We start from the raw sequence: 57,034 nt of genomic DNA, 5'->3' as shown, positions 1-57,034 counted from the left end.
CGGGCTCGTGATGGGCGTCGCATTCTTGCTGGTCATATCGCTGGTCCTGGATACTGCCGTGCAGGCAGCGGGAAAGTGGGCGTTTGGCGCATCACCCCTCGTCATTCTCGCGGACGTCGCGCAGTTTGTGATCGCGCTACTGATCCTCTCATGCGCTTTCGCTGCGCTATTGAAGTACCTGCCCGACGGTCACGTGCCGTGGCGCGACGCCTTGGTAGGCGGCAGCATCGCTGCGGTTCTCTTCTCGGCCGGTAAGAAGCTTTTCGCGCTTTATCTCACGCACGCCGGGACCGCAAGCGCGTTCGGCGCAGCCGGATCATTGGCTGTTTTACTCATGTGGCTGTATTTTGCTGCCGCGGTACTCTTGCTCGGAGCAGAGGCGGCTGCATCACGGGTCGAACAACGTGGCGAAGAACACGAAGGGGGTAGGGCAAAGAAATCGGGGGAGACCCGCGGTGCTACTGCACATGCCGTTCCCCAGACTTTGACTTCCGGCCGGGCGGGGGTGTCGCCTGTTTCTGCGCCGTCGAATCCGCAGCCCTGCGCAAGCGCGAAACGTTTGAACACGGTTGGACGCACGTCCGACACCCTGCGCTCGCCTGCTGCTTCACACTTTCTGCAGTTGCTGAGAGCGAACCCTGTACGCTTGACAGCGGCGGTAGTGGGAGCGGGGCTGTTCCTATTCGCCCGTAGCCCGAGCGGGTCGAGCCGGAAGTGACACGGCGTCTCGCTCGGACGACTGGGCGATCTGCGCATTTATGGGGCGAGAAAGAGACGATGGGCGGATGTGGCGACGAAAGACTGCCAAGCCGCCAATTCTCGGAGCCCTTTTTCCGTCTCATGTGCGACCCTATTTACGGCAGGCCGCGCGGCCAATTCTTGATGGTGTCAAAGTGATCGTGATGACGGTGATTCTGCTGCTCCTCGGCGGAGCGCTCGTCGTTTATTTGAACCGCCTGAGCCGCGACCATTCGCGGACTGCAGAAGAAACGAACGTGCGAGTTCCAAGTGACCTGCGAACGCACGGGCTCGGGATGCTTCGGTCACGCCGCAAGGCTTCGAAGAAGGCGTCCGCGCCATAAAAAACGACCTGTGGCACGGGGACGTGGCGTGCGGTGGGTTACACCATTACACTGTCGCATGGCGATTGGGCGATTTTTATACGGCGAAATTAGGCATTGGCGCCATGCGACTCTCGCAGCATGGGCCCACCACAGCAGCTTTGCGATACGCCAACGGATGCTAGCCACTGACAAAGGAACCACCGCACTTTTCGTGTTCCGTTGACCGCTATTTGAATGTGCTCCGGCCGAACTGACATGAAGAGTTGGAGAGGAATCTCACGACGCGTTCCGGTCGACTGCACAAGCACCGGCTGCAGTGGAAGTCATCCGAGGAGACGACACGATGTCGTCTAACTAATGAGCGGTCGTGCCGAAGGACCAGCAACCTGAGCAGGCCGAAAAATGAAGCCGGTCGGGGGCTTCCGATGAAAGGGGCCGTGACCCGGGTTATTTTCTGCCAGCACGCTGCGGCATCAAGACGAGTTCCGATGTCGTGTCGAGTGAATCCTTTGTCGTCCTCGCGCAAGGACGACACTCGCTCGGCTCTTCAAACCGGTGTCGCTGCAACGCGAGTTCTTCTGCGAGCGGGTGGAAGATAGGTCGGCTCGGTTCAGGCGGTACGACGCCCGACCGGACTTCCGTAGGATAACCCAGCAGTCCCGTCTCGCAATGCCGGTCGTTACTCCAGCCGGGATAGTCGACGATTGGATACAGGCACAGTCCCTCGACCGGTACGCCAGCCGCTCGTGCTCGATACGCCTGGTCAGCCACGAACGACAACCATGGCCGCCGCATATCACCTTCGGCACCGGTTTCGGCAATCACTAGCGGGCGATTGTACCGACGGTACACTTCTTCAAACATATCCGACAATGATCGATACGCTGGGTCGCCTGGACCGAGCTCGCCGCCTTCAATAAGCCACTGGTTGAAGCTGTAATAGTTCAAACCGACGATGTCTAGGTAGGCCTGCCCGCCTCCGAGTCCAGGCCAGAGCTCGCCCGTCAGCATGTCAAACGCTTGATACTGGCTCAAGCGATGACGCTCGGCGTCATCCTTGCGTTCTGGCAGGCGTGAGACGACGTTGATCAACGGGTCGGTTGTGATGAAGCGCGCGCCTGGAATTACCGCCCGGACCGCGTCAGTTGCAGCGATGGTCGCTCGAATGAGTTGATGTTTCAGTTCGAGCCCGCGGCCGAATGTCGATGGGCGAATGTCGCCGACCTCGCCGCCGAACCATGACCAAAATGAAATTTCATTGATCAAGGTGAAGACCGGCGTTTCGTCGGTTTCCGATGCGACGAGTTCAGCGGTGGCTGCGGCAAACCGCGCAAATGCTTCGACGAACTGAGGCCGCCAGATGTCGATATGATCCGGCCACCCATAATGGCAGAGGTCCCAGACGACCTGCACGCCGCAGGCGTTAGCCGCACGCAGCATCGGGAGCACGCTGGTCCAATCGTATCGACCGGGTCGCGACTCAACCAGGTGCCAGCGCACGCCGTCCCTCACGGTAACTATGCCGTGTTCCGCCAGGCTGACATAGTCTGCGAGCGCGTGTACATCGTGCGCAGTGGAACGGAGCAGGTCGAGCCGCACGCCGTCATTCCTTCGATGACTTGCGCATTCAAACCCGCCCCAGAAAAAGGACTTGAACTCAGGCGCAGGTCTCATCGTGATGGGATGTCCGTCGCGGTTTGAAGTGGGCTGTCAGTCATGGCTTCCCTGTGACTTGCGCTCTGTGGCGGGGCCCGTTCGCCCGAGCGCGATTCGGCCTCAATCCGCGCATAAACGGCGAGCGCCTGTCCAACAACCTGGTCCATGTTGTAATAGCGGTAAGTGCCCAGGCGTCCCACGAACGTGATACCAGGCGTCTGGCCCGCCAAGGCCTCGTAGCGCTTGTAAAGCGCCTGGTTGTCTGAGCACGGGATCGGGTAAAACGGATCGCCGGTGGCGCTCGGATATTCAAAGGAGATACTGGTTCTCGGATGACGCTGGCCCGTCAGGTGCTTATATTCGGTAATGCGCGTGTATTTGACGTTTTCGTCCGGATAGTTCACCACGGCCACCGGTTGAAGCTGCGGTAGGTCAAGGGTCTCGTGTACGAAGCTGAGCGAGCGATACGGCAACTTGCCAAAGCAGAAGTCGAAGTATTCGTCGATCGGGCCGGAATAGATAATGTGCCTGAAGAGGAAGGCGTTGCGCGCTTCGCGGAAATCAGTGTTGAGCCTGACTGTGATCGCAGGATGCGATAGCATGGCCCTGAACATCGACGCATAACCCTCAGCGGGCATGCATTGAAACGTATCGGCAAAATAGCGATCATCCGTGTCGGTACGCGTCGGCACACGAGAAGTGACCGACTTGTCTAACTGCGACGGGTCCATGCCCCACTGCTTGCGGGTGTATCCCTGGAAGAACTTTTCGTATAGCTCGCGGCCCACCGCGCTGACGACGACGTCTTCCGAGGTGAGCACGTCATGTATCGCCTCCGCTCGTTCGGCAAGGAAGGCGCGCGCCTCCACCGACGTCAGGCGGAGCCCATACAAGACATTCAGAGTCGTCAGATTGATCGGAATCGGCACCAGCCTGCCGTCGACATGCGCCTTCACACGATGTTCGTACGGACGCCATTCGGTAAATTTCGACAGGTAGTCAACAATCCGCTGTGCGTTCGTGTGAAAGATATGCGGCCCATAACGATGTATTCGGATTCCTGCTGCATCAAGTTCGTCATAAGCGTTCCCGCCGATGTGGTCGCGGCGGTCAATGATCAACACCGTTTTGCCCAGGCCGGCGGCGAGGCGTTCAGCAAGAACAGCACCCGCAAATCCGGCTCCGACCACCAGGTAGTCAAACGGCTGGCGACGTTCGCATCGCGGGCCGACTGTGCCATGTGCCCAGGCGACGTTGCCGTCAGTGCTGCCGGGGCCGCGGTTATCCCCGATTGCTGGTTCGCGCCCGCTCTGGTCATTGCGCATTGTTCACCTCGTGCCCTTGCTCCAACACTTGCAACACGACGTCGTGCATTCGCGCGAAGGTGTCATCCCAGCTCATCCCCATGAGAGCCGCGTCTGCCGCTTGCTCGACAAAGTGCCGGTCGGCGGACTGTTCAAGGGCTTCATCGAGCGCCGCTAAAAATGACGAGAGCGAGGTGCCGTCCCCACATGCTCGTGCGATGGAGACGGCAGGGCTGCTGCCGTACCTGTCCACGACATCGCGAACCGCGGTCGACACAACGAGACGTCCGCCGGCCAGGTATTCCGGTGTCTTCGTCGGACTGATGAAGCGGGTGGATGCGTTGAGCGCAAACGGCATCATGGTGATGTCCCAATGCGCGAGAAATGCAGGCAGGTCGGCGTACGCTTGCTTGCCAAGGTAATGAATGTTCGGGCATCGCGGCAATTCGCTGCTGTCTATCTTCACGACCGGACCGATCACCACGAAATGGATATCAGGCCGCGCTGCAGCTGCCTCGCGCAACAGAACCGTGTCGAAGCGCTCATCAACCACCCCGAAAAAGCCGACACGTGGACGCGGTATCGCCCGCTGGCTCTGTGGCTCGGGGAGCGCCTTCCGGGCGTGTCTAAAATGCGCCACGTCGACGCTGCTTGGAAATAAGTGAACGGCCCGGTGATGCCGTCGTTTGGCCTGGTACAGACTTCGCCCACCCGCAAAGACCAGGTCGGCTTTCGCAAGCAGGGCGCGCTCGGCAAGTTCGAGCGACGCCGGCGCACCCACGAACGCGCTTAGTTCGTCCATGCAGTCGTAGACGGTCGCGACGGGTGCGAGAGACGGCGCGCACGGCAGTGCCATAGGCGTATAAAACCAGAGCAGATACCGCTTCAAGCCCATCTCTGACACGAGTGCGTCAATAAGGCATTTCTCGATAGCGTCGCGTTCTAATGCGGCGCCTGCCGGCAGACACGGTACGACAACGGTCGGCCCTGTTCGGCCGCGCCTAATTTCGAGGTGAGCCTTTCCTTGGCCAACATCGATTGGCTCTTCGATAAACCACAGCGGATAACGGCTCGCCAGCCTTGACATGAGGTGTTGCGGGCGCTGATACACGAAGTCCCAGCGCAGATGCGAGAAGCAGATCACGCCATCGAACGGATCTTCGAGCGGGTAGGATTCTGCCGCGCCCGTCGTTGGATTCATCTTGTTCGCCAGCGCCGGACGTTGATTTCTGTTCATGACGGCCTCACGGGGTTCGCTATAGCCGACTGTTCCCCAGCGTTGTGACCGAGGAACGACGAGTGATCGGAGAAGGCGCCGAGCAATCCGTACATGGGCTTGGCAGCATTCAGCAAGGACGGTGCCTCAAGCCGTGGAATTGCGGCGTCTCGAGAAGACGCTGATGGCGCGGCTCATGCGGCGCCTATATACGGGTATTTGCGGTCTTAAGCGCACGCTCCTTCATCGAAGGATCCCATCGTCCTTTGTGCTCGCACCGAGTCGCAGCTGGGCGCGGAAGACGCTGGAGTTGCAATAGAGCCATGGAGTGAGTGACCCTCCCTCGCCCCGTGCAATGGAGGTCACAATCGCGAACCCCTGCAGTGCGGCTGCCGACGGCTGCCCTTTCGGGCGGCACGCCGTTTGCGCAATGGTTTGCGCCCCTACTTTCCACTCGATAGGAGAATCGTCATGGCTGTCGCAACTCTCAACGATCTTTTCATTCACGGACTTTCCGATATCTATAGTGCGGAGAAGCAACTGACCAAGGCGTTGCCCAAACTCGCCCGGGCGGCCACTAACTCGGAATTGTCTGCAGCGTTCAAGACCCATTTGGAAGAAACCCAAGGCCAAGTCGAGCGGATCGATCAAGTCGTCGAGACCTCTGGAATCAAGCTGAAGCGCCTGAAGTGCGTCGCCATGGAGGGGCTTGTCGAAGAGGGACAAGAGCAGATTGAAGAAATCGAGAAGGGCCCCATCTTGGATGCGGCGTTAATCGCCGCCGCCCAGAAAGTCGAGCACTATGAGATTGCTGCATACGGGACGCTTGCCACCCTCGCCAAGAAACTGGGCTATACGGAGGGCATGAATCTTTTACTCGAGACCTTGGAAGAGGAAAAGGCAACGGACGAGAAACTGACGATGTTGGCCAAGCAAGAGCTTTCGCAAGAGGAGGTTGGCAAGTAAGCCGGTATCGGTATCGGGCCATTTTCAGTCGCCGAACCGATGTGTACGCCGCGGGGGGCCAACAAAGTTCCATGCGGCGTATCCGTCGTATGAATGGAAACGGTGAGACGATCGGCGTTCGGGAGGAGACGATGGAGCTTCGGCGAGATCGTCACCTTCCGCGAGAGGAAGAAGTTTGAAGACAGCGTAACGAAGTGCGCTGCGGCAGCGCTTTACGCGCTGTAGCGTATGAACGTTACTTCGAGCGCCCACGGTCGCGTGACAAGGGAGGGAAGAGCGATGACTGAAGATCCGGACAACTGGAGAGCCTGGCAAAAGCAGATAATCCGCGAGCTCGGCGTAGCAGAGAATTTCGACGTGGACATTGAACGAGAGCGGCGAATAGGCTTCTTATGCGACTATTTGGTCTCGCAGGGACTTCGGACATTCGTCTTGGGCATCAGCGGAGGCGTCGATTCCTCCGCTTCGGGCCGTCTCGCTCAGCTGAGCGTCGAACGTCTACGAGCTCGCAGATATGAAGCTCATTTTGTCGCGGTGAGGCTGCCATACGGCAAGCAGCGTGACGAGGACGATGCGCGACTCGCGCTCGACTTCGTGCGTCCGGACGAGACTCTCGAGGTAAATGTAAAAGGTAGCGCAGACGAAATGCTTGCGGCCCTTGAAAGCGCCGGCGCGCACTACTCGGATGATTTCCACAGGGACTTCGTGCTAGGCAACATCAAGGCGCGCGAGCGCATGATTGCGCAGTATGCGATCGCAGGGGCGCGCGTGGGGGTGGTGATTGGCACGGACCACGCTGCGGAGTCGCTCATGGGCTTCTTTACGAAGTATGGCGACGGCGGCGCCGACGTACTGCCGCTTTCGGGCCTTACCAAGCGACGCGTGCGGGCGCTGGCGAGCTCGATGGGGGCGGTAGATCGACTCGTTATGAAGGTGCCGACTGCCGATCTAGAGTCGCTCACGCCCCAGCGACCCGATGAAGACAGCTACGGCATTAGTTACGAAAACATCGACGATTTTCTCGAAGGAAAAGAAGTCAGTGAGCAAGTACTAACGACGATACGCCGCTTCCATACGGCAACACGACACAAGCGCTCGCTCCCCGTGGAGGTCCCTCGGAACTGATGGTCGAGTCGCGGTACAGGCAGCTGCGGGCAAACGTTTTTCGTGGGCCGTAACTTGCTCCCCACGTACGATGATTAGGCGGGAGCCTTTTACACGAGTGAATGCCTTTGGTGCACGGCCTTCTAATTTTGTTCTATGGCTCGTTGGGCATGTTGTGGCGAGCGCCGAGACTGATGTCCGCGCACTACATCAAACTGCTTCCCGGTTCATCCTCAGAAACTTACTTGCCTGCGCCACGCCCTCTGCGCCACGCCCGTACGTCCTGAATTTAACTCGGTAGGTCGCACTGAGGCACGCTGGATGCTTGCGCAGACTGCGGAAATGACGCTTACGAGGCAGCCATGAACCGCAACCAAACTTTGATAGGCGTCGTCTGTTTTGCTGCAAGCGCGAGCGCAGTTGCGCAAAACACTTCTAACGCTTCGTCGCCAGCGACTCAACGCGGCACGGCGACGGGCAAGGCAGCTCAGGCTGCCTCAACCGGGGCAAGCGGCGCAGGCGCTCCAACCCTGATGCAGTAACGCGAGAAAGGCATGTCGCCGGGTGGCGCGTCGGGGCAGGACGCAAACCCGAAGGCGACAGGCAAGATAGAGCAATAAACCGGTCCAGGGCGCCGGCTAGCATGAACTGCTCGCAGACAGGGCTGCGTCGAGGCGGTGTCCAAGACTCGCGCATCGCAACCGGCGCTCAGCAACGGGGAGTAATGGATGGCTTCCGTGCTACTTGTCGACGACGATATGGGATGGCTGGGCTCGCTCGGCGTTGCGATTGCGGCAGAAGGCTATATCGTCCGAACGGCGACTGACGGCGAGCACGCTCTATCGCTTGCGAAAGCCGCACCGCCGGACGTTGTCGTGACAGACTGTGCGATGCCCGGCCTCAACGGCGTAGGGTTAATCCGTGTGATGCTCTCTGAGCCGAAACTCGCCCACATCCCGGTAATTCTCATCTCCGATTCTCGACGACGCCCGAGCGTACCGTGTGCCTGCTTCATGAGCAAGCCGTTTCCAGTACTCGCGCTGCTCCGTCAATTGAAGGTTGTCCAACGACGACGCCGTGCGGGCAAGTATTCAGTGCTGAGGGCTGTTGCCACCCACTTCTTACGTGTTAGATAGGACTGGACACGCCATAGACCCGCAACCGACCATGGCTAGCACTGCCCTTCGATAGGTCGGGATTCGCGTAAGGGAGGCCACTACGGCCAATCGTTGAGCCGAACGCACGACTGCTTAACGAGCTGCGAATCGGGTAGAAGCGTCGTCGCCTGCGAAAGCTCGGGCTTCGGAATTCGGAGTAATTGGGGCGCGACGAATCTATTGCTAATACCGCTTTGGTCGAAACTGTCGTTGCGTTGATGGGCGTTGAGCCAATTCTGACGTTAGTTGGCAGATGTCCGGAAAGGAGGACTCGGCGCCTCGCGTGCTTACATGTTGTCACAGCGGTATGCTCCCTTTTTTACCTTGCGAACTGCATAACGGTGCGGAGAACAGCTTCAATAACGTACCCGTTCGGGTCATGGTTCAGCATCGTCACGGCGATCATTTCGCCAGCTGAGAGTTTTGCTCGAGGGAATGTTCCCTCGAATACAGGCACGCCCAATGCTGTCGTTTTGGCTGAGGCAGCGCTCGAAGTTATTCAGCATTCGCTTGTGCCGCTGAGTATTAGATGATGGGCTTGCCGCCCGTCACCGCGATGGTCGCGCCGGAGGTGTAGCTCGCTTCGTCCGATGCGAGCATCACATACACGGCGGCGAGTTCGGCGGATGGCGACATCCGCGCCTTCACGCGCATAGGCGATCGCCACCGCGCGCCCGATGCCGCTGTCCGCGCCCGTGATGAGCGCGACCTTGCCGTCGAGCCTGTTGCTGCCTTTGTAGCTCGATTCGCCGTGATCGGGCTGCGGGTCCATCGGGGCGGTGAGTCCGGGGCGGTGTCCGGTTGCTGCGACGGCATGGGCGGGCGCGGGTATTGGCTGGTATCGGTCATGATGATGGGCCTCAAAAGACGACCGCTCGCGCGGCCATGCGCCCGATACAGCATTGGGCGTTCCAGCGCCCACACACGTTGGCGAATACTTAGGAACGCAATTAAATGGCCGGCTGCGCGGATGTGCAGCGAGGACGGTTAATCACGCCTCTTCGGCGAGCCATAGTGAAGCTTCGAGAACGTCGCCGCTCTTGTCGATGAAGTCGCGCAACCATTCAGCGATCGCCGCTTCCGCCGCTGCCACCGTCGGCCTGACGATGTGGCTGTGGAACGTCACCTTCGTGACCTCGGCGTGCCGCCTGTAATCAAACCCACTGAATACATGAACGCCTCCGCGGAGCGCATGTACCTTTTGTCGAGCATAGACCGCTCCACGTCGGGCGAATGGATATATCGGCGATCAGCGTCCTGTAATGCGCCGCAAGCCCGCTTCGACCTTCGCAATCGCGAGTTTCGGATCGCCGGCGAGCGCGGTTGTGCGAGCCATCATCAGCGCGTAGCGGTCGGTGGATTGAAGATCGAGCGACAGCGTGATCTGATCGACGAGACTGCTGACTTCGATGATTACCACGTTTTCCAGGCGCGAGCCGCCCGGCGCATTGTGCTCAAGAGCCGCCAGCTTGAAAGGGTAATTCCGTGCTTCCATGACGACTCCGAGTCGCGACCGGCGGCCGGTTGCATCGAGCATCGTTTGTGCCAAGGCTTTGCCCCGCGGGCGGGCGCACGGGTTGCTGTCAAGACACGTCGTCGGCGCGAGGAAAGGTGCAATGAATCGATTCTATCGGTCAGCAATGATGCTTGCGCTCGCGCTTGCGTGCATGTCGGGCGCGGAAAGCGCGGGCGCGCAGCAGAACGGCGCGCCGCCCGGCAACAAGTCGCCGGGAGATGGCGTGCCGGGCAAATCCGCGGGCGTGGCGGGCGGCGCGGGTGCGGCGGGACAATCGGGCACCGATCCCGCGACGCTCAAGCGCGCCGAGGAAGGGCGCGTGGAGCAGAAGCATTCGCAGGGCGCATCGGGTGCGGGCGCGGCGAAGCGCAAGGACTCGAAGGAGTGACGCTTCACGCCGCATCCAATGCATCCAGCGCGTCCGATGCGCAGCGCGCGCGCGTGCGCCGCCGCATCTTCGCGGATCTGTGGCGCGCGGTCTGGGCATGGCGCTATCAGACCGCCGCCGCGATCGCCCTGATGATCGGCGCGCGTCTCGCGGTCGTGTCGGTGCCGCTGCTGTTGAAGCGTGTCATCGACGAGTTCAGCCATCCCGCGACGAGCGTCGTTTTTCCCGTTTTTCTGGTGCTTGCCTACGTGCTGCTGCGCTATCTCGGCGATGTGCTGAACGAGGCGCGCGACATCGTATTCAGTATCGTCACGCAACGCACGGTGGCGTCCTTCACCGAGCGAACGTTCGCGCATCTTCATGCGCTGGGCGCGCGCTTTCACGCGCAGCGCGAGACGGGCGCCGTCGTGCGCGACGTGCAAAAGGGTGCGGACGGCATCGGCTTTTTACTCGGCACGGCGTTCTTTACTGTCGTGCCGGTGATGATCGAAATCGGCACGGTCGTCGCCATCATGGTGAGCAGTTACGCGCTTGAGTTCATGGTCATCATCGCCGTGACTTTCGTGCTCTATTCGGTGTGGACGCTGATCTTCACGCGCTATCGGATGCGCTTCCAGCGCGCGGTCAACAAGCTGGAGGCGCAGTCCGACAGCCGTCTCGTCGACAGCCTGCTCAACTACGAGACCGTGAAGTTCTTCGCAAGCGAACGCATCGAGACGAACCGGCTTTCCAGCGTGCTCGAAGAGTGGGTCCATGCGCGCGTCGCCAATCAGCGCGCGCTCACGCTGCTGCATGTCGGGCAGAGCACGATCATCGCGGTCGGCATTGCGGCGGTGATGCTGCGCGCGGCGCAACATGTCGTCGCGGGCACGATGAGCGTCGGCGATCTCGTGCTCGTCAACGCGTATATCGTGCAGGTGTGCAATCCGCTCAACACGCTTGGCTTCGTGTTTCGCGAGACCAATGACGCGATCGTGAACGTCGAGCGCATGTTCACGATCCTGCTTTCGCGCGGCCGCGTGCGGGAGGACGTAGACGAGAAAGACGCGCAGCCGCTCGTCGTGACGGCGGGCGAGATCGAGTTCGATCATGTCGAGTTCGGCTACGACCCGGCGCGGCAGATTCTGCGCGATGTCGATTTTCGCGCGCATCCGGGTAAGAAGCTCGCGGTAGTGGGCGGAAGCGGATCGGGTAAATCCACGCTCGTGAAGCTGCTTTTCAGGCTCTATGAGCCGACGGCCGGCGCGATCCGAATCGACGGGCAGGACATTGCGCAGGTCACGCAGGACAGCCTGCGCGCGATGGTCGGCATCGTGCCGCAGGACACGGTGCTGTTCAACGATACGATTGCCTACAACATCGGCTATGGACGTCCCGATGCGACGCGCGCCGATATCGTGCAGGCCGCGCGCGCGGCGCAACTGGACGGCTTTATCGAGCGTCTGCCGGATCATTACGACACGCGCGTCGGCGAGCGCGGCGTGCGGCTTTCGGGCGGCGAGCGGCAGCGCATCGCGATTGCGCGCGCCATTCTGAAGAATCCGCGCATCATCGTGTTCGACGAAGCGACCTCTGCGCTCGATACGCGTTCGGAACGCGCGATCCAGAACGAGCTCGATCGTCTCGCGAAGGGGCGCACGTCGATCGTGATCGCGCATCGGCTGTCCACGGTCGTCGATGCGGACTGGATCCTCGTGATGGAACACGGACGTATCGTCGAGCAGGGACAGCACGACGAACTGCTCGCGCGCGATGGCGTGTATGCGCGCATGCGGTCGCTGCAATGGCAGCAGGGAGAACTGGAGCACGCGCAGCGCAAAGTGTCGGCGCAGGCGGTCGGACTCGATACGCTCGTGGCCGGCGTCGTCGATGCGCTGCATGAGGAGATCGCGGAGCGCGGCGTGAATCTGTACACGGTCATCAGGGAACCGGGCTTGCGCGTGTCCGGCGATCCGAGCGTGCTGCAGCAGATCGTCGCCGAGTTGTGCCGCGCGCAGATGAGCGCTGCGACGCGCGGCGAGCGCATCGAATTGCGCGTGTTCCGCGAGGAAAATCAGGCGAGTCTCACGGTGATGGGGCAGCGCCCGAATCCCGCGGATCTTACGCCTCAACAAGTGCGGCGCCTCGAAAAGGCCTTGACGGAGACGGGCGGCAGTTTCGCGCCGCGTTATATCGACAAGCATGTCGCCTATGTCGCGACGATGCCTCTACGCCCGGTGCTCGACGATACGAGCGCGCACGCAGCCGCACACAACGACGCGTTGAACGGCATCACCGTGATGGTGCTGGACGATCAGGAAGAAGCGCGCGACGCGCTGGAGGCCGTGCTCGAATCGGTGGGCGCACTTGTGGTGCTGTGTGCGTCGGGCGACGAAGCGATCACGCGATTGCGCGGCTTGCCGACGGCGCAATGGCCGGATGTTTTCCTGTGCGATATTGTGCTCGGCGGCGAGCAGGACGGTTATGAAGTCTTGCGTCTGATACGCGAGGAAGAGGCGAGCCGTGGCGCATCGCTTGCCGAGCGGACGCCCGCGATTGCGTTGACGGGACATACGCAGGCCGATGCGCGCGGGCGCGCGCGGGCGGCGGGGTTTCAGGCACATTTGACGAAGCCTGTGCCCGCGCCGAAGTTGATCGGGACGATTGGAGGGGTGATGGCGAGGACGTCTGCGCAGTAGCAGTCAGGTGCTGCGCGACGCCGCCGGCGTGCCGCTCAACGCCGCGCGCATCCGCGTATCGAATCATGCCTGCGATTCGCCGGGCGCGACGCTTCTCAGCACCGTCGCGATCCGCTGCGGCGACTTGCGCACGTCGCGCAACAGCAGCGCGAGCGCGTCTTCAGCGGTCGTCCCTCACGGACGAGGATCTCGCAAAGCTCCATGCGAAATACGGCATCGACAAGTTCAACCTCAACGATCGCGGGTATATCGCGCCCGTGCATCCGCTCGAATTGTGGACCGTGAACTATCTGCGGGAGCATCAAGCTCGCGTCGCTCGACGACGTGCAGCAAGCGAGCCGCGATGTGCGCGCCACCGCTTATTCGTGGCTCTTCAAGACACGCTATCGCGCGACGCAGGACAGGCGCATCAAGCGCATGGTCGAGTTGCAGGCGTATGCGGAGATCGCGAAGTCATGGCGCGCGCTCGGCTATCCATTCTCGTCGGTCACGCCTTCGTATGCGGCCGCGATCGGGGCATCGGGCGACCGGCCGGAGGCACTAGCGCAACTGGTCGGCATCGTGGAGAACGGCGGCAACGGGCTCGCCACGCAACGCATCTCGACTCTCGAATTTGCGAAAGACACACCGTACGAAACGCGTTTCACGCACGTGAGCGCGCCAGCGAAGCCTTTGCTCGCACCCGAGATCGCGACCGTGGTTCAGCGGCTCCTGCGCGATGTCGTCGCTGGCGGTACCGCGCAGCGGCTCGCCGACGGCATCGGGTTGGGAATCGAGATGTCCTGTCGTGCCCGTTGCGTGTGAACAGTTTCACTCGCTTCTTATCAATGCGAGCTAGCAGTCGGTAACCGTCTAGCTTGGATTCAACTATCCAGTTACCGCGACCCGGCCAAGAAACAAATGGCGGTGCACGTAGCACGGCCCTTTGGGAACAGCCCATGAGAGCAGCACGCCGTCGTGTTCGAGCCGGAAGTCATAGTGGAGGCGACTGGCCCAATGCTTCTGCGCAACAAAGCTGCCCTCAGTCGGCGTTCCGTTTGCCACACTCGCCTTCGAGGCAGACGGCTCGGGCGCGGCGCCAAAGTCCCGATTATCGCGATAACGCTTGAGTGGCGTTGCCGCTGCATTTTTGCGGGACGAAACCATCGCGGTTTCCCTCGGTTCGATGGGCTGGTTTTCTTACAACGACAGTTTCGCCCGGAAAAGTAGCCGACCGTCCACATTGGATGTTCGGGTGAATTGCAGAACTTCTCAAAACTCTTCCATCTGCGGATCGGGGCCGCGTGTCGGGACTGCGGGCGCAGCGAGCTTGACTGCGCGGCCGGTGCGCGCGGATTCGTAGATCGCCTCGATGATGCGCTGATCCTGTAAGCCTTCTTCGCCCGGTGTGTGCGGCACGATTTCATCTTTCACGCACACCGACATGTGATCCATCTCGCGCGCAAACTGGTTTTGCGGATCGATCTGCACTTCGGTGGTCGCGCTCTTGCCGTCCCGCAATGTGCCGTGCCGCATGCGCAATCCGTTGTAGCCGAACGCTGGGTCCATCTCGACCCAGCCCTGCGCGCCTTGCAGCCTGAAGAAACGCGACTCGTGACTCGCATAGCTCGACATGCACGTCGCCGTCAGTGCGCTTGGAAATCGCAGGATGAAGTGCACGGATGCCTCCACTTCGACGAAGCGCGGATCGGATTCCGGCCGATACACCATCGCGATGACTTCCTTCGGCTCCTCTCCGGAAAGAAAGCGCGCCGCATTTAGACAGTAAAGCCCGATATCGGGCAAAGCACCACCGCCCGCCAGCGCTTTGTTCGGTCGCCATTGCGCCGGATCGCCGACGTTCTGTGAATTGCCCGCAATGAACTCGCGCAGCGGCCCGAGTTGCCGGTCCTTCACCATCTTCGCGATCATGCGATCCATCGGCTCGTATTGGCTGCGATATGCGATCATGAGTTTGCGGTTCGCGCGCTTCATCGCGTCGACCATTGCCTGCCAATCGGCGACGCTGTTCGCCATGGGCTTTTCGCAGAGCACGTGCTTGCCGATCTTCGCGGCACGCAACGTGAATTCCTTGTGCATGCCGTTGGGTAAGACGATGTAGACGACCTGCACGCGCGGGTTGTCGGCGAGGCGCTCGAAACTCTGATAGTCGTGGACGTCAACTCCGGCACGCCGTACTGGTGCGCGACGCGCAGCGCCTTCGTGCGATCGCCCGAAACCAGCGCGGAGACCTTCGAGTATTTGCACTGCGCGAGCGCGGGCAGGATCTGATTGAGCGACAGTCGACCGAGTCCGACGATCGCATAACCGATGCGATCGTCGGGCGGCAGGTTGGCGTCCGGCGTCTCTTCCTTCTGCTCGGTGTTCGGATCCTGAATCAGCGGGAGCTTGACTTGATTGGCGTCGGAGCCCGTCGGACCGGCAGCCCACGCGCTGCCGGCCGAAGCGGCGGTGAGCGCGACCGCGATGCCCGCGCTTCCGCGTAACAAGAACGAGCGCCGCCCGGTTTCTGGCGGAGTGGAAGTCGATTCGGAATCAGCAAGCCTAGGGTCGTTGCGGACAGGCATCGAAAGCTCCAGGGATAGGCGTGACGCGGCAGCGCCGTCCGGTGGAAATCGGCCGTCGCGGTGTAGCATTGACTGTGCCGTAGGCTCGTCGACTGCTGGTGAGGCGAGTTAGGACCGAGCGTCGTCGAGGCTCGGCAAGGGTTACTGATTGCTGGGCTCGTCGGGGTCCTCGACGCATTTCCGATGCTGTCCCTCGGATGGACGTAATTCTTGCGATTCACGCCATTCGTGATTTCGACGTCCCGCTTCACCTTGCGGTCTTCGTTTCCGATGACTGTACCGATAGCCGTGCCTGTCCAACCTTTAATCTGTTTCTTGATACCCTCCTTCTGATCGTTGTTCATCTTGCGCTCCGTGACTCGTAAGCGAATCGGCGGTGTTTCCCGCGACGTGCGACGTGCCCGGCGTAAGGCTAAGCTTCGTTGTCGGACTTGCCTGGTCTGCCGCTGCGGCTCGCGGGTTCGAGATCCGGATCGACGCGATTGTGTTCAGGCGCGTCTAGGCCCTCGCCGGGATGTTCCTTGCCCTTCGGCACGAGGCTCGGGTCGATGTTGCCGCGATCACGCTGCACGACGTCGCCGTCGCTCTTCTCTTTTACATCGCCTTCGCCGAGCCTTTTTCGACGTTCGTCCGCGCTCGACGGGATCGGAGGGTTCGTTTTGCATCGTCTGCTCCTTCGCATCGGATGGGGATTGCGTGGTACTTCCTGGCAACGGATATGCCACGTTGCCGGTGGGTTGCGGTGCGAAAGCAACGTTGTCAGGCGCTGGCATTTAGGGGCACAGGGCACGCTGAAACGAGGCATCCTCAACGCAAAGGTGGTATGCCATGCGAATCAAACTGAAACTGCTCGACGAGCAGGTGATCGTCAATGCAGAAGCGACGAGCGGAATAGGGCTCGTCACCGCGCGCCTTGCCGCTGCACGTGGCGCTCGCCTGAGTTCAGGCGTTATTGGCTGGCGCCCGAAGGCGTGTCGCTGGCTGCGGTAGCAGGGAAGCTCGCCGCAGTCGGAACGGATACGCCCGATGCTGGCGCGGCGGCGGCGGTGTCGCTGGCCGCATTTCCCGTGGTAACGGTGGTGCGGTTGCGGTTGCAGCCCGCCATAGAGCAAGTGCACGTCGTCAGTGCGATGATCAGCGAGATCTTGATGCGGTTGGAAGCTTTCACGGTGCGCTCCTGCTCAGATGGCGATGGAACAGCAATGAGCCCATTGGGGCTGGTTTTTTGCCCGTACATTGCGTAGCACGGCGGTAACCCCTCTCTGCAAAGTAAAGCTCTGCCATGCACTCGGTCGACGCCGGAACGCGGAAGCTGGTATTTATGCTCCGCAATATCGCGCTGAATGATCGACGTCGGCGAACACAACACGACTCGTTTGGTCTTTGAGATCAGGGAGCACCGCGCGTACCTGACCTATGAGAAGGCGGACGCGCCGGACGCATGCGGTTGACCGCGCTGGCGGTCGACGACTGTTCGTGGACTGCGTCAGCGAGTCGCTCGCGGCAGTGTCGGACGCTTCGATGTCCTATTGCGCCGCGACCTCCGACGCCCGAAGATGTCGCCGGAAATTCAACAGACACGAGCACGACGGGCGTGCTTGGGTGAAAAGATCCGGCTCGACGGCAGCGACCACGAGGGTACTGGCGAACCGGAGCGACGCGTCGGTCAGCGCTTTATGTGTGAATGGCCGCGCTGCCTGCGTGGACACCGGAAAGCAGCTGGTCGGGATGGTCGGGCTGGAGCGAAATCGCGACATGGTCGAACGGCGAAGTAGCCTCGACCTCGGCGCGAAATCGCCGCCCTCCGTGGCCAGGTCGCGAATGAAAGTAGCATCGTTTGGAAGTCCGTCCCGGAGGTATGGAATTTGCAGAGATTGCTTCGGCATGCGCACCCTTCCAAAAACCACGGGGCTGCCCGCGATGGGCCAGAATCGACAATGCTGTTTCTGTTCGTCGAAGACGATGAAAACGTCGTGGCGGCGTTCGCCGAACTGGCCGCATCGCTCGGTCATCATCCGGACGTTGCGCGTACCGGTGGCGAGGCGCTACGCACGACGGGGCAGACGCGATACGACTCCTTTTTCATGGATATCGGCCTGCTCGAGATCGCGACGGACGGAAGCTTTGCGACTACGTTCGCTGCGCGGGTGCTTCGACCGAAGCGTGTATGGTCGCGGTGACCGGTAAGAGTGGACTCGACATGGAGTCATCGCGTCAAATTCGACGGTTATCGGCGCAAACCGGTACCGCATCGGAAATCGCGGGAATCATCCGCAGCTGTTGAGGCGTCAGGTCGCGCAACATTGCTCGGATCGAGTCAAAGACGTAATCCACATAACATTCACTTAAGGGAAGCCGCGCTACGATCGCGGCACGACAACGCACGCGCGCCTTCATGAACGAATCGGGCGAATCGCTCGATTCACTTGGACCAGTTCATTCGCCTACCAGATTGTCTTCATCAGCTAGCCGACGAAGACGACGACCTTTAAAGTCCCCTGATCGCATAGAGCCGCGTCGGTAACGCGGTGGGGCTTTCGGGTTGAAGCAGCTCCTCTCGGGAATCCGCGAGTCGGTGACGTAGATCGTGCCATCCGCGCCTTCCGAGAACGTCGAGCCAGACGAGGCGCTTATCGCGCAGGAGCGTGGTGAATCGCAAGACAACATTTTCGAACAAGGCTGACGAGATGATCAAGTTTAGCTACAGCGGCATTAGCATCCGGCGCAGGAGCTCAAGCCGACTGCGAAGCGGCCGCCTAATCACGCCGAGGGGGTGCCGACTCGGCTGGAATGCGAGGCATCCGGTGGGAGCCAGAGGTGCGGCGGCGACGAGCGGCAGCGCAGTGAAGACAGGAGAAGCGACGACTTGGCTGCAGCGGCTGACCGACGAGCACAGAAGCGGGGCCTCTAAAAGTTTTACATAAGAAACAGATCATTCTCATCCCGAAGAATATAGCAATAATCGACACCCATTCATTCTTCGAGTCGGCGCGAGCGCCATTGTATTGGGCGTGGCGTTTTCATACCTATTAATCGCCCAGTGATCGACACAAATCGTCAAACTTGAGAATACCAGCGTTTGGATATACAATGGACGAAACGTATATCAAAGGGGTTGATCATGCAGGTCGCAAAATGGGGTAACAGTCTTGCCGTGCGGCTGCCGGCGAGCGTCGTCGACGCCCTCGACTTGAAGGAGGGCGATGATATCGAGATTTACGCCCACAGTTCCGGCGCGTTCTCGGTGACGAGAAAGCCGACCGTCGCAGAACGCATCCAGCGCCTGCGGCATTATCGGGGACGTCTACCTGCGGACTTCAAGTTCGATCGGGAATCGATCAGTGAACGGGATAGCTCTAAATGACAGTCGCGGCACCGAACCGATTTGCCGTCGATAGCAATGTCGTCGTCTATTTGTTTTCCAACGATGCTGCGAAGGCTGACAAGGCTGAGGCGTTGATGGCTTGCGAGAGGTCGAACCCCGTCATCAGCACTCAGGTGATGAATGAGGTCACGCTTGTTGTGAGCCGGAAAATGGGGCTCTCGTGGCCGGAAATAGAAAGCATTCTGGAAGATGTCGAGGTGCTTTGCGAAGTCGTGCCGCTGACTCTCGAGGTTCACAAAGAAGCCCGCCGCGTCGCAGCGCACTATGGATTCAGATTTTATGACTCTTGTATTATCGCGTTCGCGCTGCTCAACGACTGTGATGTTCTCTACAGTGAGGACATGCACCACGGTCAAGTCATTTTCGACCGTTTGACCGTGGTTAACCCGTTTCTTTGAATGCGCCGAAGACGGTTCGATCGTTAGCGAGTTCCTTGCATGTGGACGCCGTGAGGGCCGACACAAGTGTCGTGTGCGGTAACCCATATGCTCGTTACCGACTCACTCGAGGCGCACGACCCTCTCGCGCTTTTTGGCGGATTCAACTGTGACGCGACGATCTTGCCGGTCTGGCCGACCTGGTAATTTTTAGACGAACACTAAAACTTTGCGCAACCTTGTGCTGCCTTCTTCGTAAGAATTTGTGTCGGCGCAGCCAGAGCCGTTCGATTGGCTGATCCCGCTCGATAATCTCGGTCGCGCTGGGCGATCCCCTGCCGATTAAACGGTGATCGGGAGACGGTTTCGGGTCGAACCGCCACCGCTTCCTCTGCGTGCAAATAATCTCCCTTCATCGAAGAGAAGATCGTCATGGAAACGCGATTCTTCCGGCGCACGCCGGGTGCCGTAGAGCACGTGAAAGCTAACTGGTCAGAAGCCGCCGTTGAAGCTCCGTGAGATCTGGGCGATTCGGACGAGACTCCAGGTGTCATCCAACGCTCGTGAGTTGGCGCTGTTTAACTTGGCGATTGACAGCGAGCTTCGAGCGTACGATTTGACGCGACTGCAGGTGCAAGATATCTGCGCGGGGTGGCCACGTGTCTCACGAGCGACATTCAAGCAGCAAAAAACGCAGCGCCCTGCGCAATTCGAGATCACGGAGCAAACGCGGCAGAGTGTGGCAGCGTGGATTTCGATTTGGGGGCAGAAACCTTTTGATTATCCCTGAATTTATTCCGATCGTCAACCTTTGTACCACTGCCCGAACCGTGCGCACCCACATCCACGCGCGTTAGGCGACTTTTCCATGAACAGAGAACCCATTCCATCCGTTCGTGCGTTCGTGCCATTGATCGACCGGTTCTCTGCGGGACCGGATCGTGCGCCATCGCGAGCGAACGGTCGAACGCCCTAACGGCTACTGATCGAGCGGAGCGAACAGACATGAACGACGACGAATTACGCTTGCGGGCCTACTACGTGTGGGAAGCGGCCGGTCGGCCCGATGGCGATCCGGATCGACATTGGGCGCAGGCTCGTCGTGACGCGGGCCTGATCGATGAGGCGTGGCCGACGATCGTTGCCGATCGACTCACCGATGTTCTGTCGCCGGAAAACCGGGTGCTTCTCGAGCAACGGATCCTGCCCGACTATCTCGCGCGACGTCGCTGGTTCGCGGCGAAGAACCGAACAATCCGATCGCTCAAGCTTGTCGAACCGGTCGCCATCGACGAGCTCGGTGTGCTCGCCCAGATCGAAGTCGCGCTCGACGGCAGCCTTGAACGCTACGCCTTGCCGCTGGCGCTTTCATGGGACGGCGACGCATACGCCGAACGCGATCCGACGCGTGACATGGGCATCGTCGCGGTGCTTGGCGACGGGCGCCGCGGCGTTCTGACCGACGCGTTCTTCATGCCCGCGTTCATCCGTTCCCTGCTTGGCCGGACGCAGGACGGAGCGGTGATCGGTTCGGAGGAAAACGGCATGCTCGATTTCAGGCCGGAGCCCGCCGGACGGGATCAGATCGGCGGCGCCCAGGAGATTCGCTGGCTTTCCACCGAGCAGAGCAACACGTCGGTCATCGTGGACGGGCGCATCGTCATGAAGCTGATACGGCGGCTTCAGCCGGGCGTGAATCCGGAAGCCGAAATGTGCCGCTTCCTGACGCGAGCCGGTTATGAAAATGCGAGCCCGTTACTGGCGGAAGTCATACATACGGACCGCGACGGCGAGTCGCGCTCGGTGCTGGTCCTGGAAGGCTTCGTCCCCAACCAGGGCGATGCATGGACTTTCGCGACCGAATGTCTGCGCGGCGCGCTTGCGGCGCAGTCAGAAACAGACGATTCGACCGGCAAACTTCAGGGCATGGTCGAGCTCGTCGGCCGACGTCTGGGTGAGCTGCATGCCGCGCTATCGAAAGCGCATGACGACTCCGCCTTCGACCCGGAAGTCGCGCAACCGGGCGACTTTGACGCATGGCGCGACGCGGCCATCGAACAGTTTGAGCGCGCCGTCGATGTTCTCGCGTCTTGCGACGATCCGCTCGTCTCCCGCATCGTCGATGCGCGGTCGGAAATCGTCGACGCCGTCCGCCGCGCGGAACTCCCTGAATCGGACGCATTGAAAACCCGCATCCACGGCGACTTCCATCTCGGACAGGTTCTGTGGTCGGGCACGGATGCCTGCATCATCGACTTCGAAGGCGAGCCAGCGCGGCCGATCGAATCGCGCCGTGCGAAGTCGAGCGCACTGAAGGACGTCGCCGGCCTGCTTAGGTCGATCGATTACGCAGGGGCATTCGCGGTCAAAGAGGTGAATGGAACTGATGGCGCAGCGATTCTCCATACGTCGATCAGCGCTGCGGGGAAGGGTTTCCTTCGCGCGTATCAGGACTCAAGCGGAACGGAGGTGACCGCTTCCTTGACGGGTGACGAACCCGATCTCCTGAACCTCTTTCTGCTCGAAAAGGCGGCTTACGAGGTCTGCTATGAGGCGGCGAATCGGCCGGACTGGCTCTTGATCCCGGTGCGAGGAATGGCACGCGCGCTCGCCGCCTTTACCGATGCAATCAACCCTCCATGACACGACGCGCACGTACGCACGCGCCCGTTGCGCGGCTCACGCTCGAGCCCTTCGCTGCCGTCCCGACCCTCCGAAACTGAGAGAGCTTTTCAACGACCCCGCGCGGCAGCGGTGAGTATCGTTGCGGTGTTTGTCCGTCCGCGTCAAGGTCGGCGCGGGCGACATTCGAGCGTGAAGAGCGATCCCACCGTGCTTGCTCCGATACGACTGCTGGACACTTGCGGCCCCGACCAGTGACGTTCTAAACGGCCGCCACCACACAAGGACGGAGTGTTCTCGTTACGGACCGCTGTTGGCTGGAACGAAGACTGCTTCGGGCTTGCACGACGCTCTACGGCGAATGTCGGCCGACAGGACGGACCCGTACGGATTGCCTCATGCCGAGATCTGCGCATTTGAGTTTGAATCGCGATGGCACTGCAGCAGTGACGGATCGCTAATATGTCCCAACATCAAATCCATTCTGAGCGACACCCAAGCGCGCATTGTTTTTCCTTCGGCGCGCATCTCACCGGCGCGGGGCAACAGCATCCGCGCACGCGCTTCCGATTCTGGGCGCCGTCGCGCGACCGCGTGCAAGTCGAGGTTCAGGGAGCCGGCAGCACGACGTCCGAGCTCACCGACATGCAGCCCGTCGGGGACGGCTGGTACGAAGCCGAAGCTGACGTCGGGGCGGGGACGCTGTATCGCTATCGTCTCGACGAGGAGCTCGCCGTTCCCGACCCCGCATCTCGCTTTCAGCCACAGGACGTGCATGGGCCGAGCGAAGTCGTCGACCCGCACGCTTATCGCTGGACACACACGGACTGGCATGGCCGGCCGTGGGAAGAGACCGTGCTTTACGAGTTGCACGTCGGCGCGATGGGCGGCTATGCGGGCGTTACCGCGCGTCTGCCGGAACTCGCGCAACTCGGCGTGACGGCCATCGAACTCATGCCGCTCAACGACTTCTCCGGCACGCGCAACTGGGGCTACGACGGCGTGCTGCCCTATGCGCCCGATTCGGCCTATGGCCGCCCGGAAGAACTGAAGCAGCTCATCGACACCGCGCACGGCCTGGGCCTCATGGTGTTTCTCGATGTGGTCTATAACCACTTCGGTCCGGACGGCAACTATCTGCATGCTTACGCCAAGACATTTTTTCGCGAAGGCGTGAACACACCATGGGGTCCCGCGATCGATTTTGAGCGGCCGCAAGTGCGCGACTTCTTTTTCGACAACGCGCTCTATTGGCTCAATGAATATCGGTTCGATGGCCTGCGCCTCGATGCGGTGCACGCGATCAACTACGACGAATGGCTGCGCGAACTGGCCGACCGCGTGAGAAGTTCCGTGGAAGCCGGGCGTCACGTGCATCTCGTGCTGGAGAACGAGCACAACACGGCGAGCCTGCTGGCGGATCACTTCAACGCGCAATGGAGCGACGACGCCCACAACACGCTGCATGCGCTACTGACCGGCGAGAGCGAGAGCTACTACGAGGCGTATTCGGACAGGCCGATTGACAAGCTCGCGCGGGTGTTGTCCGAAGGCTTCGTGTATCAGGGCGATTCGTCACCCCTCCACGATGGCGCGCCGCGTGGCGAGCCGAGCGGACACTTGCCGCCCACCGCCTTCGTCATGTTCTTGCAGAACCACGATCAGGTCGGCAATCGCGCGATGGGTGATCGCCTGCGCGCGCTACGAACGACGATTCGCTCCGTGCGGCTACCGGCCTGCTGCTGATTTCGCCGCAAATCCCGATGCTCTTCATGGAAGAGCAGTATGGCTCGAAACAGCCGTTCCTTTTTTTCACTGACTATCACGACGAACTCGCCGATGCCGTTCGCAACGGCCGCCGCAAGGAATTCTCGAACTTCTCCGCATTCAGCGATGAAAAGCGCCGCGCGCAGATTCCCGATCCGAACGACAAGCTTACATTCGAGTCGTCATCGCCAAACGTGGCGAACAAGGAAGACGAACTCGATCGTCTTGAATGGCGGCACTTTTATCGTTCGGCGCTGACGGTGCGAGCGAAGCTCATCATGCCGCGTCTGAAGGGAGCCAAATCGCTCGGGGCGAACCTGACCGGCGAGAAGGCGCTCGTCGCCCGCTGGAAGCTTGGCGACGGCGAGACGCTCTCGATCGCGCTCAATCTCGCGGATGTACCCGTCACGCTTTCCGACGCGCCGGAGGGAAAGGTCATCTTCGAGACACCGCCGCGCGCGCAGGATCGCGCGTACGAGGGCGAACCGAGCGGCCGCACGTTCGTCGCATGGCTCACGGGCGACGTGAACGAATATGCGAGCGCGCACGACGCGCGCCGACTGCAACCGACCGAAGGGCAACGCAAGTGAGTTGACAATTAGAACTCTTACGAGGAAGAAAACGCGCGACTCGAGGCGCGCGGCATCGACACGAATTTAACAAGGCGACCGGCCGCCTGGACGAGAAACCCCAAAACTCAATTGCGGCGGTGATCCCACCATGGTGTAGTGAACTATCCCGTGCCGGGAGCGCGACTCCAAGTCGAAGGTCGGCTATCGCGACACAGTTGACATGGCAAGCTAACGGCCGCCCGTGGCATGTGGATTGCTGATGAGCGAGTTCAAATAGGAAGGAGACTGGTCATGAGCAGCGATCGCTTGGAAGGACCGGGCAGCACCGATAAGCCGCTCGGCGATGCAGGCAGCGGAGCAAGTGGCGGTGGCTCGCTGGGTAACCAGCCAGGACCGGGCGCCGCCACAGGCGGCGATCCCGTCCAAGGAGTGCGTCAACCAACTTCCGGCGAGGCCGAACAGCCTGCACAAGGCCGACCGGAACAGAAGGCCCACCTTAAGTCGGGCAACAGCACCGAGTCACCCGGCAACGACGACGCGCTCAAAAGAGAGTGACAATTAACGATCGCTTCTCGCATGTCGGCATCGAAGAGGTCCGCGATCGGCTACTTTCTTGTTAGGAGCGATACATCGACATGACGAAGCAAGTAGTGCTGCTCGGATTGTTGCTGGCGAGCGCTTCGTCTGCGACAGTGGGAGTCTTGTATTTCCTTGCGGTCGTATCTCTACTGAGGGAGCGAGCGTTGAGACCTTCGGCCACGCACAGTACTGGCAATTAATGAGACATCCCGCCCTGCCCGATCCGGTATGGACGGCAGCGTCGCTTTGGGGAGACAGCGGGCCATTCTTTGCGGACGCGGGGCTTGTTCGGTAAGGCACAGGTTGCCAGACGTCCACTGATGAAGGACTATGCGCGATCGCGCGCGCGCAGCGGACGTTAGCTTCTCAGCGTAGTGCAACTAATCGTCTTTATTCTCCGACTTTATAAGAAGGCTTCGCCATCAATGCGGAGCCAACAAAAGGGCGTCGAGATTGGCGCGTTCGAAATGGCATTTTTGGCGGGCGAACGCCCAGCGCATCTGCACGCTTTCATCAGATGATTATGATCTCCGTGCAAGGTCTTGTTGCATTGCACAATTTGCTCTTGCTGCGTGGAAATTTGGGAGCAACACATGAACGACGCGGGAGTCGCGGCCACACTACTGAACAGATGGGAACGAAATAATCGGGCGCAGAACGCAGACAGCGCGGTCGGCCTTTTACGCGAGGGCGGTCTCTCGTTCAGCCACTACGTGGGCGTCAGCCACGACACGTCGGCTGAGTTCGTCAACGGAGTGAAGATTGAATGCCTCACGTTCGGCGATGGCTCTCGAGCTCGCCGATTTGGAACCTTCCCGACAATTTTCTTCCGGCGGCTTTTTTAACGGCTTGATCAATTGTCGCTCTCAACAACGTCCGGGGGCAGGACAGTCGAAGCAAGATTTCGCAGATTTCGTCGAAATTCGCGGCTGAGCTCCTGATGGCGCGACTGAACCTACTTACGAGCAGGCGTTGGATTGGCGTGCCTTTCTCGGCGCGTCGCACTTGTGCGCCGACAGCGACCGCCTTTTTGTAGATAACCGCTTCCCTTAGCGTGTCGTCGCGAGCTCGGTTAGCTAAGGCAATCAATGCAGTCGTTTATATTTCGCATCACCAACGAAAATGCGCTTATGTTCACTATGTCAAAATTCGCACTGCGGCTTGGGTCGACTACCAGCAGGAACGGCGCGTAGCGCTGGTAGTCGACACCGAGCGAACGTATTTAGTCCGCCGCGCAAGGCGTATGTCCGAACGAAAGTCGCTTCATGGCACATCGCGTGGCGCAGTCGATCTGGCGAAAGTCGTCCTATGACGCTGACCGGCCAAGAAGCGCCATTCGCACGAGACTTCGTCGAGTCATCCAAGCGTCGGTTTCACCCGGCAATCGGTCATTCAATTCGCAGTGCGAAAGCGCTTACTTGTTGACCACTTGTGATCCAACAGTCCTCACGGTGTCTTGAGCGGCTTCTTGGCCCAACATGGGGGGCGGCATTCGGGCAATGCGTTTTAGGTGCAGCCACTAGTTCGTGCGCAGCAAGGCGTGCCTGCTAGGACACCCACGACCCGAGAATCGCTAGTCACTCCCGCCTTTGGAGGGCAGCGTCACGCGTCCGATGCCTCTGCCTCTGCGCACGCGGCGCTTGACCGCCGAAGAAGTGTTGTCCACTGACAAAGCTCGTGTCCTCGAACCCCGCATCCGCAAAATCGTCTGACATGGGAAGCCGGTCGGCCACGCGCGGTCCACGGTACATACTCTCGGACTTGATGCATGTTCAATGCATGCGCAACGAACGCAATCCGACTCCGCGTCAAGCGGACGGCTCGCGACCATGCGGGAAAGCCGGCGCGTGCGCTTTTCCCGCAGGATTCATGCGCTAATGTCCCTGCTGCCACTGCAAAAGCGGATGCGTCGCGCCAGCGGGCATCGCCCAGACGCCTCCCGCCGGGATGCTCCAGTCGAGGAAGTTCGACGCGTTGCTCATCTGCGTCGTGGTGAGGCCATTGGTGTCGGGCGGCGCAGTACCGTTGCCAATGGTGAAGGCGCTCGTTTGCGTCGTCACCGTCCTGTCCCAGTAGACGTTGTTATGGATCGCGCCGTAGTTATAAAACGCGGTGCCGCCGTGAAATGAGCCTGGCTCGCCGGGGCCTCTGACCAGGTTGGCCGCGAACGACTGGTCGATGATACCGGTCGCCGTGTTGTCGTAGACGAGCCCCGCGTCCTGCGCATAACCTGTCGAATACGACTGCGTGAGCAGTCCCGCATTGATCCCGACGATGCCGCCGGTGCCGCCGTGCGAGCCGCGACCGACCGAACCGGCGACGAACGACTGCGAGTGGTCCAGTAGTTGTCGCCCACGAGGCCGCCCGCATCCCCTTGCGTGCGCACCGCTGCACTGCTGGACGATCGCTCGACGGTGCCGTAGTTGCTGCCGACGAGACCGCCGTCGGGACCACCGCCGTAGATGATGTAGTCGGTGACATTGCCGGAACTGGACGAGTAGGTGACGAGCCCGTAGTTGACGCCCACGAGCAACCCGAACGACCCGACATTCGATCCGACGCCGATGGCTGCGTTGGTGAGGTTCACGTTGCGCACCACGCCATTCTTCCCGACCACCCCAAAGAGACCCAGCGCCGCGGTGGGTCCGCCCCGGCCGATGTTGATCGGTCCGTAGGCCAAGCCGTTTATCCTCAGGTTGTCGATCGTATGGCCCATGCCGTCGAACTGGCCCGTGAACGGCGCGTCGGACAGTGCGGCGATCGGGCCGGGCAGTGACCCGATCGGATTGAAGACCATCGTGCCGCCCGCGTCGATGTCCTTGCCGAGCGCATAGTTCCCCGCGACATCCAGCGCGACGTTCTGCAAGTCGTTGACGTTGTTGACGAGCCTGTACGCGGTAAGCTGCGTGACGAGTCCGCTATACGGCGCCGCGGTCCAGCTAGTGTTGGCGAGCACGGTGCCCGGCGAGTCATTCCCGGTCATATCGTAGAGCGCGCTGACGATGCCGGTGCTCTTCGACCAGTCGATCGTCCCGCCATTCTTGATGCTTCCGCCGTTGTCGACGCCGCCGCTGTCCGCGCGCAGCGTGAGGTTGCCGCTTCCGGCGTTGGCGATCGCCGTGTTCTCAGCGATCGTCACGTTGTGAGCCGCGCCGAGCGTCAGCGCCGCCGCGCCGTTCCATTGCACGTTGCCGTTGACGGCCAGATCGCCCACCGACGCCTCGACATCCACGGACGTGCCAGCATTCAGGCTGCGCGAGACCGCGCCCGCATTGCTTCCGTCAAGGGTGAAGGTGGGCGCGCCGAGTCTCCACGTTCCGGCCAACACCGTCGCGCCGCCGACGTCCAGCGTGGTGCCGCGCGTCTCCACCGTGCCGCCGCTGCCGTTTGCGTTGCTCGCGGACACGTCGCCGTTCGCGTGCACGCCGCCCGAATCCGCGACGAGCCATACGTGACCATCGCGCGTGGCCGTGCCGGTCGCGCGGATCGCGGCGCTGTGACCGGCGAGCGCATAGACGTTGCCATCGGCGGCCTGCAGGTCGATCTGCGCGGCGCGGATCGCGCCCGCGTTCAGCGCCGTGCCGCCGCTCCCCCTCTGCACGAACACCTGTTGACTGCCCGATGCATCCTGCAACAGCACCTGACTGCCCGCCGCGAGTTCGGCCGTGCCCTGCGCGGCATCGATGCTGCCGAGATTCGCCGCCAGCGTGCGCGAGACAAGAAAGACATCGCCGCCACTCGACCCGATGCGGCCCAGATTCACGACGACGCCCTTCCCGCCGCCCGACAGTGTGAGCGCGCCGCCTTGCATCAACGCGTTGTTATCGGCATCGAGCGCAGAGGCGACGAAGCGCCCGCCGGTCGCGATCACGCCGGTCGGTCCGACGAGCACGCCCTGCGGGTTGATGAGATAGACGCTGCCGCTCGCGTTGAGCGAGCCGAGAATCACCGACGGATCGCCGCCCGTGACGCGGTTGAGCGTCGCGCCGCTGCCGTTGTTGAACGTGACGGTGCGGCCATTGCCGATCGAGAAACTGCACCAGTCAATCACGCCGCGCGACGTGGACTGGTTGATCGTCAGCGCCTGTTCGCCGCCGCTGATCGAGCCGCCGCCCGCGATGAACTGTCCGCCTTTCGGCAAGGGTGGAACGGCGTGCGCCTCGATGCTGGATAGCCCCGATGAAGCCGTGGCGAGAAGCAGCGCCATCGTCAGTGGACGAAGCCGCAAATGGCGCGCGCGGAACCTGAGATGATGAGAAAGGCGGGAGTGTCGAGCGGGACGCCCCGACAAAGCAAAACTTGAGTTGAGCTGCATATACCCTCCAGACGGAATCAGGCATGCGATCGTCGTCCGGCCACTGGTGAAGCTCACCGCTGGATTTCAAAGAGCGTGAACATCGACGTGTTAGCGGGCGCAAAGATAGTATCAACCCGGAACCCGGCTAGCGGGGATTTGTACGTTCGTTCAATGCGCAAAGGCAGTGCGCGGCGGTGTACCGCAGGCGTGGTCGCAAGGCGGCTTTCATGAAGTTCAGCATTGTCGGCGACGCTCATGCCGTTAGCCATGTTGAAGAACGGGTTCCCTTCGCGCCAGAGGACCGAGCGCGGCGCTCGAAAGTGCGATCTTCGGCAGTCGGCCACTTTCGGTCATTCGCTCGCCGTCTAGAAAAGCGCCAGCCAAGGTGTTGACGCGCGCAAGCGAATGCGCACCGCAGTCGGACAGCGCGTTTGCTAGCCGCGTAGCGGCGCGGCCCCCGGTTTGGCATCGCGATTCTCATCGCCTCGCCGCTCGTCATCATTACCATCGTGGTTGTCGACGAACGGCGAACCGGTGTCGCTGTCGCCCGCGCGCAGTGCGGTCCGCGCTTCTTCCGCCAATTTTTCATAGTGCTTTCGGAAACGACTCAGATCTTTTTCCTCGAGTTCTTCGAGATCGAGCAGCGCGTTATGTGCACCTTCCATTGCGCGGATCAGCTCGTCGAGCTTGATCTGCATCGCGGCCGTGTCACGGTTCTGCGTGTTCTGGATCAGGAAGACCATCAGGAACGTGACGATCGTGGTCGACGTGTTGATCACGAGTTGCCATGTGTCGCTGTAGTGAAAGAACGGGCCGGTGATCGCCCACACGAGCACAAGGGCAACGGCCATCACAAAGGTGGCGGGCCTACCGGTCATCGTGGAAAGGTAGCTCGCGAATTTCGAAAACCACTTGCTGCTCATCATGATCTCCGATAGTCGGGTCAATGTACCGGATGATGGCATAGACGGTGGGTTCGCTTCTTTCTACTGATGTGACTTGCAGGCACTACATGACCGTTTCAAAGTGGGACGAGCGTCTCTTGTGGGTCGGGTCCGGAAGTTCGTGCCGAGGTCGCCGGCGGTCCGTGCACTCGAATTGCGATCGCATGGCACGCCGCATGCGCGATCATTGCTCACGCGTCGGAGACCGTCATTAGATGCCGACGCAGTACGCTTATGTGCGACGCGCCGCCGCTTCCAGAAAGGCGATCAGCAGCGGATGCGGCGCTCCGTCACGCGACGACAGTTCGGGATGGCCCTGCATTCCCGTAAAAAACGGATGCTTATCGGCCTCGATGGCATCGGCGATTGACCCGCTTTCATCGCGCGCGCTGACGGTCACGCCGAGCGTCGCGAGCGGAGCTTCGAGCGCTGGATTGAGCCTGTAGCGGTGGTTGCAGAGAATGCGCGCCTGCGCGCCGAGCATGCCCCGTATGCGCGATCCCGGCACTAGGCTTATTGGCCGCAAGCCTAAGCGATGCAACAACACGCCATCCTCGCCAACATGAATCGGCTCGAAGCTGGCGACGCGCGCGTCGGGCTGCGCTTCCTTCATGCCGATCTCATCGCTCTGCAACGCGAGCCGCGCGATGGCCGTCGCCATTGACTGCATGCCGAGAGACAAACCCACGACCGGAATCGACGCCAGCCAGCAGAAACGCGCGGCCTCGATCTGTCCCGCCACGCGCGCCATGGCCGCGCCGCCCGGCAAAAGAATGCCGTGTGCATCGGCGAGCAAAGTTTCCGCGTTGTCGCGGTCGATGTCCTGCGCCGCGATGAAGCGCACGTCGAGTTCAAAGCCGAGCGCATCGGCGGCGTCACCGAGGGCGGCGAGCGTCGCGGGATATTGCTGATGTTGGTCGCACTCACGACCTATCAGCGCAATCGTCATGGACGCTCCGCTCGCGCGCGGTGCCGCATCTTGCGTGGATCGCCATCTGCCATAGCGATCCCGATGCGCTTGCAAAACCACGCCCGAACCATCTTCGACGAGTTGTGCGCTATCGGCTTCGTGAACGACGCGCAACATCTCCACATCTTCCGTGCAATGCGTGGGAAACGCTTTGAACGATCGCACGAGAAGCACGATATTTCGCGTGCGCGCCAGCGCAAAAATTTCGTGGCATGGCTCGGCCGTATCAGGCAGGCCCGTGCGCGTGCGCCAAATCAGACCGCTGGCGATTAGGCGTCCATCCGCTGTGACGTGCCGACGCGCATCGGGAAACCGCTGCTCGTCGAAATGCACGCCTGCGCAGCGAAGTTCGGCATTCAAAGTCCGGGCGAACAGCGCGGCCAAGGCGCCGAATTGCGCCGGCTCGGCGGTAGCGTCTTCGATCAGATAGAGCATGGAAGGCCGTCCGATAAAGAGAAAAACCCGCGACCCGGCACGCGCGTCGCGGGCATGACAACTGGTGCCTAGGCGCTCCAGACTGCGGCGACGGCGGGATCAACGCGACACACGCGGTCTCAATGCGCCAGCACGCGCCGCGCAGCGTGAGCATCGGAACAGCATACGCGATCCGCACCCACACATGGTTCTCCACGCCGAACGCGCTACGGTGTATCACGCCGACATGCGCCGCCTTCGGTAGATAGGTGGCGAAGTCCAGATCGGTAGCGATGACATCGCCCGAAGGCGTAGAACACCTATCGGGCCCGAGCAGTATCGGAGGGCGTAGAACGCGCCATCGGGTGCATCGCAACGCAGGCCGGGGCAGCGTGCCACGGTGTCGACTCACAAGGTCGCGGCAGGTGCGCAACTTACCGATCCATTCAAGCATAGCGATGCCCCGGCTCGCCATTGAATACGCCTTCAATACGCCGTTGACCGTCAGCTGCGCTCGTGCACGCGCGAGCATGGGGTCGTCGGTGGACCGGAAGAGCGCCGGGTTCGAGCGATACGCAAGCCTGTCGATGTGCTGCGCCTGGCAAATGGCAACCTGCGAAACAAATGCAACTAATCGTCAGTGACGCAAACCGCATTCGAAGGCTTCGCCATGAAGGCGCCTTCGCTTAGCAACGAGCTCGAAAAGTCCAGAAGGACGTCTCCAAGAAGACAGGCTAGCGGGGCTCAACCACCGGAAAAGTCGGCCTCTGTCAGGGTGACCGAGCGCGCTGGCCGCGCCAGCAGCTTGCGTCGCGCGACCGCTTCGATCCGAGAAAACCCATCCCTGAATACTTTTAGCATTCGCCCATCATCCGCATTCGGCGGCAGCCAGAAATACATTTCGAGGCACTTGCGCGGGACGACGCACGTCACGTTTTGCCCGCGCCAATCGAGGACGAAGTTGAGGGTCTGTTTGTCGGCGGCGATCTGCGGTTCCGGCACGGGCACGTTCATGAGCGGTGTTGCGGTTACGGGAAGAGAGCGGGAGGCGGGCGGTGCGGTGCGTGGTTGGTCCTTGCGTCGCTCAGCGTCACCAGTCTACCCGATGCTTTTCTTCGGTCTCCTGGTGGCGCCGATCGTCATCGACGTGCAAGTAGATGCTGGTCGTGGTCAGCGATGCGTGCCCGAGGTTGTCACGCACCATGCGCAAGTCGACCTGTTGATCGGCCATGTGCGAGCCCGCAGTGTGCCTGAGCCAATGCGCGGAAGCTTTTTCGAGCAGCTCAGCTTGCGCGCTTGCCGTATCGTCGCGCTCGCGTAGGCGCGACGCAGCGCCCGCAAAGACCTCCTTCACGATGGCGTGAAGCGCCGCGCGCGTGAGCGGCGCGCAGGTCTCGATGCGTTCGTTTGACGCCGTCGCGCCCATCGGCAGCACGAGCGGTGTGTTTTCGTTGGGCGACGGCAGAGCGCTCAATCCAAGGTGTTGCCGATAGCGGGACAGTTCCATCATCATCTCGCGCGTGGCCGGCACGAGCCGTTGTTTGTCGCCTTTGCCGTGGATGGTCAGCCACCAGCGCAGTGTGCCGTCCGCATCGCGTCGCACGAAGAACTGGCTCATGGTGTTGGCGCCAACCTCCGCGATGCGCAGCCCGCCGAGATAGAGCAGGGTGAACAGCCATCGCACGCGGTACGCGTGGGCCTTTTCCCGGTCTGTTTCCTTCGGCATCGTGGCGATAAAGTCCTTGACCTCTTGCCAGACGCTCGGCTCCAGATATCGAGTGATGCGCGGCGCGGTGTGGCGGGCGCGCTGGCGGGAGAGCGACAGCGGATTGCCGGCCAGATAGCCGGCTTGCACCAGCCACGAGAACATCACGTTCAAGATGACGGCCGCCTGGCGTTGACTGGACGGCGACAGCGGGCCGTAGAACGGCCGCCAGCGCGCGTCGCTGCGCGGATGCTTGCGGCCGCCTCCGGCTACCCATGTGGAAGCGGGTTGCGGGTTGGCGAGGAATTGCTGATAGCGCAGGCAGTCTTCGTGTGTCAGCGAAGAGAGGGGTTTGCCCATTTCGACCACCGACCACAGCAAGAGCCGCTCGGCCTCCTTGCGGTAGTTCTCGAAGGTGGCTTTTGTCTCGACGAAGCGCGAGAGCCATGCGCGGATCGCGTCGAGATCGTTGTCGGCCGCAATCTGGGCGCGCCCGGTGACTGCGCGATTCAACCCGGCCGAGCCATCCAGACGGGCGGGGACGACGAGCGTTTCGAGCGGTGCCGGCTGGAGCGAGTACGGCGGGGAAGTGGGGACCGAAGGCGTTCGAGTCACGGTGATTTTTCCGAGGGCAGGCCGGGACGTTCCTCAACATTATAAGCGTAATGTCAAATCTGCGGCGCGCCCGCGTTGGTTCTCTCGTTAGATACGTTGTATTATGGACGCGTTGTTTCAACCTCTGCGCCCATGTCCGACGCTCATCCTGCAATCCCGTCCGACGAAACCCGTCTCGCCGCGGAAATCGAGCGCCTCAAGGTCGACTTCCCCAAGACGCGCGAGCTCTATCGGGAGGTGTGCGCGCTGCTGTTTTTCCGCTTTGGTGTGCCACCCACGGCCAATCGCCTCTACAACCTGGTGCGGCGCGGCACGATGAGCACACCGGCGTCGGTCTTGGGCGAGTTCTGGACCGAGTTGCGCGAGAAGAGCCGGGTGCGCATCGAGCATCCGGATCTGCCGGCCGATCTCAGCGAGGCGGCCGGTGAGTTGATTGGCACGTTGTGGACACGTGCGAGCACGTCGGCACAGGCCGAACTGACCGCGCTGCGTGACGAGGTCGAGGCGCAGCGCGCCGAGGCGGAGCAGAAAGTCGTCGCGGCCCGAGCGGAACTGGGTCGCACGGAGACCGCGCTGGAGCAGCGCACCGCCGCGCTGCTGGCGGCCCAAGTTGAGATCCGGGAGTTGGAGCGACAGCAGGCGGAAGAGGCGGCCACGCGCAAGGCGCTTGAGGCACAGATCAAGCGGCTCGGCGAAGCGGTGGTTGCGCGCGAACGGGAGCTGGAGAAGGTGCGCGACACGTTTTCGCGCGATCTGGAGAAACTGCGGGAGACGGCCAACCGGGCTGAGGAGCGCCTGCGCGCGACGGAAAAGCGCGCCCTGCTGGAGATCGATCGCGAACGCAGCGCGGCGGCCAAGGCTCAGAAGGAACTGGCTGAGGCAGCCAAACGCGCCGACAAGCGCGAGGCCGAGCACCGTCGAACCGTCGACGGGCTGCAGGCGCAGCAGGGCGATGCCCGCCATCAGACCGGGGTGCTGCAAGGCAAGCTCGCCGCGCTCGGAGCGGCGCACGAGTCGCTTCAAGAGCAGTTGAAGGCGCTGCGCGGAACGATGCGCGCGCCGGCGCGGCGTGTGCCCACGGCAGAATCCAGTCCGCCCGTCAGACGACCAGCCCGAAAGGCAGCGGTGGGCAAAACGGCGAGAGCGAAAGCTCGAACATAGATAATGACCGGATGGCGCCAACGGCTGGCGCGATCCATGACCGGTTGGCGCTCCAGTCGCGCCGACGGTCAGAAGGAGCGAATAGGTGAGAAGATCATCAGAGAACAAGTTGAGGGTCGTCGCGGTGCGCATTGACCCGGTCATCGAGCAGCGCTTACGCGTGCTGGCAGAGGCCACAGGGCGGAAGCAATCGTTCTTTCTGCAGCGGATGATCGAGGAAGGCATCGACGCGATGGAAGAAACCTGGCTGTCGTCGGACACGCTGGCCAAGGTTCGTAATGGTGATTTAGCCGAGTTGCTCGCTGCGCACAGCACGACCTCGGATCTGTTCGACCTGGATGCCGCCGATGCTGCCTCGTAGCAGTGGCGGCCGCATGTTTTCGTCGCGGTCCGGTAAGATCGCATTCGTTTTCAATCGAGAGGGGGTTCAATGAACAAGCAGGAATTGATCGACGCCGTTTCGTCGCAGTCGGGTACGAGCAAGACCGCCGCTGAAGAGGCGATCAACGCGGTGTTTGAGACGATTTCGAAAACGGTGGCCGCGGGAGACACCGTTCAGCTGATCGGCTTTGGATCGTTCGGAACCGGCCAACGCGCCGCGCGGACCGGTCGCAATCCGCAGACTGGTGCGGCGATTGAGATCGCAGCGGCCAAGACGGTGAAGTTCACCGCCGGGAAAGGCTTCAAAGACGCCGTCAATCAGACGTGAGCGCAGCGCGACCGGGGTGACGCGCGACGGCCGCAGGCGGCCAGCCAGCCGTCGCATCACCCGTTCGACGGGTCGCGCTGGGTCAGAAAAGCTGAGTCTCGAGCGGTATGAGGTTCACCCATTTCACCGCGGTGCGGCGCTCCTGTCCGTCCGGGTGAATGGAGCGAATCATGACGCGCTGCCCGCGGGCTTCGCCCAGCACTTCCGCGATCCGGTCTTCATAGCGCACCAGGGTGCCGCGCGCCGGTTTGCGTTTGAGTTTCGTGCGACGAGGCGGAGCGGACATTTCTTGACAGGCTGACATGCGATGATGCGATTATGCCTGTCGTCACCTCAGCGCAGATATTTTCGTTCCTTCTCACACCAGAGTCTCGTCCATGCGCCGCATTGCAGTCCGTCATTCGCCCATTCACGGTCGCGGTGTGTTCGCCGCCGTGACGATTTCCGCTGGTGATCCGATCCTCGAGTACAAAGGCGAGATCATCTCGGCAAAAGAGGCACAGCGCCGGTATGAACGGTCGGCCGCGGAAGACGGACATACGTTCTTCTTCGGACTCGACGACGGACGCATGATCGATGGCGCACGAGGCGGCAACTCCGCGCGTTGGATCAATCACAGTTGCGCGCCGAACTGTGAAGCCGAGCAGGAGGGCGACCGGGTCTTCATTCGGGCGACCCGCAGGATTGAAGAGGGCGCCGAGGTCTTCATCGACTACGCACTGGATGTCGAAGGGCGCCGAACGGCGGCGCTCAAGCGCCTTTACGCATGTCGGTGCGGCGCTCGCCGCTGTCGAGGCACCATGCTGGATGCGCGTCGGTAGGCGCTTTGTTGTGAGGCGCACCTGCGGCACCAGGTGGCCCGTGAAAAGACCGCCGAAAGCATCGGCAACCGCTTCCTCGACGGGTTGAAATGGATTAGCCTGATCGCTTTCATCGACGACATTCCTGAGTGCGACGACGATGCCGCAAAGCATGCAACAGCTCGATATATTCGCCGACAGCCGCGACGTAGTACTGCGCAATGACGTCGTGGAGCACTTGCAGCGTCGCCATGCGGAGGACGCACGGACCTCACTGACGCAGCTTGCCAGCGAATACCCTGACGACAGCGCGCTGCCGGCGATGACGACGCTTGTTCGGGAACTCGAGAACGAGTCAAGCCTTCCACTGACCGACCACGCTGAACTGGCCTGGGTACTTCGACACCTCGAGGATGCTGTGATGCCTGCGGCCCAACGGGTGCTGCCCGCACCGGACGTTCACGCGTGGACGACACCTTGCTGGCGCTCGCTGGCCCAGCGCGCGGCACCACTGCCGTTCTGCGCGACCCACAGCGAAAGTCACGCCGCGCCGCTATGGCTTCGAGCAGGGAACTGGGCGGCGGCCACCGACGCCATCAACACGATCGAATCGTGGTGGCGCATCCCGTCGCCACTCGCCTGGATGACCGAAGCACGCTATCGAGCGGGCGGTCTCGATGCGGCATGGCCGCTGTTTGCAGAATTGGCGTGGCTAGCACCGTCGCGGTTCGCCGCATTGATCGCCGGGCTTCGGGACGCTTCGCTCGATGCGCTGCGCCGGCACTTCGATGCTGACTTCTCCGGCACAGGCGAAATCGAGGACTATACGTGGTTTCCGGCCTGGCTAGTTGTCGTCAAGCCAGCGCTCGCGAGTCGGCTGGGCGAGGCGCGCGTCCAGCGAGATTTGCCGGCGTCGCGTGCGACCGCCTTGCTCGGGGAGATTCTGCGACGCGAACATGAAGGCGACCAGTATGAACTGGTGACCTTACGCGAAGAACTGAGTCGGCTGCATACCGGACTGTTTGACGCCTACATGGCAACACGGAAAGTGCAGCATCGGTGACGTGGTCTGTTTGCGTCACCGGCCTGACTTTCGCGTGGCCGCTGGAGATTTTTTGTCGGACGGAAACACAAACACGCGCTGCGATGTTGCCGGTAGCGTTGCCTCTGCCTGCTCGAGCACTTGCGAGACCAGAGGATCCTTCGTACCAAGCGAATCACTTGAGTCGGATACGGCGTGGCTTTCGGCAGGATCCAGATGCTTCTGCGTCAACGACTGGATCAGGTGCGCGAACCCTCGTAGTCCATGCGGTGAAGTCAAAGGTTCCAATGCGGTCGTCCGTGGATGTCGAAGGTCCATAGGAATACGCCAAGGTGATGGTTGCTCTCTCGGCCAGCAGTTGCTGATTGGCTTCGGGGTCGCTTGTTGATTTTTCTTCGGGCGGCTTTCATGCTTCACCCGGTTCCTGGCCCACGTCTTTGAAGTCGTCCCTCGGGTCATCGCCGACCAGGTCTTCGAGTTCAAGTTCGTCGATGAACTCGTCAAGCGATACATCGACGATGTTCTCAGGGAACGATTCGAGTGTGTCGAGCCATTCTTTTACGGCCGTGCCCTTTTCGCCATCTTTCCAGTCCTCCGAACGCTCGCTGTAGGCTTTTTCGAGTGCCCGGTGCACATTCTCGAAATCCGCGCGCACATCTCTGCCCTTCTGATTGTAGTCATCGACCGCGGCCTGAAGTGTCGCGCGCGCGCAGACGAGTGCTTCGTTGAACACGCCCACCGCGTGTCCCAGTCGAACGCGCTCCGCGCTGAGGATATCGAGCCCCTCTTCCATGCGCTTGAGGTCCGCCGCTTTGATCTTGAATGTCATGGTTGTTTGATGGTGGCGAAGTTTTATTTCCAACGCTGTCGGACTGCGGTGTGTCCTGCATAACATTAGCTTAAGGGCGGCCGCGCTACCATCGTATGAGCAAAAACGACGCGAACGTTCATGAATCGATACTTCACCACTCGGCAGGGCGCGGTTCGGCGCCTCATGGCGATCAAGCGCGAAGGGACCGAGGCGTTTCGTGCGACTGTAATCGGCAGGCAAAGTGATGGCAGCGAGGTCTTCGGGCTCGAACGAGTGCTGCTGCAACTGCGGGTCGGGCGCATCGCGTATTTCTCGTGCGGAAATTCGTCCGACCGCGACATCGTCTTCGTCAGCTAGACGAGGCGGTGTGCTGCCGGATTGTCATGCCGTCCCTTTCGCCTCGGGCCGCGTTACCTGTACCTTCAGCACCGACACCGGTGAAAAGCTGAGGGAAGCGCGGTTGCACGCCTGGTGGACAGGCGAGCCAGATGACCTATGAAGCGAACGGCAAGCAATACGGGCTAATCGTGGCGGGCGACCACGGCTCGTTCCTGACGAAGCTCGGCGATTCGGTCATCGCGTATGCGCTGCCGGACAAGCATTGTCCGCGACTCGCCCCCTTGCCCAGTCGAACAGGCGGGACATAAAACCTGGCTGGTCGTTGTGCTCGTCGAGGTTCTTGCTCGATGAGTCCGATCCTTCAGTGTTCGTTTTCGCCGACTGATCTTCTCTGACTCGGGTGCCGATCCGTCCGTTTCGTCGAGCGTCTTGTCGATTTTGGTGCCGTTTTCCGCAGGCGTGGTGATTCTCGCGCGCTCCATTCTCTCGCCGTCGACACGACGCGAAGGGGATGATGTCCTAGGTTGAGGAAGTGACGCTCGTGCGAGTGCGCCGGCTAACATTCGATCGAGCGCGACGGCGTTCGTGCTCCCTTACGCCAGCATTGCTCGCGACTAGTAGCCCTTCAGATCCGCTTTTGCGCATAAAAGATCGTTCGATCTAAAATGACGCGATATCGCCACGATACGAGACCATCCCATGATCGAGTTCTACTTTCACCCGACACCCAATCCCGCAAAGATCGCGCTCTTCCTCGAAGAATCCGGGCTGCCATATGAACTGAAGCCGGTGGACACCAGCAAGGGCGAACAGCATTCGGCCGAGTTCCGCGCAATCAACCCGAACGGCAAGGTGCCCGCCATCGTGGACATGGAAGGGCCGGGCGGCAAGCCGGCTGTTGTGTTCGACTCGACCGCGATCCTTCTATATCTTGCGGAAAAGACGGGTCAGTTCGCCGGCGCGCCGATAGATCGCCCGCAGCTTCTTTCGTGGCTGATGTTCGTAGCGAGTGGGCTCGGACCGTATTCCGGGCAGGCGGTGCACTTTCAGTACGCGGCGCCGGAAGGGCTCGACTATGCGGTGAATCGTTATCGGCGAGAGGCGGATCGTCACTATCAGGTGCTGAACGACAGGCTCAAGGGCCGCGAATACATCGTGGCCGACAGCTATACGATCGCGGACATGTCCGCGTGGGGCTGGGTCGATCGGGCATCGCGCGTGTTCAAGTCGAGCGAGGATCCGCTCGGGCCATATCCGGAACTCAAGCGCTGGTTCGCGAAGATCGACGCGCGGCCCGCCGTCGAACGCGCGCGCGCCATGAATAAGAAGCATGCGTTCAAGACGGTAAACGACGATGAGACGAAGCGTGCGTTGTTCCCGTCCAATTATCCGAAGACGGCGTAAGGAAGAGGACCTGCTGCATGCCGTGTCCGCGTGGTTCGATGAGGAGGCTGCGCTCGACGCGGCCACTGTGCAGTTCTGGTCACACGGTTATGAAGCGACTTTCGTCCAGCGATCGCCGCAACGATGGGCCTCCCGGCCGCGAGCCAATATAACGCTTCGGCGGCAAGCGCTCGATCTAGGAACGCGCGCTCGAACGACATGTCGAGCGCGGCTCGAGTTGGGGTATCGAACTGAAATGTGGCCGCGCGGTGCGATCCCTGCGTTCTTTGAAGAGATCATCCAGCTTTCGAGCATCGCGGCGAGTGCGAGGCGCACGTGCATCAGGCGTCTCTCGATACGGCGCGAGAACCGATATGTGAGGCGGGAAGATCCGCTTCCTGCTGCTCATGCGACGATGCGCGGTATCGGACGCAATAGTCCTGCGCGCAGAGAAAGGAGCCGCCCTTGATGACCATCGCGGTGTCGTGCGTGTCCGCGGGGGCGACCGCCGCCGTATCGCCGATCGCATGCGGCTGACGCGGTCCCGGTTAGGGGTCCTTCGTCCATTCCCATGCGTTGCCGATCATGTCGTACAGCTTGAAACCGTTGGCCGCATATCATCCTACCGGCGCGAGACCCGCAAGACCGTCCTCGGCGGCATCGAGGACCGGGGAAACGCCTTGCCAGTAATTCGCCGATGGCTTGCCGCCTCCATCGCGAAGGGCGGCGTCGACCTCCGCGCCTTCGCGGCCCGCCTTGCCGGCATATTCCCATTCGGCCTGGGTCGGCAGGTCGTGGTCAAGCCGGTGCGCATAGGCGAGGGCGTCGGCGAGCGTCACCATCTTCGCCGGCTGGTTCTCGTGACCTTTCCATGTACCCTACAAGCAGTTCGGATGCTTCCACGATGCGCCCTTCAGCCATGTCCACCAGGCGAGGTCGCGCGCGCTCATCTCCTCGCGAGACGGTACGTGGAACATCACCGCGCCGCACCGACGCTCGGCATCAGTCACAGAGCCGCTTGCATCGACGAAAGCGGCGAACTGTGCGTTCGTCGCGTCGGTCCGGGCGATCCAGAAGGCGCGGACTCGCGATCCTGCCGTCGCGTGCGGGACGTTCGTCCGCATAGCCGAGTCCGCTGCCGAAGACAAACTCGCTGCCGCGCAAACGCACCATGCCCGCGCGCGGCTCGTCGCGCCACCTGGCCGGCAGCACCGAGTAACGTTCGCATTGCTGCTCGGCGCCGAGCGGCGCGAGCGTACGTGCAAGATTGCGCTGATCGAAGCCGTGCTCGCCGTCCACCGCACGCGCAGCACCGAAGCCAGCCGCGAACAACACGACCGTCAGGGTGCCCGCGCCGCCCAGGGTTTTCCAGCTCCTCTTCATCGCGCGCTCAGTAATAGCCGCGCCGCCGCGGCGGTCCCACATTTCTTCGGCTACATGCTTGGTACTCGCCTTGACTTTCCGTGAGCCGGCGTACGCTGATTGCAACGAAATCAGCGAAAGGCCCTACGTATGAAGACAAAGGTTGCAAATCCCATCCGTCGAACCGGCCCACCGTCGCCCGAGGCGCGGAAACGGACTTCCCTCGAAGCCGATCGTGAACTTGCTCATATACAGGCAGTAGTGCGGGCAGTGAGGGCATCAAAGTCAGCTACGTTGCCCATAAGCGCTTGCTACTGGAGGGCACGCCTCCGTGATCTGCGTATCGGCTATGCATTGCTTCCCGTACAGCTTGCTCTGCTGTCTGCGCTCGAGTCTTGTGTCGACGATATCGAACAAGCAACAAGGGAGATCCGCCGTCCGAACCACGTGCGCCGCGTGGCGTAGATTTGCGGCGCCCATTGATCTATTGAACGCAAATCTGTATGCAGTACTTATGAGTAGAACCGCCGGCCGACCGAATGGACTCGCTCCGACGACGCTTGTCGCCGATGGCAAGCCACCACCATTAAACTCAAGCGTGCTAATACGAGTTATCACGCTTGAACGCGAGCCATTTGACGTCTCCCTGCCGGCGCGGCCGGCACCGCCGCTGAACGGAGCGCCACCGCGGCGGCCGCATTAAGCGTAATCCTGCTTACACGAGTTATCAGGATTAGAACCAAGTCCCTTTCGGCTTCGAAAATCGCCAGATCACGCCGCCGGTCGAACGCGTGGCCGTGGACGCCTTTTGGGAAGGCCGGCCGGGCGCCGAGGTCCCTGATCGCGAAAAGCCAGCTTTCGGCTGGTGGCGCCTGGGTAACTGGGGCCGAAACGGAAAACGGCGCCATGAATAAATACGCGCCACTGCGCTTGGTTCGAAGGTCGCGCAACGCCACAACGAAAAAACGAGAGGGATGCTATTCGCCACGCGCGGCAGCGGGGAATACATTCGACTTGGATCCCGAGATCCACAGGCCTCCGTCGGAGACGCTAGCCAAGGTCCGAAATGGCGATTTGCCTGAGCTGCTTGACGCGCGCAGCGCGACTTCGGACTTATTCGATTTGGATGTGACCGACGCAAACTCGTAGAGAGCAGAGGGTCGGCGATCTGATGCGTGGCCCGCGTTCGGTATGATCGGGTTTGTCTCGAACAGAAAGGAAGCGTTTTAAGGAACAAGCAGGAACTGATTGACGCAGTGGCATCTGAAGCCCGCACGAGCAAGCTCGCCGCAGAGGAGGCCATCAATGCCGTGTTTGAAACGATCGCGAAGACGGTGGCGGCAGGTGATGCCGTTCAACTGATCGGCTTTGGCTCGTTTGGGGTCGGCGAACGCGCCGCGCGCACCGGTCGCAATCCGAAGACCGGTGAGCCGATCGAGATCGCGGCAGGCAAGACGGTCAAATTCACCGCGGGCAAGGCGTTCAAGGACGCCGTCAATCAAGCGTGAGCGAGGGCGGCGCCCGTCACGCCGCCGACTTAGAAGAGTTGCGCTTCGAGCGGCCGCAGGCTATTGAGCTTGACGGCCGTGCGACGTTCGGTGCCGTCCGCATGAATCGAGCGGATCATGATCCGTCGGCCACGCGCTTCGCCCAGCACCTCAACGATGCGATCCTCGTACCGCATGAGGGTACCGCGGGGCGGTTTGCGTTTGATGCGGCTGCGACCGGGTGAAGAAGGCATAGGGGTATCGACGGGCGTGCGGCGATCGTATCATGCCGAGATGGCGCGGCGGCACATCGTGTCGCTCACCAGGTCACAGCAATAGGGAAGGGCAAAATCATGCGCCGCATCGTTGTACGTTCTTCGCCGGTCCACGGACGCGGCGTATTCGCGCTCATCCAGATCGGTGCTGGCGAGACGATCCTCGAATACAAGGGCAAGCGGGTGTCGTGGGCACAAGCACAGCGCCAGTATGCGCGCTCGGCCGCCGAAGACGGCCACACGTTTTACTTCGATCTCGACGACGGGCGTGTGATCGACGGTGCGCAGGGCGGCAACTCGGCGCGTTGGGTCAATCACGGTTGCGCGCCGAACTGCAAGACCGAACAAGACGGCAGCCGGGTGTTCTTCCACGCGCTGCGCGACATCGCGCCAGGAGAAGAGTTGTTTATCGACTATCGACTTTTTGTGGCCGGACGAAAATCTGCTGCGCTCAAGCGGCTCTATGCGTGTCGCTGCGGGTCCGACGCCTGTCGAGGGACGATGCTGGCCGCGTCCTGAAACCGTCGATGAACTGATGCGCGCGCCACAGACTATCGCACTTCAGCTATCGCACCTCAAATATCGCATCCCGATCGCCGCACCTGCTCGAGCGCAAGGATTTTCGACGCTGCACTCTGCTGATGGAACGTGACTGTCATGCCCTCACCGAAATGGACATTTGCTTCACGCTTCCGACGCAACGCATTCGGATGGCGTTCGTCGCTGCCGATCCAACGCCTGAAGGAGGCGGTCTCCGAAATCCGTTCGGTCGCCCGCACCGATCCCGCGTTCGCGGCCGACGGAGCCGTTCTTCTTCTTGAAAAACTGTCGCCTGCGCTCGAGCACGTCGATAGTTCCTCGGGCGCCCTCGGCAGCGCGGTCAATCGTACGATCGAGGCGCTTGTCCCACTGATCGCCTCGGCCGACGTTACACCTGCAGCACGGCAGCGTTGGCTGGAACGACTATTCGAGGCGTTGCAGGACGATCAGATGGCCTACATCGAGAGCCTGGGCGAACATTGGGGAGCCTTGTGCGTGACGCCCGCGTTGGCATCTGACTGGGCCGACCGGTTGTTGCCGCTCGTCACACATGTGCTGGAGGCTGAAGGATTCAATTACTTCGTCGGTGCCGTGCCGTGCTTGAGCTCGCTTTACGCAGCCGGCCGCTTCGAGGAAATCGTTGAGCTGGTGCGGCGCGATCGGCTGAGTTCCTGGTGGTATCGACGTTGGGCCGTCGACGCGCTGGTCTGCCTCGGACGTCGGGGCGACGCGCTTCGCCTTGCTGAAGCGAGCCGAGGGCTGAATGCGCCCGAATCCGCGATCGCGCGCACCTGCGAGAAGATCCTCCTCGAATCCGGCATGACTGACGAGGCCTATGAGCGCTACGCGATCGCCGCTAATCGTGCAGGCACTTACCTCGCAACGTTCCGGGCCATCATCAAGAAATATCCCGCGAAAACGCCGGAAACTATCTTGTCCGACCTGGTCGGAAGTGAGCCCGGGTCAGAAGGCAAATGGTTTGCCGCTGCCAAAGAAGCTGGCCTGTTCGATCAGGCGGTCGCGCTGTCCAGACAGAGTCCCACCGATCCGAAAACGCTGATACGAGCCGCGCGAGATTTCGAGATAAAGCAGTCCCGGTTCGCAATGGACTGTGCGCTGTGCGCACTGCAATGGATGGAGGCCGGCTACGGCTATGAAGTGTCGATGACTGACGTCACTGATGCCTATGATGCCCTCGTCGCTGCGGCAACTGCGAGTCAGATTTCGAAGGCAGCGGTGGACGATTGCGTGCGACGCCTGATTCGCCATGCGGACTCGCTTGTTGGGCGCGCGTTGCACACGCGATTGGAAGCCGACAGGCGCTAGACCAGAAGGAAAAAGGTTTCTGCTGATACAGCGTCGGCGCCGCTTGCGCGCTCGTGTGAGCCTGGCATTGCTTACCCTCTAGAGCTAAGCCCGTTACATGCCCCGCATGCTTCCTTGACTTCTCGAATGGCTGGATACGCTGGTCTCAATGGATCAGGAGATGCACAGCGTATGAAGTCAATCGTAGCAAACCGAAACAATCAAGGACCGGCGACTTCACCCGGCATGCTGAAGCGGACGTCCCTGGAAGCGGATCGTGAACTCGCTCATATCCGGAAAGTGGTGACGGCCGTACGGGCAACATCCGTTCCGTTGCCGATCAACGTTCGTTACTGGAGGGCGCGTCTGCACGAGCTTCGCATCGCCTATGCGTTACTTCCCGTTCAAGTTGCCCGGCTGTCCGCGCTTGAGCTCGACGTCGAGAATATCGCACAAGAACAGGTGGACGTCGGCACGAGCGACGATCGCCGCGTGGCGTAGAGAGTCGGCCAGTAAGCGGTCTGCGACTAACGCGATTCTTACGCGTCAACTCGACAACTCGGTATTCGCGCGAAGCCCGCCGCGCAGCGCGAATCCGATCGTCCGAGCCCCGCACCCACGGACAGGGCCGAGACGGCGCTGCTAGAGCAGAACCGCCTGTTGCAGTAACTCCAAGGCTTTGAGCTCGTCCAAGCGACCGGTGCGTGCCTTGCCGGCGAGCGTCTTCAGGAGCGCCTCTGCGATAGGCGCGATCCCATCGAGACCGTCCAAGTTGGTCGCGGAAGTGGAGGAGGGTGACGTGTCTGTAGGCGAGGACATTGCAACCGCGGGCTGCAACGCCACCGGTGCAGGAACGGCTGCTGGCGTGTGGCTTTCGATACGTTCTATGGGGCTGTCGGCGCGTGTTGCAACGGCACTGCTGACGGTCTCGTGCTGAGCGCTGGCAACGCTGTCGCCGTCTCCCGCCGTATCATCTGGCGATGGCTCGGCGTGCGGATCGCTCGAAGTGCTAGACAGCGCTCGATCGATCTCGCTCGTCGCAGCGGCTGCGACCCGTGTGTCCTCATACGCCGCTGCAGCTGTGGGCGCCGGTGCTTGGCCAGGCACGCGCACGCGTGATGCGGGCGCGAGCAACTGCGCAACCGACTCGGGAATGTCGGCTTCAGTGCGAGGTGTGTCGAGCCAGCCCGTGGGCAGGCCAAGCCCCGCGGTGAAGCGCTCGGCTTCAGCGTCATCCATGCGCTTTTTACCGTGGAGTCGGTGCGCCATATTCGATCCGCTAAGACCCAAGACCGCGCCGAGCTTGACCTTCGAACCGTTGCGTTTGGTGAGAACGTGAAGGTTGGCCTGCCTGATGCGCTCTACGGTCGCACCGCCGTTTGGCTGGGCCTGCTTCCGCTCGGCCGCTTGATGCGACCGGTGCGACTTCGGCGAATCTTCTGCTCTTGCAGCTTGACCGCTTGTCTGCGCAGGAGCCTTTTGGGCACGGGTCTTGGCCGCGCCCGGCGCTTGCGTTGAACTCTTAGACGGCATTGTCGTATCCTTGGACAAACTGCTGACAAGCAGCGATGGCTTCTGCGCACTGGGAGGGAAGGGTGCTTTCTCGACGTCACCTTCATCGCTGATCTCGTCCGTATGGACGAACTCGAGCGGCGCCTTCAGACGCGCGATTGCCTCCGGCGAGAGGACCGGATAATGTTGGTCGAAAAAGCCGGAAGGTAGTCCAAGCGTCGTTTCCATGTGGAAGGCGGTCTCGGGCGTAAATCGCTCTCCGCGCATCAGTTCAGCGATCCGGGTCAAGCTGGAGTCGAGCGCCAACGCGATATTCTCCGCGCCGACCGCATCGATGAGGAATTTCAACGAACGGGTTTTGATAATGGACGCCTGCGCGGCTCCGCCATCAGTCGCTCCTAAAGGAGGTTGACCTCGCGCTGCGCGATTCGGATTCGACAGGTGATGAGGTTGGCGCCGACTGTTTGGCTTGCCCCGATATCCCGCATTCGGTCCGCGGGTTTGACTCATAGGAGAACTCCGGTGCAATGCGTGATTTCCGCTTTCCATTATATCGGCCGCCTTCTCAAGTGAACGACTTTCGCCGCGCGCGCGTAATGTACGGTAAGGGATGGCGCGTTCGCCATTTCACGAACCGATTGCGGTCAGTGGCGCGACGCTGTGGACATGAGCGGCGAGGCGCGCCCGCTGGCGGCAAAGCGTTTGAGCCGGTCTCGTGCACCAACATGAACGTACCTTGGCGCGCTCGCTAATTGGCGGTCTGCCTGTTGCAGCACTGCTTCGAACATCGGCAGGTCGGCCGCCTCGAGTGCCCATAGTCGCTCGTCTTCAGCGCGTTGCAAGCCCCGCTCCAGAGCCGCTTCAGCTCGCGCATAAATGATTACATCCGTGTCACCGTAGCCGGCATCTTGAACAAAGAACGTGCCGTAGACCAGTTGAATGAGCTCGTTAAAAAGATGCGCGGATCCGGCGCCGGCGCGACAGGCGGCGAACGTCAAGTGATTCGACAGCGCGACGGTCTGCACCGCTGACGAAGGCAAGGGCAGCAACATGTCTTTACTGAGCGGTTTGCGAGACAGCGATCGAGCAGCTTGCAAGCGAGGGCGGCGAGATGACATCAGCGAAGAAGGAACGGGAGTTTGCTCAACGGGTGCGGCAAAATGATAACAGGCTAGGGGCGCGTCGTTGTGGCGCGCGCCTCGTTGGGGCGCGGGCGGACCGGCCATTTGTACGTCGGTGAACGCAAGGGCATTTCCATATCAACATCGCTCTCCTCTTCGCCATCGCCGCGGTCGGCGCAGAGTTGCTTGGAACGTCGGCAGGCCGGGCGCGCGACCGCTGTGAACGGAACCGAGAGAAACGACGGAGGGCGGCAATTCTCCATATTCGGCCTTTGCGGACGTTGACGTGTGCGCGCAGATGTGATCGCTATCGAACGCGGAGCGGCCGCGCCATGAAAGCCAAAGTTAAGCGGCGGCGATTTGCGTCAACGATTGCGTATTGCCAACCCACAGTTCACGAGTCGTGTCTTCAGGCCGCGACGTGCGTTCATCGAGTTGAAGGCGTGGCGGGCAGAGGAATATCCTCGGTTGCCGACTGACCGTAACGGGCGTAGAGCAACAGAGCAAGAGCTGTCCGAGGGGAAGGGGAAACTGCGGTCCTGAGCCGATAGAAGGATAGTTTTGTGCCGGACATTCGGCTCAAATAATCACTGCTTTGTGCGATTCGCGCTGCCGGACGCGACTGATGCTTTTTGCTTGTCTCTCGACAAACTCGTGTGATTTTGTGTTGATCTCATCGCACGATCGGTTGCCACATTACTTGTCAGGGGATTTATAGCGACCGAAAGACCCTTCCGGGCGGAAAATGTTGTTGCTAATACGAAGCATCCGACTACCCGCCCTACCTGATTGTTTCCTAAATCAATCGTATGCCAGGGCTCTTGCCTGACGTTTCTCGTAATTTACCCTGCAGCGCCCGTTCCGAACCTTCAAACAAGTTTTAACAGAATGTCGACTGAAATCCGGCGCATTTCTCCCACGTCCATGCGCGACTTCGGACTTCCTTTAGCTATGCGTGGTCGCTTCGACCATTCCCGGTTGCGCCGCCTCCCATGCGATGGCATGATCAGCCAGTTCTTCACTTTGTGCTACGGACGAATCTAGTGTCGCTCGATGCTGCCGTTTGAGTTCACCATCAAGGGTCCGCCGCTCTCTGCCCAGACCCACAACCGGGTGAGACTTAGAGAATGGAAGGATCAAGTTCGACGGGCTGCAGCAGCCAGGGTCCCGGGCGGGATGCAACCGGTAAAAGCGCCCGTCAAGATCACGGTAACATATTATTATTCGGGCAAAACGCCCGATGTGGATAATATCGGTAAGCCCATTCAAGACGCATTGAACGGGCTCGTCTTCGTCGATGATTCGCAATGTCACGAAACTAAATCTCGAAAGCGTGCGCTCGATGGCTCCTATCAAATTATGGGTGCATCAGCTCCGCTTCTCATCGCATTTTCGGAAGGAGTTGAATTCCTGCATATTCGTGTCGAGGAGTGCCCTCACGATGGAGTGCTCGATAAATGAATCATAAATCCAGTAACCGTGAGCGGCAACGCATTCGCGATATAGCGGATGAATACTCGAAGAAAGGTTATCGGGCTACTGTCCCTCGAGCCTCATCCGATTTGCCGGAATTTCTTCGGGCAGAAGGATATCTGCCTGATCTCATCTTGGTGTCAGACCACGATGGTTTGATCGTGAGTATTAAATCATCTGAGAGCTTGCGTTCAGATGCCGAGTTAGCAAGAATCTCGGACATGATTAACGCGCAAGAAGGCTGGCAATTCCTCTTCATCCTCTCTAACCCGCGTTCACGCCATTTACCTATAGTTGGTAGGAAGAGCGCTTCTAGATGGCGCGAATACCTAGAGAAGTCTCGCTATTCGGTTTTACAGGAACCCGAGCTTGTCGACGCTGCTCTGCTATTCGCTTGGGCTTCGCTCGAGGCCATCGTCAGAGAAACATTGCAACGAGACGAGACAAGAGGAAGGGAAGAGAGCTTTGAGTCTCCCCTGTCTCAGATGCGTGACGCAGTGATCCTCGGACTACTTAGTCGAGACGCTCTCCCCAGATTGGAGAGTATCTGGCAGATTAGGACGTGCATTGTGCACGCTGTGGATGGGCCACCGGCATCAATAGCGGATGTCAACTTTCTGCAGGACCGAGTGCGAGAAGTCAACGAGTTGGTTGAGTCAAACCGCACTCAAGACTGATAGTTCGACGGTACTAAGGTCGAAGAGGCAAATGTCTTGGAGCGCCATTGGTGGGGAAATGAACCGCCAATGACCGCAAGCGGCAATGCAGCCTCCGCTCGACGCCTGCCCGGCGAGCGTCTGCAAAGGCCGACGCTCGCACGGCGGTCATTCGGCAGACGTCGGCCAAGTGCAGACGGTGTCCCCCACCATGGACCGGACGTTCGAACGACTGCTCCGGTTCCATGGAACGGCCTCGGCCGCCGACTGCGCGTGCGGCGAAACGTCGGCGCCGACTGCCAGCCGGTACACGCTTGCTTGATGCATCTAAGCAGGGCTCTAGGTGTCGGACGAGCATTCATTGGCCGGCAGAGCTCGTCGGTATCTGTCGCCTGCACGCGATTACGACTCGTTGGACGTCTGCACGCGTTCCCAGACAAACGGTCCGGCATCAACGGTAACGTCTCGCCCGAAACCGCACCATTTCCCTGTCAACGTCCTTCCATTCGGGCTGATGACTAGTTGAAAAGGTCCAAAGTAGGAAGCGCCAGCGTCAGGATGCCCCCACATCCCAGTGATGAAACTGCCGCGGTGTATCTTACCGGTCAAATCGTAGCGTTCGCCGTTCGATTCGAATGCCGTTCGGATTGTGTCTCCTACATGGATAACGTCAGCCTCAAATTCATTCTGCGCTGGATAGCTCTCTCGAGTAAAACCCCACATTCCGCGCCAGGAACCACTAAGATTCGTGTATCCGGCCAACGGCTTCGTTAGTTTCGCGATCGCTTGCTTCACTAGAGTGCTCGCAGTCCCAAGAGCCGCAAAGAGGTTGCCACCATGACCACCCGGAAAATACTTTGCGGCAGTTAGACCCAGAAGATCTGTGGGAAGGTGGAACTCGTCATCAGACGGTACAACAAAGAAGACCCGATCTTGGCCAAGCAAACCGGCAAAAAGTCCAAACTCAAGCAGCACATTGTCTCGAGCCGTTTTGTGTTCCTCCTTTCGCAGTTTAGTAAGATCGTCGGGTGAAAGGATGAACAGCGCGAAGTCGCACGCTTTGGCAGTCTGGATCAAGCTTGCGAGTGTATTCTTGGAGAGATCGAATACACCTTGCGACCAGAGTACCGAATCAACGGTGTACGACAGGTTGTGTTGCATTGCCTCGGCGACGGGAAGCCCTTCGACGGAAGAGCCAATAAACATGAGCGGCTTCATATTTCCATTCTGAATTCTGTGGCTCGCTATCTTAGCGCACCATCGGACAGAGTCCCAGCGACCGTTGACCCCTCGCGTTGACCAGGTGGCCCCGTCTTTATAAAGCGCGCCGGTGATCGTTAAGTGGAGCGGCTCACGAATGAAGTTTGTGTAGAGCGAGGCTCGTATGCGCCGGCGTCAATTCGAGGGCGGAAGGCCCAAAGCGATACTCAGGTGTTGCAGGAACCTGTTTCGCTAAAGTTTCCGGAAAGTCTGCCGTTATTGAACTCTTGCCTTGGCTCGACGGACATGACTTCAAGACCAGATCTAAGGCTGTAATATGCACCGCAGAGATAACATTCTCTTGCAAAAGATCGAATTTCGTGCCAACACCCTGTCTGTGTGTGAGCAAACGCTGCTCGCAGTCGCAAAAAAAGAACCCACAAATGCAACCGATAAGAATTCTTCACCTCTCGGACCTTCACTTGATGAATGGTCTTTATGCGGATCAGCGTGTCGTCTTGGACGCGCTATTTGCCGACCTACGAGATCTCAAAACTGCCTCTGGGCCAATTGACCTGATATTTTTCACCGGCGATCTTGTTGGGAAGGGCGCGTTCCCTATGGAAACGCTTGAATCCCTCGAAGAAAGGTTCTTCACGCCATTACTTGCAAGTGCAGGCACCGATGCGTCGGCTGTCTTTATTGTTCCGGGCAATCACGACGTCGAACAGTCGAAGCGCAGCGCTATAGCGAAGCTAGCGATTGACGGCTTGAAGACTGTCGATGATGTCAATAGAACTCTCGACGACCCGTTCAGCGTTTTGGCACTCTCTGCCCCATTCGAAGGTTTCAGAGGTATTCGTGATAAGTTCGTCAAAGCGTCGAGGGCCGTGTCGAATGGCCTTTTCGAGTCCTACGAGCTGGATGTTCGTGGGAAGAAAATGGGGATTGCGGCTCTTAATTCCGCCTGGTGCGCCACGGGGCGATCTGAGAACGCTGACTATGGCAAGTTGCTGGTAGGAGGGCGTCAAGTCGAGCAACTGGCGCGCAGCTTAAGTCACTGCGACATGAAGTTTGCGCTGCTGCACCATCCGTTTCCTTGGCTAGCGGAGTTCGACCAATCGGCCGTCCAACGCAAGGTTTACGACGAGTTCGACGCAGTCTTCTTTGGACACAACCATCATGGCGACGTTCTGCAGCTTGCCAGACCGTCAGGGAAGATTTTCGTCAGTAACGCAGGGTGCCTATACCAAGGTCGCGGCTACTTCAACTCGTATTCGATCATTGAAGTGTCCGCAGATATATCCGAATGGACCGTGTCTGTGCGCGAGTATTTCGACGAGCGCGCTAAATTCGGCTCCAGCGACCGGTTCGCCGCGGGCGGCCGCCAAACGTTCAATATGGCCGGCTCGCAGGCGCCCGATCAGTTGAACGCTCTGCCGTCAGAAGAGTATTTGACCGCTGTCAGCGAAGCCGCCAACAGTCATCTTTTGTCTTCGACGATCTCCGAGGTCGCTCCAAAGAACCTCGCTCAGCTATTCGTCGTTCCTCCTTTACACTCGGTTTCGGAGAGACAGCTTGGCGCAAATGGGTCCGATACGCCGAAAAGCGAGCCGCTGCAATTGAGCCAGCTCCTATCCGGCGACTCAAACGTCATTTTCGTGGGGGCGAAAGAGTCTGGAAAGACGACGCTGCTCACGTACATCTGTACTCAAGAGAATGGACTTGCAGCCAACAATCCCACGACGATCAGCGCTTATGTCAACCTCCATGCACTGACAAAGCAGACCAAGGCGGCCATTCTCCAAGCTATCGTTGGCTTCTCGAACGGTTCCTATCCTCGCTCGCACTTCGTCCGACTTCTCGAGCTCGGCCGGATGACACTGTGCCTAGACAATTTAGACCTGTCGGACTCGAAGCTTGTTGGACTAGTCGAGGACTTCTTTAAGCAGTATCCCAACAATAAATACTACATTACCATACTCGAAACCGTTCAGACATCGCTGGCGGGCGCATCCATTCCCGCACTGATAGACAAGCAGCTTGTCGCGTATGTCCATTCCTTTGGTCGGAAGCAGGCGCGTGAGCTGATGCACCGTTGGTTTCAGGGAAGCGACGCCAAGTCGACAGACGAGATCGACAATATCCTCGCGTCTCTCAAGAGATTGAACATCCCACGCACTCCGTTTTTGATATCGATCTTTCTCTGGGTCCACGAGAGGAATATCGCGTTTGATCCCGTAAATCACGCGGAAGTCCTCGATACACTGATCGACGGGATGCTGGACAAGTTTCACGAATCCAAGTCCCGGAGCAGGCTAGATTCGACTGCGAAACGGCATTTTCTTAGCGACTTAGCGTTCTACATGTATCAACTTGAACGGGATTATGTAACATCTAACGAACTGGAGATGTTCACAGCGTCGTACTTCAAGAACAAGCTTTTGACTGCAGCTGGCGCGCCTTTTATCGAAGAGCTTGTGCGCAAGGGCGTTCTTCACGACATTGAGGATGCGGTCTACTTCAAGTTTGACTGTTTGCGGGCCTTCTTCCTTTCAACGCGGCTTCAGGAATCACAGGCTTTCTTTCGAGACGCTTTTACGGCAGAAAGGCTGCTGACTCTCGGCCAGGAGATCGATTACTTCACGGGAAAGCAGCGCGGTCGGGATGACGCATTGCGTGCTGCCCTAGTAATACTCGACGAATACTATAAGCCGATACGGCTGGACTTAGACTTGTCGGTATTCGAGAAAATCGATGCCAAGGAACTTCCTATCACTGTTCAACAACGCGATGATCTAAAGGGGGAGCTGTTTCCGCCGAGGCTATCGGACGAGCACCGTGAAGAGATGCTTGATGAGGCGGATGCACAGACAGTACTGGTCCCTGAACGTCGGCCAACCCTAACCGTGCGCAAGGCGCCAGGCACCGTACCTGACTTCATCTCGGCGCTCCAAATCACGTCAGCGATCTTGCGCAACTCAGAACTCATCGATGACGGAGACCTGAAGCGCTCAGCTTATCGCCGTATCGCCCATTACTGGTGTGAGATCTTACTGATGGCAATCTTCTCGGTCGAGCTGCGACACGACAACGAAGCGTTCGTTGAGATCAAGAAGATCATGCCAATGTTCGATGAACAGACATTCGACTATTTGTTGAAACTCGTGGTGCCGAACGTGATTGGAAGCATAATGTTCGAGTATCTTGGCACGAACCAGTTGGAAGTAGTCTTGAAAGAACACGCCGAAGGGTCGCAGTATGCAATCGAACGCCTAGTGAGCACCATGCTGCAAATCGACTTGTCCGTTCCCGGTTATCTAGACGCGGTGGAGAAGCTGTCCAAGGACGAAAAAACCAACAAGTTCACAAAATCGATCTTGTTCATGAAGCTTCTCGAAAAGTATATGTTCAAGTCGATGCCTTCAGCAGAGGCAGAAAGACTGAGAAAGCTCGTTGGCAACATCTTCGTTTCGCAACGCGCGGGAGGTGGAAACAGACTCAATTTGGCTCATAGAGATCAACTCATCTCCGCAATGGACCAAAACCGTAGAACCAATTTAAAGGCGGTTGAGCAGTGACCGGCCCGACCTCAACTGAAGCTAAGAGACGGATTCAAAAAGGCTGCCCCGTCCGTCTGAAGATGTTCCAGCAGACGAGGGAGCAACCGAGTTTTAGAAATGCTTCGTTAATGTCGGCGCGATGTTCGAAGCGAATACGAAGGCGACGGAAGTTGTGAAGCCACGCATGAGTACGTTCGACAACCCATCGGAATTTGCCCAGACCACTCCCGTGCTCTGTCCGGCGCTTGGCAATCACCGGGTTGATGCCGCGCTTGCGAAGCTTCTGACGATGTGTCTCGGAGTCATAGCCACGGTCTGCGTAGATGACTTTGGGCTTCTGAAGAGGTCGGCCACGTACGCCGCGTATCGGTGGAATGGCGTCAACGAGTGGCAGCAATTGGGTGACGTCGTTGCGATTCGCGCCTGTCAGGATCGCGCTAACTGGAACGCCGTTGGCGTCTACCAAGATGTGGTGCTTGGAACCTGGTCGCGCACGATCCGTGGGGTTCGGGCCAGTTTTTCGCCCGCCCCAACGGCTCGCACAGATGAAGAGTCGACAGCTGCTCGCGAGAAGTCCAGTTCGCCTGCCTCGCGTAACTTCGCCAGCAGTAGTTCGTGCAATCGCTTCCACACACCCGCCTTCTGCCAGTCGCGCAATCGTCTCCAGCAGGTTGAGCCCGAGCCAAATCCTAATTTTGTCGACAGGTCGCGCCAGCGAATACCGGTCTTGAGCACGAACAGGATGCCGTTCAGTGCAGCCCTGTTCGCAACCGGCAACCGTCCCGGATACTTCTTGCGCCGTGGTTTTGGCATCGGCAGCAATGGCTCGATCAGTGCCCACAGTTCGTCCTCAACAATCGGCGCGCCCATCCTTGGCTCCAGTTGTTCAGATGGCCAAAGGTTAATCTATGGTCACCCCCGTTTTTGCAACCGCGATCTTGATGGGTGGATGGCTTGCACAAATCTATCCGGCGTCGTTGTGAGGAATAGTCCTCGCGCCACGATGAGAATCGCGCCTGACGGTCCTGATAACAGGGGCAGCTTCTAAAAGCTGGTTAACCTTCCAGGGTGTCCGTCAGGCCGTTTGGCCGTTCACGTCATCACTTATCAGCAGTCGCAAAACCTGATGGGTCGACTCTAAAGTTGCGACCTTACGTCCGTCACGCGGCGGCAACGGATGCTTGTCGCTCGAATACCGTGTCATGGCTCACCAGCGCCCACGCAACTCGCGCAAGCTTACTGGCGAGCGCACAAGCAACCACGCTCGAATGGCGTCGCGCCAGCATTGCGCGAGTCCAGTCGGCGATCCGACCATGTTGTTTGTCCAGGCGCAGCATGAATGCTCGAGCACACTGGACCAGCAAGTGACGGATATTCTTGTCACCGCGCTTGGATATTCCGAGCAGGTTTGACTTTCCCCCTGTGCTGTATTGCCTCGGCACTAGTCCGACCGACGCCGAGAAGTCGCGACTGCACCGATATTGTTTGCCATCACCGAGTTCCGAGGCGAGCAGACTTGCCGTGATAGGTCCGACACCGGGGATGGTCAACAGACGCTGACCGATCGGATCATCGGCGAGTTGACGTTCGATTTCCTTCTCGATATCGCGTATCTGCTCGGAAAGGTATTTGAAGTGCGCATGCAGCTGCTCAAATATCGTTACGAGACGCGGCGGCAGTGGGTGCTCGGCCAGTACTGAAGGAAGGCGTTTCACAACGGCATGACCCACCGGCAGACTAATTCCGAACTCTAGAAGAAATCCGTGCATCTGGTTGGTGGTACGCACTCTATCGCGGACGAAAGCCTGGCGAACCCGATGGAGTGCCAGAAGAGTTTGCTGCGATTCCGTCTTCGGTGTTACGAATCGCATCGAAGGTCGCGACGCAGCTTCGCAAATCGCCTCGGCATCAACGAAGTCATTCTTGTTGCTCTTGACGAACGGACGCACGAAGTGCGGTGAGATCAGCTTTACGATATGTCCGAACGCGCCGATCTTGCGTGCCATCCAATGTGCGCCGGCGCAAGCTTCCATCACGACGGTACAAGGGTGAAACGTGGCAAAGAACTCGAGCAGCTGCTTGCGCGAAGACTTCTTGCAAAACACAGCTTTGGCAACGCGGTCTTGGCCATGAACATGAAAAGAATGTTTGCCCAGATCAATTCCAATCATCGTGACGCTTTGCATGACAATGGCCTCCCGTGGAAAGTACCAAGCAGCCTACCCCCAAAGTGGGGGCGGAGGTGGGGGTGACCATCCACTACAGCTTGCCGAAAAGGTTAAGGAACCTCTGCAAAACCCCAGCTCATAGTGACGTTGAGGAGTACTATTAGCAAATCAACGACTTGGGGGCATAACGATGACGCAACTTCATCTCGGCTTGGACCTCTCAACCAAACGCACGCGTAAGCGGGAGTTTCTGGACGAGATGAG

50 protein-coding genes and 10 pseudogenes (1 of these 60 cut by a window edge) are annotated in these 57,034 nt (G+C 60.1%); 33 read left to right on the top strand and 27 right to left on the bottom strand.

From position 1 onward, the window contains the following. Positions 1-718, top strand: partial view of a YihY/virulence factor BrkB family protein gene (locus AWB76_RS11200; RefSeq protein ID WP_061160234.1) — the 3' portion only. Its footprint begins 434 nt before the window's first position; only the last 718 of its 1,152 coding nucleotides appear in the window; the start codon falls outside the window, past its left edge; the stop codon is at positions 716-718. Between the two features lie 793 nt (positions 719-1,511). Here AWB76_RS11200 and AWB76_RS11195 read toward each other — a convergent pair. The 3 genes from AWB76_RS11195 to AWB76_RS11185 form a co-directional block, all read right to left on the bottom strand. Next, positions 1,512-2,663, bottom strand: a complete 1,152-nt coding sequence (locus AWB76_RS11195) for a beta-glucosidase (RefSeq protein ID WP_208606560.1) — start codon at positions 2,661-2,663, stop codon at positions 1,512-1,514. A gap of 71 nt (positions 2,664-2,734) precedes the next feature. Continuing rightward, on the bottom strand, positions 2,735-4,045 hold the full coding sequence (gene glf / locus AWB76_RS11190) for a UDP-galactopyranose mutase (protein WP_082864413.1): 1,311 nt from the start codon (positions 4,043-4,045) through the stop codon (positions 2,735-2,737). Continuing rightward, positions 4,035-5,261 (bottom strand): glycosyltransferase family protein, encoded by a 1,227-nt coding sequence (locus tag AWB76_RS11185; protein WP_061160233.1) that lies wholly within the window; start codon positions 5,259-5,261, stop codon positions 4,035-4,037. Before AWB76_RS11185 ends, glf begins: the two co-directional genes overlap by 11 nt. A 450-nt stretch (positions 5,262-5,711) precedes the next feature. Between AWB76_RS11185 and AWB76_RS11180 the strand changes: the two genes are divergently transcribed. The 3 genes from AWB76_RS11180 (at position 5,712) to AWB76_RS11170 (ending at position 8,446) form a co-directional block, all read left to right on the top strand. Further along, positions 5,712-6,206, top strand: coding sequence for a YciE/YciF ferroxidase family protein (locus tag AWB76_RS11180; protein ID WP_061160232.1), 495 nt, complete (start codon positions 5,712-5,714; stop codon positions 6,204-6,206). A gap of 279 nt (positions 6,207-6,485) precedes the next feature. Beyond that, positions 6,486-7,331, top strand: a complete 846-nt coding sequence (gene nadE, locus AWB76_RS11175) for an NAD(+) synthase (RefSeq protein ID WP_061160375.1) — start codon at positions 6,486-6,488, stop codon at positions 7,329-7,331. A gap of 707 nt (positions 7,332-8,038) precedes the next feature. After that, complete coding sequence (locus tag AWB76_RS11170) at positions 8,039-8,446, top strand: response regulator (RefSeq protein WP_061160231.1); 408 nt, start codon at positions 8,039-8,041, stop codon at positions 8,444-8,446. A 646-nt stretch (positions 8,447-9,092) separates the two neighbouring features. Here the strand turns inward: AWB76_RS11170 and AWB76_RS39070 are convergent. From AWB76_RS39070 to AWB76_RS11165, 3 genes and pseudogenes are all read right to left on the bottom strand, one after another. After that, positions 9,093-9,316, bottom strand: a pseudogene (locus AWB76_RS39070) (SDR family NAD(P)-dependent oxidoreductase); the annotation flags it as partial. 142 nt (positions 9,317-9,458) lie between these two features. Beyond that, positions 9,459-9,593, bottom strand: coding sequence for a hypothetical protein (locus AWB76_RS42675; protein ID WP_279616401.1), 135 nt, complete (start codon positions 9,591-9,593; stop codon positions 9,459-9,461). Positions 9,594-9,716: 123 nt separating this feature from the next. Further along, entirely contained in the window at positions 9,717-9,962 is a 246-nt protein-coding gene (locus AWB76_RS11165; RefSeq protein WP_061160230.1) for a hypothetical protein, read from the bottom strand. Positions 9,963-10,083: 121 nt separating this feature from the next. On the opposite strand from AWB76_RS11165, the gene AWB76_RS11160 reads away from it, so the two are divergent. From AWB76_RS11160 to AWB76_RS42105, 3 genes and pseudogenes are all read left to right on the top strand, one after another. After that, on the top strand, positions 10,084-10,371 hold the full coding sequence (locus tag AWB76_RS11160; RefSeq protein WP_157696103.1) for a hypothetical protein: 288 nt from the start codon (positions 10,084-10,086) through the stop codon (positions 10,369-10,371). After that, entirely contained in the window at positions 10,368-13,049 is a 2,682-nt protein-coding gene (locus AWB76_RS11155; protein WP_061160228.1) for an ATP-binding cassette domain-containing protein, read from the top strand. Before AWB76_RS11160 ends, AWB76_RS11155 begins: the two co-directional genes overlap by 4 nt. A gap of 173 nt (positions 13,050-13,222) precedes the next feature. After that, positions 13,223-13,817 (top strand): annotated as a pseudogene (locus AWB76_RS42105) (glycosyl transferase family 51); the annotation flags it as partial. Between the two features lie 31 nt (positions 13,818-13,848). Here AWB76_RS42105 and AWB76_RS42100 read toward each other — a convergent pair. From AWB76_RS42100 to AWB76_RS42095, 4 genes and pseudogenes are all read right to left on the bottom strand, one after another. Beyond that, positions 13,849-13,989, bottom strand: a pseudogene (locus AWB76_RS42100) (hypothetical protein); the annotation flags it as partial. Further along, positions 13,962-14,195 (bottom strand): annotated as a pseudogene (locus AWB76_RS39060) (DNA polymerase ligase N-terminal domain-containing protein); the annotation flags it as partial. The pseudogenes AWB76_RS42100 and AWB76_RS39060, both read right to left, overlap by 28 nt. A gap of 105 nt (positions 14,196-14,300) precedes the next feature. Then, positions 14,301-15,296: a Gfo/Idh/MocA family protein gene (locus tag AWB76_RS11145; RefSeq protein WP_244173310.1), complete on the bottom strand. Its 996-nt coding sequence runs from the start codon at positions 15,294-15,296 to the stop codon at positions 14,301-14,303. A 732-nt stretch (positions 15,297-16,028) separates the two neighbouring features. Then, positions 16,029-16,187, bottom strand: a complete 159-nt coding sequence (locus AWB76_RS42095) for a hypothetical protein (protein ID WP_244173309.1) — start codon at positions 16,185-16,187, stop codon at positions 16,029-16,031. A gap of 257 nt (positions 16,188-16,444) precedes the next feature. Between AWB76_RS42095 and AWB76_RS41575 the strand changes: the two are divergent. The 10 genes and pseudogenes from AWB76_RS41575 to AWB76_RS11095 form a co-directional block, all read left to right on the top strand. Beyond that, a pseudogene (locus AWB76_RS41575) lies at positions 16,445-16,555 on the top strand (SDR family oxidoreductase); the annotation flags it as partial. 32 nt (positions 16,556-16,587) lie between these two features. Then, positions 16,588-16,860, top strand: a complete 273-nt coding sequence (locus tag AWB76_RS41570; RefSeq protein WP_061160226.1) for a hypothetical protein — start codon at positions 16,588-16,590, stop codon at positions 16,858-16,860. A 693-nt stretch (positions 16,861-17,553) separates the two neighbouring features. Then, complete coding sequence (locus tag AWB76_RS11125; protein ID WP_244173308.1) at positions 17,554-17,796, top strand: hypothetical protein; 243 nt, start codon at positions 17,554-17,556, stop codon at positions 17,794-17,796. A gap of 941 nt (positions 17,797-18,737) precedes the next feature. Then, a complete protein-coding gene (locus AWB76_RS11120; protein WP_061160224.1) occupies positions 18,738-18,980 on the top strand; it encodes an AbrB/MazE/SpoVT family DNA-binding domain-containing protein in 243 nt (80 codons plus the stop codon). Further along, positions 18,977-19,399 (top strand): PIN domain-containing protein, encoded by a 423-nt coding sequence (locus AWB76_RS11115; RefSeq protein ID WP_061160223.1) that lies wholly within the window; start codon positions 18,977-18,979, stop codon positions 19,397-19,399. Before AWB76_RS11120 ends, AWB76_RS11115 begins: the two co-directional genes overlap by 4 nt. Before the next feature lie 460 nt (positions 19,400-19,859). Then, positions 19,860-20,162, top strand: a pseudogene (locus AWB76_RS42090) (site-specific integrase); the annotation flags it as partial. Positions 20,163-20,383: 221 nt separating this feature from the next. Further along, positions 20,384-22,021 carry a putative maltokinase gene (locus tag AWB76_RS11105; protein WP_061160222.1) on the top strand — a complete coding sequence of 546 codons (1,638 nt, stop codon included), beginning with the start codon at positions 20,384-20,386 and terminating at the stop codon, positions 22,019-22,021. A 441-nt stretch (positions 22,022-22,462) separates the two neighbouring features. Then, a pseudogene (gene treZ, locus AWB76_RS11100) lies at positions 22,463-24,357 on the top strand (malto-oligosyltrehalose trehalohydrolase). A gap of 273 nt (positions 24,358-24,630) precedes the next feature. Further along, entirely contained in the window at positions 24,631-24,894 is a 264-nt protein-coding gene (locus AWB76_RS40385; RefSeq protein ID WP_096031286.1) for a hypothetical protein, read from the top strand. A gap of 617 nt (positions 24,895-25,511) precedes the next feature. Continuing rightward, positions 25,512-25,763, top strand: coding sequence for a hypothetical protein (locus AWB76_RS11095; RefSeq protein ID WP_061160221.1), 252 nt, complete (start codon positions 25,512-25,514; stop codon positions 25,761-25,763). A gap of 1,029 nt (positions 25,764-26,792) precedes the next feature. Here the strand turns inward: AWB76_RS11095 and AWB76_RS42860 are convergent. From AWB76_RS42860 to AWB76_RS40825, 5 genes are all read right to left on the bottom strand, one after another. Continuing rightward, positions 26,793-26,978, bottom strand: a complete 186-nt coding sequence (locus AWB76_RS42860) for a hypothetical protein (RefSeq protein WP_341845290.1) — start codon at positions 26,976-26,978, stop codon at positions 26,793-26,795. Then, complete coding sequence (locus AWB76_RS11090) at positions 26,975-29,125, bottom strand: two-partner secretion domain-containing protein (protein WP_341845289.1); 2,151 nt, start codon at positions 29,123-29,125, stop codon at positions 26,975-26,977. Before AWB76_RS11090 ends, AWB76_RS42860 begins: the two co-directional genes overlap by 4 nt. Positions 29,126-29,286: 161 nt before the next feature. Next, complete coding sequence (locus AWB76_RS11085; RefSeq protein ID WP_157696100.1) at positions 29,287-29,472, bottom strand: hypothetical protein; 186 nt, start codon at positions 29,470-29,472, stop codon at positions 29,287-29,289. 177 nt (positions 29,473-29,649) lie between these two features. Then, positions 29,650-30,141, bottom strand: a complete 492-nt coding sequence (locus tag AWB76_RS11080; protein ID WP_035508998.1) for a low affinity iron permease family protein — start codon at positions 30,139-30,141, stop codon at positions 29,650-29,652. Between the two features lie 250 nt (positions 30,142-30,391). Then, positions 30,392-31,108, bottom strand: a complete 717-nt coding sequence (locus tag AWB76_RS40825; RefSeq protein WP_157696099.1) for a glutamine amidotransferase-related protein — start codon at positions 31,106-31,108, stop codon at positions 30,392-30,394. A gap of 312 nt (positions 31,109-31,420) precedes the next feature. On the opposite strand from AWB76_RS40825, the gene AWB76_RS40820 reads away from it, so the two are divergent. Continuing rightward, positions 31,421-31,636, top strand: a complete 216-nt coding sequence (locus AWB76_RS40820; RefSeq protein WP_157696098.1) for a hypothetical protein — start codon at positions 31,421-31,423, stop codon at positions 31,634-31,636. A gap of 651 nt (positions 31,637-32,287) precedes the next feature. Here the strand turns inward: AWB76_RS40820 and AWB76_RS11070 are convergent. Together AWB76_RS11070 and AWB76_RS11065 are read right to left on the bottom strand one after the other, a co-directional pair. Further along, complete coding sequence (locus AWB76_RS11070) at positions 32,288-32,557, bottom strand: DUF1488 family protein (RefSeq protein ID WP_061160218.1); 270 nt, start codon at positions 32,555-32,557, stop codon at positions 32,288-32,290. A 76-nt stretch (positions 32,558-32,633) separates the two neighbouring features. Continuing rightward, on the bottom strand, positions 32,634-33,863 hold the full coding sequence (locus AWB76_RS11065; RefSeq protein ID WP_096031285.1) for a tyrosine-type recombinase/integrase: 1,230 nt from the start codon (positions 33,861-33,863) through the stop codon (positions 32,634-32,636). 132 nt (positions 33,864-33,995) lie between these two features. Here AWB76_RS11065 and AWB76_RS11060 point away from each other — a divergent pair, with 132 nt between their 5' ends. The 3 genes from AWB76_RS11060 (at position 33,996) to AWB76_RS11050 (ending at position 35,733) form a co-directional block, all read left to right on the top strand. Then, complete coding sequence (locus tag AWB76_RS11060; protein WP_061160216.1) at positions 33,996-35,024, top strand: DNA-binding protein; 1,029 nt, start codon at positions 33,996-33,998, stop codon at positions 35,022-35,024. Between the two features lie 85 nt (positions 35,025-35,109). After that, positions 35,110-35,385, top strand: coding sequence for a YlcI/YnfO family protein (locus tag AWB76_RS11055; RefSeq protein WP_061160215.1), 276 nt, complete (start codon positions 35,110-35,112; stop codon positions 35,383-35,385). A 69-nt stretch (positions 35,386-35,454) separates the two neighbouring features. Further along, a complete protein-coding gene (locus tag AWB76_RS11050; protein WP_061160214.1) occupies positions 35,455-35,733 on the top strand; it encodes an HU family DNA-binding protein in 279 nt (92 codons plus the stop codon). 82 nt (positions 35,734-35,815) lie between these two features. On the opposite strand, the gene AWB76_RS11045 is transcribed toward AWB76_RS11050, so the two are convergent. After that, positions 35,816-36,037 (bottom strand): hypothetical protein, encoded by a 222-nt coding sequence (locus AWB76_RS11045; protein WP_244173307.1) that lies wholly within the window; start codon positions 36,035-36,037, stop codon positions 35,816-35,818. A 73-nt stretch (positions 36,038-36,110) separates the two neighbouring features. Between AWB76_RS11045 and AWB76_RS11040 the strand changes: the two genes are divergently transcribed. Together AWB76_RS11040 and AWB76_RS11035 are read left to right on the top strand one after the other, a co-directional pair. Further along, on the top strand, positions 36,111-36,554 hold the full coding sequence (locus tag AWB76_RS11040) for an SET domain-containing protein (protein WP_061160213.1): 444 nt from the start codon (positions 36,111-36,113) through the stop codon (positions 36,552-36,554). 151 nt (positions 36,555-36,705) lie between these two features. Beyond that, entirely contained in the window at positions 36,706-37,596 is an 891-nt protein-coding gene (locus AWB76_RS11035) for a hypothetical protein (protein ID WP_063936333.1), read from the top strand. A gap of 385 nt (positions 37,597-37,981) precedes the next feature. On the opposite strand, the gene AWB76_RS11030 is transcribed toward AWB76_RS11035, so the two are convergent. Further along, positions 37,982-38,437 (bottom strand): hypothetical protein, encoded by a 456-nt coding sequence (locus AWB76_RS11030; protein ID WP_157696097.1) that lies wholly within the window; start codon positions 38,435-38,437, stop codon positions 37,982-37,984. An 87-nt stretch (positions 38,438-38,524) separates the two neighbouring features. Between AWB76_RS11030 and AWB76_RS40815 the strand changes: the two genes are divergently transcribed. From AWB76_RS40815 to AWB76_RS11025, 3 genes and pseudogenes are all read left to right on the top strand, one after another. After that, the gene (locus AWB76_RS40815; protein ID WP_157696096.1) at positions 38,525-38,743 is read left to right on the top strand and encodes a hypothetical protein; all 219 of its coding nucleotides are present in this window, start codon (positions 38,525-38,527) and stop codon (positions 38,741-38,743) included. A 64-nt stretch (positions 38,744-38,807) separates the two neighbouring features. Beyond that, positions 38,808-39,033: pseudogene (locus AWB76_RS39050) on the top strand (hypothetical protein); the annotation flags it as partial. Between the two features lie 391 nt (positions 39,034-39,424). Then, complete coding sequence (locus tag AWB76_RS11025) at positions 39,425-40,129, top strand: glutathione S-transferase family protein (protein ID WP_061160210.1); 705 nt, start codon at positions 39,425-39,427, stop codon at positions 40,127-40,129. Positions 40,130-40,449: 320 nt separating this feature from the next. Here the strand turns inward: AWB76_RS11025 and AWB76_RS11020 are convergent. Continuing rightward, positions 40,450-41,491, bottom strand: a pseudogene (locus AWB76_RS11020) (SUMF1/EgtB/PvdO family nonheme iron enzyme). Positions 41,492-42,645: 1,154 nt separating this feature from the next. Here AWB76_RS11020 and AWB76_RS11010 point away from each other — a divergent pair. Beyond that, positions 42,646-42,978 (top strand): HU family DNA-binding protein, encoded by a 333-nt coding sequence (locus AWB76_RS11010; protein WP_061160208.1) that lies wholly within the window; start codon positions 42,646-42,648, stop codon positions 42,976-42,978. 29 nt (positions 42,979-43,007) lie between these two features. Here the strand turns inward: AWB76_RS11010 and AWB76_RS41565 are convergent, their stop codons facing one another. After that, entirely contained in the window at positions 43,008-43,154 is a 147-nt protein-coding gene (locus AWB76_RS41565; RefSeq protein WP_244173306.1) for a hypothetical protein, read from the bottom strand. A 156-nt stretch (positions 43,155-43,310) separates the two neighbouring features. On the opposite strand from AWB76_RS41565, the gene AWB76_RS11000 reads away from it, so the two are divergent. The 3 genes from AWB76_RS11000 (at position 43,311) to AWB76_RS10990 (ending at position 45,578) form a co-directional block, all read left to right on the top strand. Continuing rightward, positions 43,311-43,751, top strand: coding sequence for an SET domain-containing protein (locus AWB76_RS11000; RefSeq protein WP_061160206.1), 441 nt, complete (start codon positions 43,311-43,313; stop codon positions 43,749-43,751). Positions 43,752-43,889: 138 nt separating this feature from the next. Beyond that, positions 43,890-45,098, top strand: a complete 1,209-nt coding sequence (locus AWB76_RS10995) for a hypothetical protein (RefSeq protein WP_061160205.1) — start codon at positions 43,890-43,892, stop codon at positions 45,096-45,098. A 171-nt stretch (positions 45,099-45,269) separates the two neighbouring features. Next, the gene (locus AWB76_RS10990) at positions 45,270-45,578 is read left to right on the top strand and encodes a hypothetical protein (RefSeq protein WP_074171320.1); all 309 of its coding nucleotides are present in this window, start codon (positions 45,270-45,272) and stop codon (positions 45,576-45,578) included. A gap of 141 nt (positions 45,579-45,719) precedes the next feature. Here AWB76_RS10990 and AWB76_RS10985 read toward each other — a convergent pair whose 3' ends face one another. Continuing rightward, on the bottom strand, positions 45,720-47,099 hold the full coding sequence (locus AWB76_RS10985; RefSeq protein ID WP_063936326.1) for a hypothetical protein: 1,380 nt from the start codon (positions 47,097-47,099) through the stop codon (positions 45,720-45,722). 134 nt (positions 47,100-47,233) lie between these two features. Continuing rightward, positions 47,234-47,641: a hypothetical protein gene (locus tag AWB76_RS10980; protein ID WP_061160203.1), complete on the bottom strand. Its 408-nt coding sequence runs from the start codon at positions 47,639-47,641 to the stop codon at positions 47,234-47,236. A gap of 1,122 nt (positions 47,642-48,763) precedes the next feature. Here AWB76_RS10980 and AWB76_RS10975 point away from each other — a divergent pair. Then, entirely contained in the window at positions 48,764-49,171 is a 408-nt protein-coding gene (locus tag AWB76_RS10975) for a RusA family crossover junction endodeoxyribonuclease (RefSeq protein ID WP_061160202.1), read from the top strand. Continuing rightward, positions 49,168-49,860 carry a hypothetical protein gene (locus AWB76_RS10970; RefSeq protein WP_157696095.1) on the top strand — a complete coding sequence of 231 codons (693 nt, stop codon included), beginning with the start codon at positions 49,168-49,170 and terminating at the stop codon, positions 49,858-49,860. The genes AWB76_RS10975 and AWB76_RS10970 overlap by 4 nt, the downstream gene beginning before the upstream one ends. Positions 49,861-50,241: 381 nt before the next feature. On the opposite strand, the gene AWB76_RS10965 is transcribed toward AWB76_RS10970, so the two are convergent. Beyond that, positions 50,242-51,057 (bottom strand): nucleotide-binding protein, encoded by an 816-nt coding sequence (locus tag AWB76_RS10965; RefSeq protein WP_061160200.1) that lies wholly within the window; start codon positions 51,055-51,057, stop codon positions 50,242-50,244. A gap of 425 nt (positions 51,058-51,482) precedes the next feature. Here AWB76_RS10965 and AWB76_RS10960 point away from each other — a divergent pair, with 425 nt between their 5' ends. After that, positions 51,483-54,620 carry a metallophosphoesterase gene (locus AWB76_RS10960; protein ID WP_074171319.1) on the top strand — a complete coding sequence of 1,046 codons (3,138 nt, stop codon included), beginning with the start codon at positions 51,483-51,485 and terminating at the stop codon, positions 54,618-54,620. A 34-nt stretch (positions 54,621-54,654) separates the two neighbouring features. On the opposite strand, the gene AWB76_RS39040 is transcribed toward AWB76_RS10960, so the two are convergent. The 3 genes and pseudogenes from AWB76_RS39040 to AWB76_RS10950 form a co-directional block, all read right to left on the bottom strand. Next, positions 54,655-55,233 carry an IS5 family transposase gene (locus AWB76_RS39040; protein WP_244173305.1) on the bottom strand — a complete coding sequence of 193 codons (579 nt, stop codon included), beginning with the start codon at positions 55,231-55,233 and terminating at the stop codon, positions 54,655-54,657. Positions 55,234-55,277: 44 nt separating this feature from the next. Further along, positions 55,278-55,415, bottom strand: a pseudogene (locus tag AWB76_RS42085) (transposase); the annotation flags it as partial. A 347-nt stretch (positions 55,416-55,762) separates the two neighbouring features. After that, positions 55,763-56,788 (bottom strand): IS110 family RNA-guided transposase, encoded by a 1,026-nt coding sequence (locus tag AWB76_RS10950; protein ID WP_061160198.1) that lies wholly within the window; start codon positions 56,786-56,788, stop codon positions 55,763-55,765. Positions 56,789-57,034 lie beyond the last annotated feature (246 nt).

Origin of the sequence: Caballeronia temeraria (assembly GCF_001544795.2) — a bacterium.
Classification (GTDB): Bacteria; Pseudomonadota; Gammaproteobacteria; order Burkholderiales; family Burkholderiaceae; genus Caballeronia; species Caballeronia temeraria.
Note: the sequence above shows the minus strand (reverse complement) of the source record. Positions and strands in the feature narration are given on the sequence as shown.

Bases quoted from the DNA above. Each gene is read 5' to 3' on its own strand.
- glf (WP_082864413.1), bottom strand. From the start codon at position 4,045: ATGCGCAATGACCAGAGCGGGCGCGAACCAGCAATCGGGGATAACCGC.
- AWB76_RS11185 (WP_061160233.1), bottom strand. From the start codon at position 5,261: ATGAACAGAAATCAACGTCCGGCGCTGGCGAACAAGATGAATCCAACG.
- AWB76_RS11180 (WP_061160232.1), top strand. From the start codon at position 5,712: ATGGCTGTCGCAACTCTCAACGATCTTTTCATTCACGGACTTTCCGAT.
- nadE (WP_061160375.1), top strand. From the start codon at position 6,486: ATGACTGAAGATCCGGACAACTGGAGAGCCTGGCAAAAGCAGATAATC.
- AWB76_RS11170 (WP_061160231.1), top strand. From the start codon at position 8,039: ATGGCTTCCGTGCTACTTGTCGACGACGATATGGGATGGCTGGGCTCG.
- AWB76_RS11165 (WP_061160230.1), bottom strand. From the start codon at position 9,962: ATGGAAGCACGGAATTACCCTTTCAAGCTGGCGGCTCTTGAGCACAAT.
- AWB76_RS11160 (WP_157696103.1), top strand. From the start codon at position 10,084: ATGAATCGATTCTATCGGTCAGCAATGATGCTTGCGCTCGCGCTTGCG.
- AWB76_RS11125 (WP_244173308.1), top strand. From the start codon at position 17,554: ATGCTGTTTCTGTTCGTCGAAGACGATGAAAACGTCGTGGCGGCGTTC.
- AWB76_RS11120 (WP_061160224.1), top strand. From the start codon at position 18,738: ATGCAGGTCGCAAAATGGGGTAACAGTCTTGCCGTGCGGCTGCCGGCG.
- AWB76_RS11115 (WP_061160223.1), top strand. From the start codon at position 18,977: ATGACAGTCGCGGCACCGAACCGATTTGCCGTCGATAGCAATGTCGTC.
- AWB76_RS11105 (WP_061160222.1), top strand. From the start codon at position 20,384: ATGAACGACGACGAATTACGCTTGCGGGCCTACTACGTGTGGGAAGCG.
- AWB76_RS40385 (WP_096031286.1), top strand. From the start codon at position 24,631: ATGAGCAGCGATCGCTTGGAAGGACCGGGCAGCACCGATAAGCCGCTC.
- AWB76_RS11095 (WP_061160221.1), top strand. From the start codon at position 25,512: ATGAACGACGCGGGAGTCGCGGCCACACTACTGAACAGATGGGAACGA.
- AWB76_RS11090 (WP_341845289.1), bottom strand. From the start codon at position 29,125: ATGGCGCTGCTTCTCGCCACGGCTTCATCGGGGCTATCCAGCATCGAG.
- AWB76_RS11085 (WP_157696100.1), bottom strand. From the start codon at position 29,472: ATGAGCGTCGCCGACAATGCTGAACTTCATGAAAGCCGCCTTGCGACC.
- AWB76_RS11080 (WP_035508998.1), bottom strand. From the start codon at position 30,141: ATGATGAGCAGCAAGTGGTTTTCGAAATTCGCGAGCTACCTTTCCACG.
- AWB76_RS40825 (WP_157696099.1), bottom strand. From the start codon at position 31,108: ATGACGATTGCGCTGATAGGTCGTGAGTGCGACCAACATCAGCAATAT.
- AWB76_RS11070 (WP_061160218.1), bottom strand. From the start codon at position 32,557: ATGAACGTGCCCGTGCCGGAACCGCAGATCGCCGCCGACAAACAGACC.
- AWB76_RS11060 (WP_061160216.1), top strand. From the start codon at position 33,996: ATGTCCGACGCTCATCCTGCAATCCCGTCCGACGAAACCCGTCTCGCC.
- AWB76_RS11050 (WP_061160214.1), top strand. From the start codon at position 35,455: ATGAACAAGCAGGAATTGATCGACGCCGTTTCGTCGCAGTCGGGTACG.
- AWB76_RS11045 (WP_244173307.1), bottom strand. From the start codon at position 36,037: ATGTCAGCCTGTCAAGAAATGTCCGCTCCGCCTCGTCGCACGAAACTC.
- AWB76_RS11040 (WP_061160213.1), top strand. From the start codon at position 36,111: ATGCGCCGCATTGCAGTCCGTCATTCGCCCATTCACGGTCGCGGTGTG.
- AWB76_RS11035 (WP_063936333.1), top strand. From the start codon at position 36,706: ATGCAACAGCTCGATATATTCGCCGACAGCCGCGACGTAGTACTGCGC.
- AWB76_RS40815 (WP_157696096.1), top strand. From the start codon at position 38,525: ATGAATCGATACTTCACCACTCGGCAGGGCGCGGTTCGGCGCCTCATG.
- AWB76_RS11025 (WP_061160210.1), top strand. From the start codon at position 39,425: ATGATCGAGTTCTACTTTCACCCGACACCCAATCCCGCAAAGATCGCG.
- AWB76_RS41565 (WP_244173306.1), bottom strand. From the start codon at position 43,154: ATGCGGTACGAGGATCGCATCGTTGAGGTGCTGGGCGAAGCGCGTGGC.
- AWB76_RS11000 (WP_061160206.1), top strand. From the start codon at position 43,311: ATGCGCCGCATCGTTGTACGTTCTTCGCCGGTCCACGGACGCGGCGTA.
- AWB76_RS10995 (WP_061160205.1), top strand. From the start codon at position 43,890: ATGCCCTCACCGAAATGGACATTTGCTTCACGCTTCCGACGCAACGCA.
- AWB76_RS10990 (WP_074171320.1), top strand. From the start codon at position 45,270: ATGAAGTCAATCGTAGCAAACCGAAACAATCAAGGACCGGCGACTTCA.
- AWB76_RS10985 (WP_063936326.1), bottom strand. From the start codon at position 47,099: ATGAGTCAAACCCGCGGACCGAATGCGGGATATCGGGGCAAGCCAAAC.
- AWB76_RS10980 (WP_061160203.1), bottom strand. From the start codon at position 47,641: ATGTTGCTGCCCTTGCCTTCGTCAGCGGTGCAGACCGTCGCGCTGTCG.
- AWB76_RS10975 (WP_061160202.1), top strand. From the start codon at position 48,764: ATGCTGCCGTTTGAGTTCACCATCAAGGGTCCGCCGCTCTCTGCCCAG.
- AWB76_RS10970 (WP_157696095.1), top strand. From the start codon at position 49,168: ATGAATCATAAATCCAGTAACCGTGAGCGGCAACGCATTCGCGATATA.
- AWB76_RS10965 (WP_061160200.1), bottom strand. From the start codon at position 51,057: ATGAAGCCGCTCATGTTTATTGGCTCTTCCGTCGAAGGGCTTCCCGTC.
- AWB76_RS10960 (WP_074171319.1), top strand. From the start codon at position 51,483: ATGCAACCGATAAGAATTCTTCACCTCTCGGACCTTCACTTGATGAAT.
- AWB76_RS10950 (WP_061160198.1), bottom strand. From the start codon at position 56,788: ATGCAAAGCGTCACGATGATTGGAATTGATCTGGGCAAACATTCTTTT.